Consider the following 57,671-nt stretch of genomic DNA (forward strand, 5'->3'; position numbering starts at 1 on the left):
GCCTTCGGGGATCGACGCAGGTAAAAACTACAACTCCAATTTGCAATATCGTATTTCTATATAAGTTTCGTTGTGATAATGGCAAAGAATTATAATTTAGTGTATACAATATACTTTAAAAGTATACAAATACCCCCTTCTTATAATTTTTATATCAATTTATATCGTCTTAAACAAAAAATTATTATTTTATAAGTTTTTCCACAGGAACATAGGGTTCATTATAACCAAAATACTCTGGACCGAATGCCTTTATGCCCATTTCTGTACGCATTTTCTCATCCGCTGGCACTACAACTATGCTTCCACGATATCCATACTTAACAATATCAGTCCTTATGGGCTCACCTGTTTCCGAGTCGAGAATAAGTATCAAATCAGGTGGGAGACACATAACTCGCCCATCGATCTCCAGCCTAAGCCATTCGTTCTGAAAATCTACAAATGCCTTTGAACCAGAATAATCGTCTAGCCCTTCAAGCGTTAATCTACCCATTGAGAAGCCTTTAGTCTTTTCAGCACCAAATTCCCTTGAAATGTCGACGATCTTTCCTTTAAATACCCTGAAGCCGCCTGTAATCTGCACTACATTTTCAATTGGATCATCATGAAACTTCCGACATCGATAAACGACTTTTCCCAATTCCCAGCTTTTGGAAATGGAATTAAAGATAGCTGCTTTCTTAAGCTCTTTCCCCGTCATGGGATAACCTGCAATCCACGAAATACCACCATATGCCATGGCCGCATTTCTTGTTATTCTTTCAGCCATAAGAGCATTTTCAGTATCAACAATTGTTATGGCACCTTTCTCGTTTGCTGCCGCCGTTGGTGATGGGGAAACGCCATGGGTATAAAAAGAGGTCATTTGAAGTTCCGGAAAAGCTCGCCCCATTCCGTCGGCATCAATCACTGGGACTCCTACAACCCCTGCCACTGCCATGGGAACAGGCGTATTTACTCCCCCTGCTTCAGGAGGAATAATAGCTTTTACTTCCTCTTTAAGATACTTACGCAATCCATCAATGCCCCATAATACTTCCTTGCCATTAGGGGGCTTTTCGGTTAGCACTATCGGTGCCCCAAGACAACCGGCAATTACTGCCAAAGCATCGTCTGGAAAGTCAAGTGGATCAATTATTACTATATCTTTTTGCTCTTTTAAGACATTTAATGCCCATAAAAAACCTATTTCAGGATCACCTCCTCCTCCCGTCGCAAGAATGGAGGCACCAAGAGTTATTTCTCTCAAATCATCTTCGTTGATCACTTTATATGTTGTAACGCCCCACTCTTTTAAGATGTCATAAACATTCACCAATATCACCTTCCTATATCTATCAAATCCCGCGGTGTACCCGTTAAAAGGCTAAAACCATCTTCTGTTATAAGCACCATGTCTTCAATGCGAGCAGCTCCAATACCTTCCACATAAATACCAGGTTCAACGGTAACCACCATACCCGGTTCTAAAACCACCTCAAAATCCTCGTCTAGTATTGGCATCTCATGAATGCTAAGTCCTAAGCCGTGGCCCGTAAGGTGAGGAAAATGTTTCCCATACCCATTCTGAGCAATATATTCTCTCGCTACTTTATCTACATCTCCTCCTGAAACGCCGGGTTTTATCGCGGCTACAGTTCTCTTTTGAGCCTCATATGCTATCTTAAATAACTCCTTTTGCTCATCTGAAAGCCCGCCCAGCGAAAATGTTCTAGTTATATCGGAGCAGTAGCCGTCAAGAATGCACCCCATGTCGAAAAGAATCATTTCCCCTCTCTTCAATTCTTTTTTTGAGGAAAACCTCTGAGGAAGCCAAGCATTTTCGCCAGACATCACGAAAGGCTCAAAGGAAGGTCCTTCCGCACCTTCCTTCATCATTACGTTTAACGCAATTGCTGATACCTCGTATTCTCGCATTCCATCTTTTACACTTTCTAAAGCCTTTGTCATTGCTTCATCTGCAATTTTTGCGCTTGCTCTTATAAGCTCAACTTCTTCTTTAGTTTTAATACTTCTTAGAGTTGACAAGTCGCTATCGATATTTACTAATATTGCATTGGTAACCTCTTTTATTAAGTTTTCCCCTTCAATTGATATTGCGGGAAATTCTACGCCAATTTGGCGTGTCATGTTATCTGAAAGGACTTTTTTAAGGGGTGCCAAGTAATTCGGATTATCTTCCGGAAATTGCCTTACATCCCTTATCCAACAATCCTTTTTTACTCTTTTATAGTCAAGCGTTGGCACAAGGAAGACAATATTTCCTCTTTCAGAAACAAAAAGTATAGAAAAAGATGTAGTATTAAATCTTATGCCAGTGAAATATCTTGTATTAGATCTACTCGTTAAAATAGCAGCATCTAAGCCTTTTTTCCTTAGTAATCTAATAAGCTTATCAATTCTTTTCTCGAAATTCATTTATATCCCTTCTAATTCATTTTCTTTTTCCGGATTAAGCATGTATATTTTTTTAGGTACCCTGGATTCCAGGCTAGAGTCCGAGGGTGCTGTAAGTTCTATCAATATCATATTGTCCGTTAAATGCTTCAGGGACTTATCAAAGTCAGGCAATTTACCTATCGCTTCAATTATTGTTTTTTCTTCACTATAAGGGTTATCTTTTAAGAAGCTTATTATAGCTTTCTCTGTCTCGCTCAATTTATAAGTCACTTCTTTACACCTCCCTATTAAGCTCTTCTACAGGCACATAATCACTTTTATAACCGAAATATTTTGGGCCAAAAAGCTCTATGCCTTTGGGTGACCTCATTCTTTCATGGGCAGGGATAAGTATAATAGTTCCTCTATAGCCATATTTCATAATATCGGTACGAATAGGCTCGCCAGTCTCAGGATCAACGATAGCGATTAAATCGGGCGGAAGACACCTTGTTGTGCCATCAATTTTTAATATCAACCATTCGTTTTGAAAATCTATCTCAGCAATCCTTCCTTTATAGTCCTCTAAACCCTCCATCTTCACCTTGCCGAGGCTAAAGCCCTTCGATGACTCACCTCCAAATTCGCGGGAAATATCAACAATTTTTCCTTTAAATACCTTGATACCAATAACATTTCGAGTCGCCTTAAGACTCTTTAACATTTCCTCTACTGGATCAAGATGCTTCGCCCTTGCTCTATAAACAGCTTTCCCTAACTCCCAGGCAATACTTTGTGAGTTTAAAATAGAAGCCTCTTTGACTTGTTTTCCAGTCATGGGATAAGTGGCAATCCAAGAAATTCCACCATAAGCCATAGCAACTCTACGAGCTATGTTTTCGGCCATTCTATTGTCATCCTTTGTATCTATAACAGTAACGTTTCCCCTATCGTCGCATGAAACTGTAGGTGAAGCATTTACGCCAAAGGTAACCCATGAGGTCATTTGGAGCTCCGGGAAAGCTCGATTCATACCATCTACATCTATTACAGGAACACCAAATTCCCCTGCAGCAGCATAAGCTAAAGTAGAATTAACCCCTCCACATTCTATTGGAATGGTCGCCTGTAGGTTCTTTCCTATGTATCGTTCCAAATTGCTTATAGCATTGCTTAGCACCTCATGAGATGGGGGTTTTTCAGTAAGCACTACTGGAGCACCCAAAGTAGCCGGACTGGCCACCAAAATATCATCTGGTATATCCATAGGATCTATCATGACTATTGTCTTGCCTTCGTCAAGGACCTTATATGCCCAAAGGAGACCAATTTCAGGATCTCCACCACCTCCAGTTGCAAGTATGGAAGCACCAAGAGTTATTTCTTTAACAGCTTCTTTATCTATAATTTTGTAATTATTTATGCCCCATTTTTTAAGTGTCTCAAAAAGCTTATCTGACATATCTATGTCTCCCTTCTTTATTCGAAAATTTTCCCCTTAACTCTGACGCGTACCTTTTCGCGCTTTCCAGGCATATAGGCAAAGGGGATTTCTTCGATATCAAGTATTTCAACACTATGCCTAATTGCCCCCGCCTTTTGAGCTTCGTCTTTTGCCTTTTCAATAACTTTATTTATAGCCTCATTCCTATCTTCAATTTCAAGATCAGCTACCCCCTCGGCGTATGCGCCAATTTCAGCAATAGTAGTACCTATGGCTCCACATACTTCAAAATGGGGCGGCAATATTACTTCCGAGATTCCCTCAAGACCTTCTCGAGGCACCACAAGAGCACCTCCACCAAGAAAAATGGCCTTTATATCACCAGCTACAGTCTTCATCTGGTCAACAGCGACTTCCAGCCTCTTTTTTATTGCTTCATATGCTGCATCAATAATCTTCTTATCTAGCTTCTTAACGTTCTCTATGTATGGCGCAAAATCAGATTCAAATACATCAAGTTTCTGATTAACTAGACCCTTTGCAACAGCTACATCATGAGTTGTAATAATAGGACCTCCAAATGATTTAGCTAACTTTACTAAGTTATATCCAACACTCTCAGGCCCTAGGCCAATTACATCTTGGCTCCTTGTTTTTACAATAGTTCCTCCACCTAGGGCTATTGACATGAGGTCAGGGCAGCGAATGTTTGTCTTGACTCCTCCAATCGTGACAGTAACGGAGGACTCTCTCGGGAAGCCGTTAACTATAAATGCAACATCCGTAGAAGTACCTCCAATATCTACAATTACACCATTGTCAATCCCCGAGAGGTAAACGGCACCTCGCACGCTGGCTGCAGGTCCTGAAGCTACAGTAAAAATTGGGTAGTTAACCGCATAATCTGCCGACATAATGGTTCCATCATTCTGTACTATAAACAATGGCGCATTTATGTCACGCTCTTTGACTGCTGTTTTTAATGCATCTATGGCTTTTCTCATCACCGTTATTACAGAAGCGTTTAAGATTGTTGAGTTTTCCCTTTCTAATAATGATATAGAAGCAATATGATTTGATAATGTAATTGGAATATTGTCGCCTAATTCTTGTCGTATTATTTCAGCAGTTCTTTCCTCCTGGTCTGGGATTATTGGAGAAAACACCCCGGTAATAGCGATAGAGTCTACTTTTCCCGCTATTTTTTTACATGCATTTTTTATAGCATCTTCATCGAGCGGAGCGATATCTCTTCCATCGTACTCTTTCCCCCCTCGGATTATAAATATGTTTTCTTCGCCTCCAATAGCTATTTTTAAATCGTTAGGCCACCCAGTTAGAGGGGGAATAGCAGTCGTAGCAGGTGCCCCCAATCTAAAAATCCCTACCTTGTTCAAGTTTCTTCTTTCTATTATTGCGTTGGTAGTATGGGTTGTTCCAAGTGATACAAGTGCAATTTCAGCAACTTCGGCTTTATTAGTATTTAAAAGAATATCTAAAGCATGTATAATTCCTGATGTAACATCTTCGCTAGTGAGAGCTTTTGCCTTAGCAAGAACGTCCTTACCCCTTAACATAACACCGTCCGTAAAAGTTCCTCCTACATCAAATCCAATTCTAACATCTTTTCCCATAAGACTTCCTCCTATCGCAATATGCTATAGATTGACATTATATATCAATTGATATTTATAATTCTCGAAATAAACTATTTAAATTATTTTTTAATATATATATTTGATATATAATAATAAATTAAAGAGCTAAGTAGCAATCCAGTGAGTGCTGGTATAAATATAGTATCAAAATATGCTATTATTCCACCTATCACTATTGAAATAATCCCAGGCAAATAAATACTTTCAGATTTAGGTTTAAATTTCCTATGTGAGACGAAATAGTACTCAGTAATTATCACACCTGCAATTGGTGGTATTAAAACTGCTATCAATCCAAGAAATGATAAAAAATAACTAACAATACCTGTTATGGCAAGCACACTTCCAATAATAGCAGATAGTAATGTATAAAATACCCTGCTCCCTCCAAATAGTTTTTTTAAGGCCAGACCTGAGCTATAAGCTGCAGTAATACAGGTAGTCCACTGAAGCATAAATATTAATATTAATGCTAAACCTGGCATTCCTAACTTAACCATAACATCAACTATATTCCATGTCTGTTCTACTCCTAGCTTTGCTGAAGATAGTGCCATTACCATGCCACCTATTCCTAACAGTATCGAAGCTGGGAATAAACCGAATAAACCCGCAAAGAAAATGTCGCGATTTTCGTTTTTTATCCATCTTGTATAATCTGCAACAAAACAACATCCTACTATTAACGCCCCTATTTGAATATTAACCCCCCACATCAAACTTAAATTCTCAGCCGGCACAAAAGAAAGTATTGCCTCTAATCCTGCAACTGAAAGACCCAACTTGACCCCATAAACAATAATTGTTGCCATAACTGGAATACCAATCCAATTAATCCATGCCATTGAAGTAATACCTATCATAGGAGGGATGGCAAATAATATCCCAAAAAGTAACGTTAATATCCCGATACCAATTTTGCCCCCTGGTATGGCAACAACAGAAGCTAAAGCTTTAACAGCAATTTCCGTCTCAATACCATACCATGCAATAGATGGTAATGCTGTTACAACTAAAGCCGTCGCTAGTTTGCTTCCAAAAGTTCCAAATGCGCATTCACCTAAAAGATATGTATTTAATCCAACCTCAGCTCCCATTTTCCCCAAAGGAAAGAAAAAAAGAACGAACAGTATAGCCAGTCCGGCAACCATAGCCATAATAGAATTTACAAATGACAAACCATGCATAAGGCCCCCTGCCGTCATGCACACAACAATAACAGCTGTCATTCCAAAATAAACGCTACCCACATAAAACCAATGCCTCCGCTTATTTGAAGGAATAACTTTCTCTGCGTATTCCTCTTCAACTCGCACCATGGATTCTCCTTTTTTGACCTCACCCATCCCTATCTACCTCTCTTATCCTTAATTGGCAATGACCTACCTCTACTCCATGGATAAACTTTCCATGGAGTAGAGGTAGTTACGCAAAACGGCTTATTTTAACCATAAGCCCTCTACACCGTATTGTCCTTCGATATCAAATCTTCTTATTTCATCCAGGGGTGGTGTTTCATAACCGCCTTTCTTGCCTACTTTCCATCCAAATTTGTCACGAACCTCAACCAACATCTCAGCATGTTTAATGGGAGCTAAAATAACGTCGATTACAGGAACTCCAACAATCTCCTGCAACTCTCGATAAAATCCGAATTGCATTGTACATCCCAAAACTAGGCATTCTGCTCCGTCATTATCTACCGCTTCTTTTGCTTCTTGTATAAGACGATCTCTCGTCCTGTTTTCATCTGCATGAAAATCGAGCACTCCAAGACCCAAAATCCTAAAAGAGGCAAGTTTTTCTCCAAAACCATATTTGAACACATTTTCTTTCATGACCGGAACCCATTTTCTTCTACCTACGATCACAGAAAAGCTATTGCCTAAACTAGAGGCTATAATTAAAGACGATTCAGCAGGAGCTGTGACCACCATCTGATCGCATATCTCTCTTGCTTCCCTTAAAAAAGGATCATAGAAGCAACCTATCACTGCAGCATCATAACCATCTTTTTCAGCCTTTTTGATCATATGAAGCATATCTACTCCTATTAACGCCTCATAGTAATGGTACTCTAGGTGCAATGGCCCCCTTCCAAGTGAAGCCACATCGATGTCTACAGATTCATCTACGGCAGATTTAATGTAATCTCGCATATATTCTTCGCCCTCTACTTCTTTCACTGGGTTAATAAAAAGTATCCTTTTGTTTTTACTCATAACAGACCCTCTCCTTTTTATTTGTTATTTCTAAGATTATTTGTATTTTCAATATCTAAATATATATTCTCAGATTTCAATTTTATATCAACTTTATATATTTCATTTGCTTCTTTTATTGTTATATACTCATTTTCAACATCTTCAAGGACCATTTTAGGATCACGACTTAAAGGATCTCCGTAACCACCACCTCCTCCTGTTATAAATCTTATGAGATCTCCATTTCCTAAGGGATAATTGGAAAAAGTGGCCCTTTCAATCATTTTACCATCACTATGATACACTTGAACCTTGTTGTTAGAACCTTCATTTCCACCCTTTAAGCCCCATGGTTTATAGCGATATCGACTCGCGATAGTAGTCAACTCAGCGTTTGAATTACAAATCCTATAATCGCGTACTAAGCCATAACCTCCCCTATATTCACCTGCTCCTGATTGCAAATTGAACGAGTATTGCTCAACTACGATAGGATATTTATGTTCTGCAACTTCTGCGGGGATGATATATGTCTCTCCATCATCTATGGCTACTAATCCGCTTTCTCCGTCCTTATCAAAACCAGCTCCCCACCCACCAGCTTGTGGTTCGCATAAAACAAAAGGCTCTTTTGTCTTATCATCAATACCCCCCACTATTGTGCCCACTATGGACAAAAAGTGGCCCGCCGTTACCCTTTCTGGCACACATTCTGCTACTGCTTTTACTACGAGGTCTACCAAATGAGAGAATGCTTCCCAGTTACACGATACTGGATATGGTCTTACTGCAGAAAAGATAGTCCCATCTGGAACGATAACTTTCAAGGGACTATAAAATCCCTCGTTGCCCTCTGTGTCAGCATGTGGACAAACCAACGCCCTATAGACCACCCTTGCTGCACCCAAGGCACCATATCGAGAACAATTAATTGGGGCGGGAACCTGATCTCCAGAACCCGTTAAGTCGATTGTAAACGAGTCATCAGTGATAGTTACTTTCGCTTTTATATAGACATCATCAATATCATTAGCTTCGGTGTCTATATATCCTTCAGCCTCAAAAGTCCCGTGCGGCAACTTCTCTAATTCCTGCAGAGCTAATTTTTTCCCGTTATCTAGCATCTGTTTAATGGCCATTTCAATCGCATCCGAACCATAACGAGAGCACAACTCAAGCACCCTTTTTTCTGCTACTCTTAAAGCAGCCGTTTGAGCATATAGGTCGCCGACCGTCATACTTGGCGTTCTCACGTTAGCCTCGATCATATCTCTAATTGCAACATTAAGCTTACCCTGCTCATATGCCTTAATGATTGGAAACTGCAACCCTTCTTGATATATCTCAGTTGCATTAGTAGACCAACTGCCGAGCGATTTGCCGCCTATCTCGTTCCAATGCCCTTTATTTGCAGCAAAAGCTATTATCTTATCGCCATAAAAAATGGGCATAATAGCTGAAACATCACAAAGATGTGTACCACTGCCCGTATAGGGGTCATTGGTCAAAATGATATCCCCGGGCTTCAAATTCTCCTTTCCAATTTTTTTTAAGACAGATTTAACTGAATAAGTAATTGTAGCCAAAAACCCGGTAACGCCATTGGCTTGGGCAATAAGATTGCCCTCCGCGTCAGTTAGCCCCGTAGCAAAATCAAGCACTTCGTAAATGATCGTACTTTGGCTTGTGCGAGCCCAACTCAAAAACATTTCATCTGCGGCTGCTACCAGGCCATCGGCAACATTCTCTAGGGTAAATCGATCAACGCCAGCCATCCTTAGTCCTCCTCCACTATTAAATTGCCATAATCGTCCACCGTAGCCTTTTGATCGGGATACACCACAGTTACTGAGGTCTTCTCCTCGATTATCGCAGGGCCTTGAATTGAATTGTTATTCCCCAACTTTTCGCGAACATACACAGGTACATCCTTTATGAGACCATACTCATCGAAATCTACTTGGCGAGAAGTACGAAAAGCATCTTTTGTGGACCCTTGAATTTTTATAGGCTTTATCTCCGATTTTTGTACCTTGCAGTAAGCAATTACATGGTAGTTAACGATTTCGATTGGTGTAGTCTCAAGCTTAAAGGAATAATGTTGCTCATGAAGAGATTCGAAAGACTTCCTAATTAAGGGGATATCCTTGCTGTCCAGTGTATGTCCAGGAATCGGAGTTTTGACAGTGTGCTCTTGGCCAACATACCTTATATCGGCTGCTTTGGTTACATATACATCGTATAACCCGTAGCTTTTATATACATCATTTGCATTCTCAATAAGTTCGAAATAGATAGAATTAATAGCATCAAGATGATCTTCAACTATTGGGGTAACTCGTGTCTGAATGTAATCTTGCCTCATGTCCGTCATTAACATACCCCAAGCTCCGAATACCCCCGGGTTTCTGGGTATAATAATTTTTTTTACATGAAGCTCTTTACCCAAGAAAGGTCCGTGTACTCCTCCATTGCCACCCATGGCAACTAAAACAAAATCATGAGGATCGTATCCGCGACGCACCGAAACAAGCCTTAATGCATTCATCATGTTATTATTTGCAATACGAATGATACCCCTTGCTGCTTCTTCTACTGATATGTTGTAATGGCTTGCTATCTTTGCAACAGCATCACGAGATTTATGGATATCAATATTATATTTATCACCTAAAAATCTTTTGAGATCTATCCTGCCAGAAATGTAATTTGCATCTGTTAATGTCGGATCTGTCCCACCTATGTTGTAACATGCTGGACCTGGATCAGCCCCTGCACTCTGAGGCCCTACTTTAAGATTGCCCACAGGATCAATCCATGCAATGCTTCCACCGCCAGCTCCTATCTCTATAATATCGACAATTGCAGATCTGACTGGATATCCAGGATAAATTGGCGTCCTTTCCAAATAATAGTCATTAGTCAATCGGACTTCATTATTGTATACGAGTGATGTCTTAGCTGTTGTGCCTCCAATATCAAATGTTATTATATTTTTTTCGTCCAATATCTTGCCAAGCTCATTCCCGCCGATCACTCCTCCAACAGGACCGGATTCAATAACATTAATAGGTGTCATCTTGGTCATCTCAAAAGTAGCAGAACCACCGTTAGAAAGCATGGCATATGGCTCATGTTGTAACCCCTTTTGCTTCATTATTTCTTTTAATGTATCTAGATACTTGCGTGCAACTGGCTTAACGTAAGCATTAAACACCGTAGTATTGCTTCTTTCATATTCTCGCCACTCTTTTATGACTTCTGATGACAAACTTATTTCTGCCTCTGGCAATAATTCTCGAAGCAATTTGCCTACCTTTTCTTCATGTACTGCATTTGCATAAGAATGTAACAGGCATACCGCTATGGCTTCGATACCTTCTTTTTTACATCGTGTCGCAATTTCCTTCACGTCATTTTCATCTAGAGGAATTAAAACATTACCGTCTTTATCAAGCCGTTCGGTTACCTCAAATCGGTATTTTCTAGGTACGAACGGTGTGGGTTTTTGAAATCGCAAATTATAGAGATCAGTTCTGTTTGCTCTACCAATTTCCAAAGCGTCTCGAAAACCTTGAGTAGTAATTAATGCAGTACGTGCACCTTTTCTTTCAGTTAATGCATTAATTACGATCGTGCTGCCGTGTACGAGAAAACTAACTTCGTTTAAAGGGATACCTGCACCTTCAATACAGTTCATCACACCATCGGCAAAGTTTTTAGGAGTACTCGGAGATTTATAAATTTTTAATGCACTCGTTTCTTCATCTAAAGCAACATAGTCCGTAAATGTTCCTCCTATATCGACAGCAATCCTGTAACTCAATTAAAAAAACCTCCTTTTTTATGTTTACTATATAGCTATATAATTTATTATAATTCAACACACTATTAAAAAGAAACGTTGATTAAATCTGCAAATATCTATATATTGTTATCATTTTAATTTAGGATTAATAGTACTCTTTTAAACATATTCTATTAATATTGATATGAAGATTTTTTTGATTAATGGACTTGTGATGCTTTGCTACGCTTAGATTGTCGACCTATTTATTAGCGTTTTTTATAAGAGATGTAGATATGCAATAAGGGTAATTGCATCACTGGCTGTTTTCAATATCTTTATAGGACAAAATGGATGTTATTATTTGTTCCTGAGGGACAATTTGCTAGCCCTATTAAAAACGGGACGCTTTCAAAATCTTCAATAGAAGATGACATTGAAGCCTTGCCTGGGGATCATCCAATATTTGTGCCCCAACAACATCTTTGATTTTCTTTATCCTGTACTTAACGGTGTTAGGATGGATATATAATTTCTCTGCGGTAGTTTTAATGCTTGGATAATTATCTAGGAATACCTCTAACGTTTCTAATAAAGACAACTTATCATCCTCATCTAGGGCATATAGAGCTCTGAGAGGGTGATGTGTTAATATATCATCCTTATTTTCAAATGACACGTACTTATATATTCCCATGTCATCGTAATAAAGAATTTTTTTAGAATTAAATAATTTTTTCCCAATATCTTTAGCAAATAATGCTTGATTAAAAGCATTATTTGTATCATTTAAACTGCTGAAATCAGAGCTTATGCTTATAGTTACTGATATATCTGCATTTTTCTCATCAAATATTTTTATTATATTATTAGATATTGTATCAATTATATTTTTGTATATTCCAGTTTTATATTCTTTATACGTAAATCCAACTACTAAAATACATGCATCACTCTGTTGTACAAAAAATGCCACGCGCCTTTCCATTTTCGCTACTCTAAAGGCTTGTTCTACAGATTTTTTTAGATCTCTTTTGATGCGCTGGAAATGACATTCTCCTTTGGTATAATTTTCTTTATAATAGTTTTCGAAATCATCAAGATCTACAACGACTAGAAAATTTTTTTCAAGCAAGTTTAAACCCAACGTCCGCGCTCTTCTCAACATAAGTTCATTAGATGTATGCCTTTCATTAACTATATCATAGAAAAAATCAGATTTTAATCTTTGTTCTGTATCTAAAATTGCTTGAGTTGTTAACATGTCGACTTTCAATGCACTAATTGTCCCTGGGAGAGCTACATGAATAAACTCCTTTTCTTTATCACTTATTTTGCCATATTTAAAAATAATAAGATATCTATAAAAGTTTTTATTAATATTAATAGGAATTATCATAATATCATATTGCTCATCAAAATTTATTATTTTTATATCGTTAGATACATTTTGCATATAAAACGTATTATACAAACATGTTTTAATATATTCAAATATCTTTTTTTTATTTTCATCCGTTATTTCTTTACCTTCAGAGTTATATTTTTCAGCAATAACATTCATAAAATCATCAAGCAACACTACGTTTTTTCCGACAATGGATGATAATTTTTCTATTATTTTACTGACACCCTTATAATCGCTTATAAGGATATTGTTCATCATACTATTTATTTGTTGTGCTTTTTTAAGAGCATTTTCCTCTTTGTTAAGAAGATTCTCGTAAATTTTCTTTATAATTAAAGAATAAGGAACTTTACGCTCCGCTAAAAAAAGAGGAAATCCAATTGAATCAGCATAACTTACAATATTATTTATATTTATTAACTCTTCCTTGTTGCCAGGATGTACTATAACACATGCAGCCCCTCCATTTCTTAAATCTCTGATAAGGTCTAACTTGTCTTTTTCGCTTTTACACACATTAAGTGTAGTTAAAATCATTTCACCGCCAAGTATCCATTCCATACAATTAAGGATTTCTAACACAGTTACAGCATTTATGATATTGCTTTCGCCGCTCTTCCCTGCTTTCCAAACAATACCATCATCACGTAATACTTCATAGGCATCGCTTACAGTTATACCTTCCATTTAAAACACCCAACCCTTGTACCACAATATAACGCAATTTATTTTTTATTATATCGTATACAATATATTTTTTAAATTCCTTAAATATATTTCATTGTTTGTCATATATTATAGTAATATTTACGTCAAAATAGAACACCACTTGTGCAAGCACATGGACAATATATTGCATGATATTTTAGTAAATGAATATGTAGTTCATGTTACTTTATTAACAGCCTACTAAAAAAATATGCCAAATTATCATGCCTCCCTCCTCAGTTAAATGTTAACTCTTTTTTTATCCACGATTAACATACCAAAAACATAAATAGTCCCCGCAAGGACAATTGTCATCACTGGAGTCGGTAAGATAGGGTTAGGGAAAATATTAAAATCAAATAATACTTCAAAAAGCCCACCAGCAAAAAACGAAATTACCGCCACCATATTTACTTTTTTCATTTCTTTTTTTACTTTCATTTTTGAAAGTATATAATAGTCTGCGCACATAACACCCGCAACTGGAATACAAAAAGCATTAAATAAATACATTATATTGCCATATTGCTGAAGGTCTATTACTGATGCTAGAAAAGAAGCAATAACACCTAAATATAATGCCGTCTTCCACCTCTTTGCCTTAGTGGGTAATATTTCCGATACCGCCAGAGAGCAGGAATACAAGTTATTATCATTACTAGTCCATGCTCCAAGGACCACCAAGAAGAATCCGAGAAAACCGCCGGCCATTACTAAGGCTTTTCCCAACTCAGCAGTGCCCATATACATTCCTATAAATATTGATGAAATTGGCTGAATTATGGCAATCGGCAACGTTAGAAGAAACAAAGCTTTAGCATTATCTTTAAAACATCTTGAAAATCTATTAACGTCTGGTGATATGACAACCGCCATTGCCATTCCGCCAACCACCATTGACACTCCTGAAATGAAGCTCATAGGTTCAGTTACCGGAGTTTTAGCAATAGCCTCACTAAAAGACATATTAGATGTCATGAAACTCTTTATAGCCATATAAATCATAACTATGAAAGTATATATTACAGAGGGATAGCTTAAAGCCTCAATTGCCCTGTATCCGAAGATAGCAGTGAGCATCATTGTCAATCCACCGATAAGGCTTATAATTGCAATATTTCCATGCCCTACTAGAGCTACCAAGCTTTCTCCGAATGCTCTAGCTTGAATGGCAAACCATCCAAAACCACATATTGCAACAATAATTGACACTAAGTGAGAACCTACATAACCAAAACTATTCCTGGCAGCCATATAAGCAGATAGCCCTGTCTGGGTTCCTATGTTACCCTGAAAAAGCATGAAGAAAAGAAATATAGAAATTCCTACCAGATCCGCCACTATTGCCTCCCAAAATGGCAATCCTCCAATCAACAGAAGACCTTCTATGATCGAAGGAATGCATATGTAGACTCCTACCCATACTATTCCTATTGACCACCAGGGCTTTCTTGCCTCTCTTGGTACCGGTTCTCTCGGATAATCTTCTCCACTGTCAAAAATCTCCTCTAACTTCTCCGATAATTTCACGAATCTCCCTCCCCTACGGTTTAATTAAACTTGCTTATAACAATCCTCTTTTATACATACAACCCATATCATCCTTACAGCCTATTGAACCCCTCTCGCATTCTATTAAACTTTTAGGTGATCCACTTATAATTGAACCTTTAATGGTTTTGACAAGATCGACAATCTTATGAACCTCTTGCGATTGTCCTTCAATAACCAATGTAGTAGCTCCCTCAGCTCCTAATATTCCGCCCATCCCGATGGGGGTAGCTTTCACATTAGCCAACAGCTCTATGGCTTTTTGCTCGTGAATTATTTCGCCACAAATAGGAATCAACCCTACGGCCATTCCGAAGGAAAGTTCAATAGTCCTTCTCCCAGCGGCTTTTATGGATTGACTTACAGGAATAGGGCTCAATTTCTCTAACCCTACGGCAATTATAATTTTAATACCCTCTGAATTTATCGCAGGAATAATTTTGCCTGGGAAATTGCCAAAAGGTACCCCTGCCATCATGGCAGCGTTACCAAATACATCAAATATATTTGCTCCAGTTATAAAAACATCCTCTTCTCTCATGCTCAAAGCACTTGCTTCAAATTTTTTTTCTTCATCAATATCCCAAATAACTCCTTTATCAACCAATATGCAATGAGGAGCATCTAAATCAAATTTGGAGCATTTTGTCCCCCTGGGACTAACCCTTCCACAAATCCCAAGCGGTATATGGACAAGTTCCTCAGATACAGCAGAAACAGTTGTCCCACCTTTTAATAGTATTTTGCCTTCCTTGAGTGCCTTTTTAACTAAGGGTAATTCTTTTAAACCCTTCGCAATAATCCATTTTGCCTCATTTACTGTTAAACTCACTTGAGCTTTCATTTCAGCTTATCGCCTCTCGAATTTTTTGCTTTTAATAACCAACAATTTTCCCCTTCTCTGGAGCCATATAAAGTCCAAGCTTTGAATGTCTTAGCTTTAAATCAATCATCATTTCCGCAACTTTTAGCGATGTAGCTAAAGGCTCTATTAAAGGAACATCAAGCTCTTGTTTGACCATTTCGGCAACTGATACCATGCCAGTGCATCCAAGAATGATTACTTCGGCCCCTTTATGTTGAATTATTTCTTTGGCGGCTTTGACTATATAACCTGCTGTTTTTTTTGGATCTTTGCTAAGCTCTAACACAGGTATATCTATGCCTATTGCTGCTGCCATACGATTACTCAAACCATAAGCCATGGCTTGAAGCTCTGTCCAAGGTCCTGAATTTCTCATGGTCGATATCACAGCAAATTTATGCCCAAGCATGGTGGCTACAACCATAGATGCTTCCGCAGGGCCAATCACTGGTATATCCACAAGCTCCCTGATAGCATATAAACCAGGATCAGCAAAACAATCAACAACAATGGCGTCACACTTGTCCTTATATCGATCTGCTACTTTTAATATCTCAGGTTGGGCGAAAGCCTCATCGTAAAAAGTCTCTATTGATGCTGGGCCCTTCTTTATGCTTACACATTCAATTTGTGTACATGGATCTTTTATCTTTTCAAGATATTCTTTTGTCATGTTATCAAATTCTTTTGACGTTATAGGATTTATTATAAGGATTCTTCTCATTTTATTCCCTTTCCCTTTCCCTTTCGTCCCTTTTCGCAAGCTGAAAATGCTAAAAAAATAAACCTGCCTTACTGCAGCTAAGCTTTAGGTCAATCAATGTTTCTAACGTTTTTAAGGATGCAGCTGCTGGTTCTATAATCGGAATATTTATCTTTTTAGCTAGATCGGAATATAAAAAAGACATGTCGGTACAACCCAATACTATAATCTCTGCACCTTTTTCATTCGTTGCCCTATTTATGGATTTTACTAATTCGTCAATAGCTCTACCCGCTTCCTTCTCAAGATCCAGTACCGGAATATTGACATATTCAATTGATGCTAGTTTTTCCTCTACACCCATCTTTTTAGCCTTTATTTCAAACATAGGCACTACGCTCTTTTTAACGGTGATTATAGAAAATTTATGTCCAAGCATTGAAGCCAATAACATAGCTACTTCACCTGGGCCTACAATAGGCACACAGCAGATTTCTCTTGCAGCAGATTTCTCTTGCAGCACATACTCCCGGATCAGCAAAACAATTGATCACTATCCCATTAAAGTTATTCTTATTTTCTTCAACCAACCCCAATACCCCGGGCATGGCAAATGCCTCATCGTAGAAAGATTCAATACTAATAGGGCCTTTTTCAATGCTTATCACTTTAATACAAGTATCTACCGAGGCACATTTCCTCAAATATTCAGCATCAGTTGCATTCCATTTATCAGTTGCTACTGGATTAATGATGAGAATATTTTTCTTCATAATTTAACATACCACCACATCTTTATCTTATTTTTTATATCTATCTACTCTGCAACTTACTAAAAGAAGGCTCGAGGAATACTTCCCAAGCCTTCTTTATTTAACGCGCCATTACTTTGCATATCTATTTTCTATAGGCTGATATGCAACATCAAATCCAAAGCTTTTTGGTCCAAATATTTCTAATCCCCTTTCAGTCCTCCATTCTTTGGGAGCGGGTAGTGCTATTACAGACACTCGCAATCCAGGCTTAAAATCAGGGTTTGTTACAGGCTCCATTGTTTCATCTGCTATTAAGCATATAAGATCCGGCACTGTAATGTCTACGACTCCATCTTTCCAAGATATTATATTTTCGTTCTTAAACCATATCTTATAAGAAGATCCCGCAAATTTTCTTTCGCCTTTTATAATAGTCTCTCCAATAGTAAAGCCATCCCTATCCTCCCACTTCAAATCATCAACAAGGCCTTTAAAAACTACATATCCTTTCCCGGCACTGGCAATTTCTTCCACAACGTCTAGATTCTTTTCTTTAGCTTCCCTGTAAGCTCTGCCAATTTTTAAGGCATATGTAACAGCGCCGGGTATTACGCCATTTCTTAATTCGCTTCCTGTAGCCAAGTGATCGGTAACACCTACCTGATTCTTGCTAACCACAGCAATAGCTCTAACTACAGCTTCCGCCCTAAAATCATTTACTACATTCTTAACAATTACAGCATCCCCAAATTCATTTACTACTGCCATAGGAGTTATCGAAATTCCATTAATATAGAAAGTAGAATGTTGAAGTTCTGGGACCGAACGCCCTGCTGGATCTCCATCGACTATATAGATTCCTAACATGGCAGCTACATAAAAGGCGACCGCAGAATTAGAGCCTCCAAGTTCTGTAGTTATTGCCCCATAGAACTTTTTCCCAGTATATTCTTCAAGCACTTTGAACGCTCTTAGTGCAGGCTCTTCATCAATTTTAGGTAAACCCTTATATTTTTCTTCCTGCTCAGGAGTTGTTGGTGATATTGAACCACAATAATACGGACATGCTACCAGGGCATCATCAGGCAATTCATGGAGGTCTAGAAGTGTAATTTTCTTTCCTTCATTAAATGCTTTGTCTATTAGGGCTAAACCTTTCTCGAGCTTACCACCACCACCCGTTCCAAGTATAGTGCAACCGTATAAGATGTCATACATATCTTGTTTTGTAAGTTTTTGCATTATTACTCTCCTATCATAATATTTAAGCTTAAAGCAAATTTTAGTGATCTAATTTCTTAGCCAACTCAATCACTTCTGGATGAACAATTTGACCCGTATCCAATATTTTCACATCATCAAGCCATACCGTAGAGTTCAAACATATGCCATCACAATGAGATTTGGCTTTTATACCTTCCGGAGGTGCATCAATAGGACTCAAATAACCGAGACCCCACTCTGTGCAACCCCAGACCCTTTCATCCTCTAATACGTTCCCTGTAAGTTTCGCGCCAGGATTGAAGCCGTAGCATACATGAGCCAATCTAAACATGTTCGGATCATCGAAACTTTCAAGCCAATTCTTTAACTCAAGCGCCTGCTCTCCACCCTCGATTTTCACCACTCTGCCTCTTTCTACATTCAAAATAACAGGTTGCTTCAAATGTCCACATGGAGGAGAGATGGTGCCATCAAAAACGAGAACACCGTTTATAGTCTCAAATCTGGGTATCCAACAAATTTGACCTGCCAACATGTGCATGCCAGGTTTCGAGGAATCGCCATCATCACAACTAAATGTATAATTGGGTTCATTATCGAACTCTAACTTCGTTCCAGCAGGAGTCGTGATTTTTACATGCCTAGCTTTAGCAGTTAAATCAGTAACTTTATGCAAGAATTCTGATAAGATTCCTCGATCTACCCTTCCAATTGTCCGAACCATCATGTCGACGTTCATGCCCACCAAGCAAAGATAGCGTAGCTTCTTGTTTTCTTCCATCGCTATCTCAAATGGGGTTGAATAAAGCAACCACTGATTGTTAAACTCTACCCATGCATCAGCTTTACATAAGGCAGCCGAAAGTGATTCTAGGGGTAACGCAGGATCTGCCGCTTTACCTACCCCTTGCGGAGAGGCAAGCCATATGACCATTGGTTTTGCACCCATTGCAAAAGCAGCTGCTGCCGTTGCGTTTACTACTCGCCCATCGGACTCCGTATCAGCTGTTACTACGATGGTTTCTCCAGGTTTTAACTGGAACATGTCCCTTGTCAAGACCAGGGCAGATTTCATAAGTTCGTATTCATAAAACTGTGCCATGCTTACACCTCCTTAATTCTCGTTTCTATTGGCACATAATCCTCTTCAAATCCAAAAAACCGCGGATTTAGTATAGATAGACCTCTTTCTGTCCTCCATATTTCGGGGGCCTTAAAAGCTATCACAGAAACTTTCATATTTCTCCTACAATGCGGGTTTGTTATGGGATATCCCGTTCCAGTTTCAACCACACAAATTAAATCTGGCGGAGTCACAACTACTTTTTCATCAAGCCAACACATCATATTTTCATTTTTAAACCATATTTTCATTGCATGGTTTCTAAACTTGTTAACGCCCTCAATTTCTATTGTACCGTATGTAAAGCCGCTTTCTACCTTCCACTCTGTGTCTTTTTTCACGATACCATCAAAGAGATGAAAACCGTTTCCCGCAGAAACGATTTGTCTTATTGGATCTAAACCCTTTTCTGTAGCTATCCTTTGAGCTTTGCCAATTTCTCGCGCATAGGAAAGCGCATCAGGTATTACAGATCTTTTTAAATCCCTTCCTCTGCAAGGGTGGTCAGTCATACCTACCATCCCACCACTTACAACCGCGATTGCCCTCACAACTTCCTCTGCCCTAAAATCATCGGCAAATTTTTCAAATATTCCTATATCTCCGATGTTGCTTGCCACAGCAAGAGGATATATTGGAATTCCAGAGATATAAAACGTAGAAAATTGAAGATCTGGTACGGCTCTACCTGCTGCATCGGCATCAACAATAAACTTTCCTAACCTAGCTGCTGTAGACATTGCAACGGCAGTATTCATACCACCATATTCGATCGATACAATACCTGGTATATTTTCCCCTATGTATTTTTCTAAAGCCGAAACAGCTAGAACAGTTTCTAGTTCTTCTATCTTTTTATACTTCGATAGGGAATCATTTTCTTGAGGGCCTATTGCACCGCAGAAATAAGGACTTGTAAAAATTGCGTCATCATCAATTTCACTCAATGATACTAAATTATATTCCCGCCCCTTTTTGAAATCCTCTTCAACAAGGGCTAAGCCTTTCTCAAGATCCCCACCTCCACCCGTACTCAATATCGTACAGCCAACCAAAATATCCTCAACATCTTGAAAGGTTAATTTTGTCAATTCCCTTTTAAACCCCCTTTGTCTTCCTGCTGATTATGCTTTTATTGATATAACTTATTTGGCCAGTTCCCAAATTGCCTGCGCATAAATCTTTGCTATTAATCTCAAATCATTGAGAGTAATATGCTCATCTGAACAGTGAGCTAATTCCCTTTGACCAGGAAATACCGGGCCAAAAGACACAGCGTTTTTAACGTATCTGCAATAAGTACCCCCTCCTATGGAAAGAAGTTTAGGGTCATCTCCAGTCATTTTTTTATATACATACTGAAGCTTTTTTATAAATTCAGCATGTGGGCTGACATATAAAGGTAATTCGTGGTCATTCACTACAATTTTTGTGTTTAGATCGCTTAATGCTTGCTTCAACTTTTCTATTATTTCATAGCCATTTGCTGTCACCGGATATCTTATGTCAAACTTAAATATTCCCCGTTCCTCGTTAACGTCCACTACGCCAAGGTTCAGGGTTAAGGCGCCAGATATGTCATCACTACAAGATATTCCGAGACTTCGCCCATCGATCTCCATATCCACTTTTTCTGCTAATTTGTTTATAAAAGATTGAACATCACTGTTATCGATTCCGAGGATTTTTAAAGAGCTCAATAATATTTGAATAGCATTCTCGCCATCATACGGTTCGCTGGCATGTGCAGGAATTCCTTGCGCTCTTACAAGAACCCCTTCCGAAATCTCCTCAATTTGTAACTTGTTCCTAAAAATACTATCTTGAAGTTTTTGATTAACATCCCGCAATGTGGATCCTACAATTAAAGCTTCCGCCTCCCCGGGCACCATATTAACCCTTGTTCCTCCGCCTATTTTTTTAAAATTAACTTTTAGTGATGCGTTTACTTCAAATTTTTTTATAATGTCAATATGTAAAATACCTTTTTCAGCGTGTATTATGGGAAATTCAGCATCGGGTGAAAATCCGTATATAGGAGATCCTTCTTTTTTAAGATAATATTGTATACATCTATTATTGGTCTCTTCATCTGCTCCGATAATAAGCCTAATTCTCTTTGAAATAGGAAGGTTAGATTCTTTGATGGCTTTTAAAGCATACAATGTTGCAATTATTGGCCCCTTATCGTCGATAGACCCTCGACCATAAATGCTTCCATCTTTTATTTCTCCCCCAAAAGGATCAACAGACCAACCTGCTCCAGCGGGAACTACGTCTACATGAGTCAGTATTCCAACTGTATCTATGCCGTCCCCTATCTCAATATACCCAGCATAACCATCTAAATTTGTAGACCTAAAGCCTAATTGTTCTCCCTTTTCAAGAATCCATTCAAGGCCTCTGCTTACTTCCAAACCGAAGGGACACCCTTTGTCTTTAGTTGTATCATCCAGAACGCTCGGTATTCTTATGAAACTTTTCAGGTCTTCAACCATCTCACAAAAATATTCGTCGATCATCTTATCTAAAATAACATTCATAGTTTTTACCTCATACCTCACATTATTTAATATAATATCAAGGTAAAATAGTACCTATATCTAAACCACGATTTCCACTGACGATCCCATAATTCTGGAATTAGCTTCGACCGCTTGCTAGTTCATATAATGCTATGTTATAGTCTAACGGTAAAAGAAAAGAACTTGGCCAATGTATAAAACACATGTACACCTAAAAGGATAAATGAGACAATTTTCATTTACAATGTCTTTCAAAAATAAAACAAAGCATTTTTTTTGTCCTTATAGAACAATTGCGGTTAAATAGCAATAGGGAGGCTTATGAATGAAATCTGTACGTTCAATAATTGCAGTCGATTCCCACACCATGGGAGAACCGACAAGGGTGGTCATCGGTGGCATTCCAAACATTCCCGGTAAAACCATGTCCGAAAAAAAGGAATACATGGCATCCAACCTGGACTATTTGAGGACCGCCTTGCTCCTTGAACCAAGGGGACATAGCGATATGTTCGGAGCGATAATGACCTCTCCAACGACACCTGACGCGGATTTCGGTGTGATATTCATAGAAAGCGGCGGATACATGAACATGTGCGGACATGGAACCATAGGGGTATGTACAGTCGCAGTCGAGATGGGAATGGTAACGCCAACTGAGCCCATTACGAACATAACATTAGATACTCCCGCAGGGATCGTCAAAGCCTGGGTTGCAGTCTCAAATGGTAGGACAAGGGGAGTGACCTTTGAAAATGTGCCCGCATTCTTATATAGAAAAGACGTATCAATAAACACACCGTCATTTGGCGAAATAAAGATGGATATCGCATTTGGAGGAAACTTTTTTGCCCTGATTTCAGGCGAACAATTAGACTTAAAGATCGAAAAGCCTAATGCTCAAAAGCTGATCGATGCAGGAATGGAAATACTGGAATGCACAAACAATGCCATTAAAGTTAAACACCCTGAAAAACCGCATATAAACACGATCGACCTCGTCGAGATATTCGAAAAGGTGCCACAAGAAGACTTACATTATAGAAATGCCGTAATTTTTGGCGAGAAGTCGCTTGACCGCTCCCCCTGCGGTACGGGGACCTGTGCTAAAATGGCCTCCCTTTTTGCCCGTGGGGAACTCAAAATTGGCCAGGAATTCATAAACGAAAGCATACTGGGCACACAATTCATAGGAAGGTTAAATGGAACGACAAAGGTCGCAGGCCTAGATGCAGTAATCCCTGAAATCACTGGCAGGGCCTTTGTGACCGGCGTAAGCCATTACATGATAGACGACGAAGATCCGCTAAAATATGGGTTTACCTTGCGATAGACAGATCGTGCAAACCGTTAAAAATAAGGCCTCAATGCCGGTTAACAGCTTTGAGGCCTTATTTTCTTTAATCTTTAAATTTAAAAGAGTCCATCCCATAAATTGTGTAAACCTCCTGAAAGGTGCAAAATAGAGAGCACTAATCAGGAGGTTTTATTATGGCAAGAAGAAATCGAGATCCGGAACGTGAAGCAAAGCGGGAAAAGATGAGCAGTCTGCTCCAGGAGCTAAAAGTGAGCTCTATGGAGGATATCCATGACCTTTTCAAGGAAATGATAGGAACCTTCCTTGAGAATGGTCTTGAGGGTGAACTGGACGAAGAACTTGGCTATACCAAATACGATTACAAAAACAAGACGACAGACAACAGCCGTAATGGCACAAGCCCCAAGAAAGCAAGATCAAGCTACGGAGAGATAGACCTGAACGTTCCTCGCGACCGCAAGGGAGAATTTGAGCCGGAGCTTGTAAAGAAACAGCAGACAAGCATATCAGGAGACATAGAAGAAAAGATCCTCTCAATGTACGCAAAAGGCATGACCACCTCAGACATTGAAACCCATATTCGTGACATATACGGTCTTTCTGTCTCAAGACATTACAATAAGCAGGATAACGGACAAGATACTGCCGTTGGTGAAAGAATGGCAGAGCAGACCTCTTGAGAGCGTCTATGCGGTAGTATTCATGGATGCCATCTGCTACCACGTCCGCAGCGAAGGGCAGATCATAAAGAAGGCAGTCTACATAGCAATAGGCATAAACATGGAAGGCACCAGAGAAGTGCTTGGAATGTGGACCAAAGAGAACGAGAGCGCCAAATTCTGGCTTTCTGTGCTGAACAGTCTGAAAAATAGAGGACTGGAAGACATCCTTATAGCCTGTGTGGACGGTCTCAAGCAGATTCCCCGGCGCAATAGAGGCGGCATATCCAAAGACTGAGATCCAGCAGTGCATAATCCACCAGATACGCAATTCGACCAAGTATGTCTCTTATAAGGACATAAAGCTCCTCATGTCAGATCTAAAAGAGGTATACGCCGCAGTAGATGAGCAGACAGCTTTGGACAGCCTTGAAAGATTTGGGGACAAATGGGATGCGAAATATCCCAAAATATCCAAGTCATGGCAGGAGCATTGGGCCGACCTTAGCACCTATTTCAAGTATCCTATTGAGGTCAGGACCCTCATCTACACGACCAATACCATTGAAGGATTCAACCGTCAGCTTAGAAAAGTTACCAAATCCAAGACTGTTTTCCCTACAGACGACAGCCTGTTAAAGATGCTTTATCTGGCAATGATGGACATAACCAAGAAATGGACTGGGCGCCGTAAGGACTGGGGTACTATCCACTCTCAGTTGGAGGTATTTTTCGAAGGCAGGATCTGAAAGATGCCCTATGTCAGATAAAATGTATAGCCTGAAAATATGGCTATGCCTGACTGTCTGTTATTTGGTATAATTAAAAAGGTCCGGAGCTGAAAACCAGCACCGGGCCCATATTTCAAACGCCTCATTTTGCACCTGTTAGGACTTTACACAAAATCTAGGATAGTCCCATTTAAAGCTTAACATATAGATCTATGTCCTCAAATTTCCTTTTGATCTCCATTAACCTTTCCCGCGAAGGGGACTTGTGGACCGTCATCTTGTAGTCCCTATCGAGCCTGTTGTACTTTTCGCTTACGTCGTGGTAAGGAAGAAGGTCTATTTCCCTTAAGCCCTTTAGAGTCGAGATAAATTCGACCATATCGTCTACGTTGTCAGGCGTGTCGTTTATCCCAGGGATCACAGGAAAACGGAGTATTATGTCCTTTGCCCTGCCGTAGTTCACCAAAAAGTGCAAGTTTTCCTTGATCTGAGCGTTCGATACGCCCGTGTATTTGATATGTTCCTTTTCGTCGATTAGCTTAAGGTCATACAGAAAAAGGTCCACGTAATCCGCGACTGAGGCTAAAACTTCCTGCGGCGCAAATCCAGACGTATCAAGCGTCCTATGGATGTCTATTTTCTTGCATTCCTTCAACACCTCAAGCAAAAACTCATGCTGATACAACGGCTCGCCACCGGAAAAGGTAACTCCGCCGCCCGAATTATCGAAGTAGAGGACGTCTCTTTCTATCTCCTTCATGAGCTCGCCCACGGTGTACTCCCTTCCTATGAGCTTCAAAGCATCGCTGGGACAGGCCGCGGAGCAACTACCACAGGCGATGCACATAGATCTTCTAATGATCGGTATACCATCGAATTCTATTGCTCCCATGGGGCATACATGGGTACAGGTGCCGCAGTGCATGCACTTATACTCGAAATACATCAACTCCTTGCCAGAGTCTATCCCCTCAGGATTATGACACCACCAGCACCGCAAAGGACATCCCTTGAAGAACACGGTCGTCCTTATGCCGGGTCCATCGTGTATGGAGTACCTTTGAACGTCGAATATTAATCCAAGGCAACTGTTCTTTGCATCATCCATTTTTCGTAGTTTTCTCCTTTGTTTAAACCTGCTCGTATTCGGTCCTGGCTATTATCTCTTCCTGCAATCCCTTTGGTAAATTAACGAAGTAATCGCTGTAGCCGGCGACTCTCACCATGAGGTCCTGGAAGTCCTTGGGCCTTCTTTGCGCTTCCTTGAGCAGTTCGGTGCTTACGACGTTAAACTGCACGTGATGGCCGCCCATCATGAAAAAGGTCCTGATCAACTGGGCCAGCTTCCTGACGTTCTCTTCTCCTTCGAGAAGATCGGGGCTAAGCCGTTGGTTCAGTAAGGCACCGCCTGTCTTGTCCCAATCGCATTTTGAGACGGACCTGAAAACGGCTGCAATGCCCTTCCTGTCGCTTCCTTGGACGGGCGATATGCCTTCCGACACAGGGAAGCCTGCCTTTCTGCCGTCAGGGGTAGCGCCTGTGACTTTACCAAAATAGACGTGAGCAGTGGTAGGCAAAAAGTACGCCCTCTTCGACGCCCTCCTTATGGGCGAGGGAGGATAGCTTTCGATCATACTGACGACTTGGTCCACAAGGTCTTTGGCTATCTTGTCGGCATAATCGTCATCTTCGCCGTATTTGGGAGTTTTGTTCAATATGGTCTGCCGCAATATCTCGTTTTTGCCGGCAAAGTCGGACTTCAAGGCATCGAGCAGTTCGTCCATCTGCACAGCCCTTTTGTCGAAGATGTGATATTTGATAGATGTCAAGCTGTAGGAAATGGTACCAAGGCCTACAACCTGGAGGTACTGGGTGTTGTAGCGCGTGCCGCCACAATTGTAGTCCTTTGCCTTTTCCACGCAATCGCAAAGCCAAAGCGACATGAAGGGAACGGGAAAGTGCTTGGCAAATATGGACTCTATGATGTCATTTCCCTTCATCTTGATGTCCATAAAATACTTAACCTGCTTCATAAAGGCATCCCATAGCTCGTCAAAGGTCTTAAACTTCTGGGGATCTCCAGTGCTTAAGCCCAGCTTTTTGCCCGTTCGGGGATCGACGCCGTCGTTTAAGGTGATCTCAAGTATTTTGGGCAAGTTGAAATATCCGGTTAAAATGTACGATTCCTTTCCGAAGGCTCCAGTCTCGACGCATCCGCTTACTCCTGCTGTGCGGGCATCCTCCAAGGATTTGCCCTGCCTCAGCATCTTAACGATGACACCGTCGAAGTTGAAAAATGGAGGTTCTCCAAAGCCGGGGCCTACTACCTTCAATGCCTTGGTGACGAAACGTTCCGGGTTTTTTACGCTCACCTGGACCGCAGTATTTGGCTGCAAGGTCCTCATCTCATCTAATACCTCAAGCAGCAAATAGGAGACTTCGTTGACGCCGTCGGAGCCGTCCTCTTTAAGGCCTCCTATGTTTATCTTCGTGAAGTCATTATAGGTAAAACTTTCCTCTGCCGTGACGCGCACCTTTGGCACTGCTGGCTGATTGTTGATCTTCAACCAGAACGCCTCGAGCAGCTCTTTTGCCTGTTCCCTGGTGAGTGTCCCATCGGCAACTTCCCTTTCATAAAAAGGATATAGGTGCTGATCCAGCCTTCCGGGGTTGAAGGAATCCCAGGGATTTGTCTCGTACACTATTCCCACGTGCACGAACCAATAATGCTGCAAGGCCTCCCAAAAGGTCTTTGGCGCATGGGCAGGCACGTGATCGCAAATTTGGGCCATCTTTTCAAGCTCGGCCTTTCTTTTGGCGTCTCTTTCTAATTTCGCCAACTCTTGAAGTTTTTCGGCATACCTTTTAGCGTAAATCAATATGGCATCAGCTGCGATGTCCATGGCCTTTAGCTCTTCCATCTTGTCGTAATAAGCGGGATCGGCTGGGTTTAGAGCGTTCATCTGCCTTTTGATGTCTTCCTTTACGTCCAAGACGCCCGACGTGAATATCTTTTCTCCGCCGGCACTGTGACCTGGCGCTCTTTGCTCCATGAACTCCGTCCATATGCCGGCCTCGTAAGCTTCGATCCATTCCTTGGGGAGGTTGCTAAAGATAATTTCCCTAGTCGTCTTGCCCTTCCAGAAAGGAATAATCTCTTCTTCATATATCTTTTTGGTATCCTCGTCGACCCTGTAGGGCATGTTTTCCCTTGTGTCTAAAACTTCCAAATCCTCAAGGTCGTGGGTACATATCTCGGGGTATGTGGGCACCTCCTGGGGTCCGGTACCGCGAAGGCCTACTATGAGCTGCCCGTCTTCTACGGGAAGGCTTACTCGCTCCATCAAATACTTGAAGGCTAGGGCGCGTCTAACGGGTTCGGACTTGCCGTCGGCTTGCCCGCTTTTGTAAAACTCGGTCACAAGCCTTGCTCGTTCGCTTGATATCTTAACAGGAGCGCTGACGCTTTCTTCCCTGAGCTTCGCGATGCGCTTGCTTATAGGCCTTATTGCCGCTCTTCTTTTTGCCATTTCCCTTTCCACTCTTACTTCGGACATTTTACATGCCTCCTGATTATCTATAAAATGAACTAATTATATAGTAATTTGTAAATTTTATAATCATTTCTAATTTAATTATATTATACGCCCCCCTTAACCCCTACTTCCACCTTTCCCAATCGATCAAACCTTCACTTTTAGCGACTATTGTGGTTCCAGCAAGGTCGCCTGTGACGTTTATACCAGTTCTGCCCATATCAAGAATTACGTCTATTCCAAGAACTAGGGCAAAAGCTGCCGCAGCCGCTGTACCTGGCTCAGGATTAATTCCCAACATATTCATTGCTGCCAGCAACATTACAGGACCTGATCCCGCAATCCCTGCAGTACCAGTTGTACCAATAGTTACCACTAAAGCAAGCAATACTTGCTGTGCCAACGTAAAATGAATTCCAACAGCATTAGCTACGAAAAATATGGAAAGAACTTGGTAATAAGCTTCTCCATCTAGGTTGATTTGTGACCCCAAAGGCAGGGTAAAACCACATACAGATCTCGATATACCCATTTTTTCCTCTGCAGTTTTGATTGAAAGAGGCAAAGTAGCACTACTGCTTCGCGTGGCGAATGCCATTAACATGGGATCTTTTGCTTTAGAAAAAAACTTTTTAATGTTAATTTTCGATAAAATTAAGAGACTTCCATAGACTACTATGACTTGAAACAAATAACCGCTATAGCATGCCGTTATTAACCTTCCAAGTCCTCCAATGATATTTAGTCCGTGTTGAGCAAACAAAGCAGCTATCAAAGCAAATACGCCTATTGGCGTGTATTCTAGGATGCCTTGAGTAATTTTTATCATTATTTCTGCTCCACCCTCGCAAAATGTATAAACTGCTCGAACGGCATCCCTTACTCTTGTGTCTTTATTATCCCTTAAGTATGAAATTGCTAACCCAAAAAACATCGCAAATATTAATACCTGTAAATACGAACCCTTGGCAAATGAAGCCACTATGTTATCGGGGAAAAGGTTCAAAAATATCTGGCTTAATGATGTACTTCCCACCTCTATGCCACCATTACTTACAAAACCATCAACAGACAAATTTACTCCCATGCCAGGTTTAAAGATTTTCGCTATACATATTGCACATGTTGCTGCAAATAAAGTCGTAATTAAATAATATGCAAATATCTTTTTAGCAATATTACCAATTTCAAAAATAGATGTTGATCCAAATCCTACTACAATAGCAAAAAATATAAGAGGAAGAACAACCATTTGCAGCAATTTTAACATTAGGTCTCCTAAAGGCTCGACAATCAGGATATTCGGACCTACAGTTAGCCCAGCAAAAATTCCGAGAACAAAACCTGCTAAAATTCTCCAAACTACCGGTATCTTAAAATACCAGCCTAGAAATCGCCTCTCCCCGTTTTCGCTGTTCATCCTAAGACCAACCCCCCCAATATAGTATACTGTGTATCTCATACATAATAGTAAACAACTTTGACCAGGTCAATAGAAAATGCCCCTATTTCAAAGAGTGTGGAAAATTTCGTTATTAAGGAATCCGGCATTTTGTTCCTGGCATAGATCTTTAAGTTTTAAGAAAAAAGAACAGATGCTCAAAAACACTCAGTATCGTGCAGCAACCCTCTGCACAGATGCCGGTCTTTTATGATGGGTTGTTGCTATCTTTTTAGTTTACTTGGTTGTTTATGAGCCTTTATGAGTATATTGAATATAGTCCCGTTTATTCAATGCTTCTATTCGCTGCACATAAAATTACTACTTTTATAGTAAAGTAACATCTTCTTAATCAACTATGCTCCTATAATCCTAAATCCCTCCGGTAATGGGTCCTCCGGATCGAGCACAATTTGGTTAAACCCCGAAATGTAGGCACGCCCTGAAATTTCCGGCACCACCGCCTTAAACGGACCCACTTCAGCGAATCTTACGATTTTCCCGGTCATGATGGTATCAATAATGCTGTAGTTAACTATTATGTCTTCCTGTTTCATTTCTCCCTTGAAATAATGGAGCGCAACCCGTGCTCCCGTACCAGTTCCCGTGGGAGAGCGGTCGATCTGGCCATCGGCAAAGATACATATATTTTTAGTTATAAGATTACTACCTTCTCGCTTTAAGGGAGTATAAAATATCGTTCCGTATATTCCGTTTAATCCAGGTTCCAAAGGATGTATTACGTCCATGGTGTCCATTACCTTATACTTGATCTCCATACCTTTTTTGACGAATATTTCCGCATTTTCCTGAAGCATCTCTATGCCCATTTTTTCTGAGTCCACGAATACGTAAAAGGCTCCGGAAAAGGCTATATCACCAACGACCTCGCCATAACCATCCACGTTCACTTTTACGCCTTCCTTAAAGACAAAGGATGGGACGTTCTCAAATCGGACGCTTTGGACGCGGCCATCTTTTACATCCGCATAGGCAGTCACCCTTCCCGCGGGCGAATCGATCTTTACTTCGTTCTCGCCCTCTTTTGCAGGAAGCATGCCGGTGTCAAGGACGACAGTGGTAACACCGATCGTTGCATGCCCGCACATGGTACTCAACCCTTCGTTATGAGTGAACAAAACACCAAAATCACCATCTTCCGTTACCGGAGGGACTATGATGCAGCCATACATGCCGCTATGGCCGCGAGGTTCTAGCATGAGCATTTTCCTTAAGTGGTCATAATGCTTTAACACATATTCTCTTTTTCCCAGGATCGTTTTCCCCGGTATTGGCGGAAAACCTGACGTTATGATTCTCGTAGGTTCTCCACCTGTGTGAGAATCAATGCAGGTGATGATATTTTTGAACGTAATCACAAAAAACACCTCCTTGTTATTGAAAAGAATCTTTGCCATTATATTATAATATAGTTTAACGAAGAAACGAGCTATTTCTTAGGTTGCCTTAATTAAAGCGAATCTGGCAATTTTAAAACTTTCTATTATTATTCTTACGATTCAACTAAGATAGTTTTGCGGAAGTTTCGCAGTTGACGGAAATAGCTTAAACAGGAGGTAATAAAATGAAGCGCGTAAGCATCCTTAATGATGTAATTGGCCCAATAATGAGAGGGCCGTCTAGCTCGCACACCGCAGGGCCCTGGAGGATTGGCCGGATAGTAAGAGACTTGTTGGGGGAAAAGCCGACGGAAGTTACTTTCTGCTTTCATCCGGCAAGCTCCATGGCCGTATGCTACCACGATCAAGGCAGTGATTTGGCTTTCGTGGCTGGTATACTGGATCGCGATCTCACCGATCCTGAATTCCCGCGCATGCTCGAAATAGCCTCATCAAAAAACATAAAAGTTTCTTTTAAGCTCAAAACCTTTCCTGAGGCAGACCACCCCAACAGCACTCTAATAGAGGCAACAGGTGAAAAAGGAAAGAAGCTAACCGTGCATGCCCGTTCCATAGGAGGAGGCTCAATAGAAATAGCATCTATAAACGATATACCCGTAAAGATCACCGGAGATCGCTACGAGCTGATATTGATATTAGACCCCTCGACAAAAAGGGAGGACAAAGAGGAGCTTTTTGCCACTCTAAGAAATTGGGATAAAGAGGCAAAAAGAATAGCCGTGGCTTGCAATGTGGCGTTTTATGCAAGCTCACCCATTGAGCCTCCTGCCGGCATATCTAACAAGTTTGGTGTAATTTCTTCATACCTGACCAAACCCATCCTTTTCCCCCTTAAGGGCAAAGAGGCATTTACAGATACATCTGAGCTTTTAAGCCTGGCGGAACAAAAGAATATGACTTTAGGAGAGGCGGCTCTTTTTTACGAAGAGTCGCTTCTCGATGTGTCTGCAACCCACCTAAACGAAGAAATGGACAAAAGGTTGAAGGTGATGCTGGAATCGGTCCGGATTGGACTAACCAGCAAGGATTTGCCGATGAAACTGCTGACTTCTACAGCGTGGAGGATGTACGAATCGGAAAAGAAGGGCAAACTTTTCATCGGCGGTGTCCATTCTCGTGCTGCCACAAGGGCTCTTGCAGTCATGCACGTTAACTCATCTGGAGGCGTAGTGTGTGCAAGCCCGACAGGTGGCTCAGCCGGCGTAATACCATCGATATTATCTACCCTCATGGAAGACTTTGGATTAGACAAAAAGAAAGTTTTAAATGCGCTTTGGGCTGCCGGAGCCGTGGGGCTGGCTTTGGCCAGACGAAGCACCTTTGCGGCGGAGGTGGCCGGTTGTCAGGTAGAGATAGGTGCAGCAGGCGCCATGAGCGCTGCGGCCGTAATAGAAGCGGCAGGCGGCACAGCCAAGCAAGCCTGCGATGCCGCCGCGATAGTATTTCAAAACATCATGGGCTCCGTTTGCGATTTGGTTCAGGGCATCGTGGAAATCCCCTGTCACACCAGAAACGCGGCCCTTGCCTCACAAGCTCTTTTGTGCGCCGACCTAATACTTGGAGGTTACGAAAATTTCATTCCTTTGGACGAGACCATCGACGCCGTCCACAGTGTTGGAGAAATGCTTCCTGCAGAACTGCGCTGCACATCCCGGGGCGGGCTGGCATGCTGTCCTTCGGCACAAAAGTTGCCGCGAAAAGACTTAAACTCCACACCATGAACAGCAATCGCCTTTAATTAAATATCAGGCCTTCCTTAGCAAAGCTGCAAAAATCACCCGGTTTTTGCCTACGATTATGTGATCGAGCACGTTTACGCCTCTCATATCGCGGATACATTGGAACAGTTTTTTCATTACTTCATAAACTGCTGTATGGAAATAATTATCCTACATGAATTCAGCTTGATAATACTATATTGCCACGTTACACCATGAGGCATGCTGGCACTCCAATTTAAAATTTGGAAAAGATGGAATTACAGCCATCACTTATATTAAATCTTAGCGTTCATCAGCAAAGAGATCTATATAAGCATCGTAACGGAATTGTCGATTTCTCGTCTGGCCTGTAATTTCTGAGAGTAACCCCTGTTCGACAAACTTTTGTGTCAGCTTATTAGCAGCAGTAAAGCTGGTTTTGGTCATTTGGGCAACATCATTTACCGAAATAATAGGCCCAGAATAAAGGGATTCCAGCACTTTAAGGCCATTACCTGCTACGCGACCAAATTGTTCGATGATCAAGATCCTATGTGCTTCTCGAAGTTCTACAATTTTTTTGGCAGTAGCTGCAGCCTCTTGAGATACTTCCACAATACCCCTTAAGAAGAATTTTAACCAAGATTCCCAATCTCCTAAATCCCGAACAGCTTGCAAAAGATCATAATATTGCTGTCGATGTCGTTTAAAATAATAAGAAAGATAAAGCACTGGCTTCCGTAATATATCGCGTTCGCACAGAAGAAAGGTTATAAGAAGACGCCCAATCCTTCCATTGCCATCAAGAAATGGATGTATGGTCTCAAATTGGGCGTGAGCTAATCCAACTTTGATCAAGAACGGCATTTTTTGATTATCATGCAGGAAACGCTCCCAATCGCTAAGGGCTTTGGGGACCTCGCTAGGTGGAGGAGGAACGAAGGTTGCATCCATCAACGCACAACCGCTGGGCCCTATCCAATTTTGCGTGGTTCGCAATTCGCCAGGTTGACATTTTGATCCACGGACATCTTTGAGAAGACGCTTATGAATTTCACGAATCAAACGCACTGATACTGGAAGCGTTTGCAAGCGTTTCAAACCATAATTCATGGCGTTTACATAATTTAGCACTTCTCCAACATCACGAGACTGAGTTGATCTACTAAATATCTTGGCTTCTGCTTCCAAGACGTCATTTAGAGAGCTTTGCGTTCCCTCAATTTGACTTGATAAGACTGCCTCCTTGCGGATATACATAAAAACAAAAAGGTCTGGATCAGGAAGCGTTAGAATAGATCCATCCAAACGGCCTAAAGATAGTTCAGCCTGAGAAAGCATGGTTTGCATTGAATCATCTATTTCTATCGGAGGGTCCGGAGGCAACGGCTTGGGAATATATGCTTTATAACCCTCTAGTTGTTTAATATACTGACCTGCCCGTTCTACTTTAGACTTATCCATATTACCCAACCCCTTAATTTAATTTAAAATTTAATATAAATTATCTTGTAACTTCATATTAAAGTCTACCTTCAATATAGAGATCGTCACAATCTATATTGAAGGTTACCTTTTACACAAAACAAAACATTATTCGGGGGGCGGGCTGGCATGCTGTCCTTCGGCACAAAAGTTACCTCGAAAAGACTTAAACTCCACACCATGAGCACCATGAGCAGCAATCGCCTTTAATTTAATATCATGCCTTCCCTAGCAAAGCTGTAAAAATCACCCTGATTTTTGCCTACTATTATGTGATCGAGCACGTTTACGCCCACAAGATCACAGGCGTAGGATATGCGGCTAGTAAGCTCGACATCTTCCGACGATGGCGTCGTTTCGCCCGAAGGATGATTGTGAACCAGTATGACTGAAGATGCAGATTTTAAGGACGCAGCCTTTACGATTTCCTTTGGATCGACCACGGTGGCATTTACGCTGCCCTTGCTTATCTCAACATTTCCAATGGGCTTATTTTTAATATCCAAAAGAATGACGATAAAAACTTCCTTTTGCTTATCCCTCAGATAGGGGGCATAATATTCGGAAACATAGCCGATCACATCGTCAGGTTTATTTAACTTTTTCTTCGTCTCAGCCTTTTCCTTAAAAAATCTCTTACCAAGCTCAAGGGCTGCCTTTATTTGTACGGCCTTGGCAAGGCCAATTCCATCAATTTTGGAAATTTCTGAGATGGGCGCCGAATCTATACCGCGAAGCGATCCAAAACGGTTGAGCAAAGTCCTTGCGAGCTCTTCTGCGCTCATGCCCTCTTTCCCGGTCCTTAAAATTATCGCCAAAAGTTTGGCCAAGGGTAGATTTTCTGCCCCAAGCTGCACGAGCATCTCCCTTGGCCTTTCCTCTTTCACCCATTCTTTGATCGGCCGTGTCGATTTCCGCTCTGCCACCATTCTTTTAATTTTTCCCCTTAACTTTTCGCATTCATCAGCTGTATTGATATTTAACTGCAAGACTATGTCATTCGCCCTTTCTTCGGCAAGCAACCCCTTTTTGGAACATCTTAAATATACCTTTCCTTTTTTGCTGTACATCGGATAAATGGCGTTTGCCACCATGAAGTCAAGCAGTTCTTTTGCCGACAAAATCTCGTCGCTCATGCCGATAACAACCTCCGTTCATTTTCTATGATGATATCTCGCGGCTCCGTGAAATTTGAGATGGGACAAATGTACTCGTTAACTAATTGCCTTTTGTGCAACGACACGATACACGACGCATAACGTAGATACTTATATCCTTCCTATAGGCATTATACACAACGGACGTTCTTCCTTTGGAAGGCTTAAAACTTTTTTTACTTCCTCATCCCTAAAGGCTCCAACGACCACTGTGCCAAGGCCTAAAGAAACAGCTTGCAGACAAACATTTTCAGCAGCGTGCCCGACTTCCATATGCACATATCTGATGCCCCTATCGCCGTATTTACCCGTCGTTCTTTCATAAACTGCGGTAAATACCAAGTCAATGGCGCCATCCCTGACGCAAGATTGCCTGAGAGCTGCGACAGCCAAACTGTCTCGTAAATCTTCATCTATGACCTTTAAGAGTTCATGCCCACGGGGCACATACTTATATACGCCTCTTGCGATGCCATCTACATTGCCAACCAAGACGTACAATTCAAGTGGATAAAGTGCACCTGCGGAAGGTGCCGTTTTAAAGCCCCATCTTTGACCGGTGATCCCCTGCGCAGCCCAAAGGAGTTGTGAAACCTCAGCAAGCGTCAGCGGCTCATCTTTGTATCTGCGAACCGATCTTCGTTCAAGCAAAGCTTTCTCAACAGATGTGTCGCTCTCGTATTTGGGTTCAGGTAGCTTTATTTTTCCATTGGCATGCTTCCCTGGTTCACTTCCATATCCTGCTCCTGTCATCATGAAAAACCCTCCCATTCCTAAGCATATTAATGCCACAAACATGATTATTAACTTTGTTTTATTCATAAAATCACCACTTTTTTGATAAATAACAGTACAAGCCTATTTTCAACATAGGAATGCTGCTGCACTAGATTTTTTGTAACTGCACTCGCTAATTGCCAAACATATATTGCTATATCATTTTAGCAAAAGATGATCACCGTATTCGCCAAAGGGCCGAATAGCCTTGCGTGAAACTACGCTCATCTGTTCATTTTCGACATGAGCAGAAGCTGAACGATGACGACCAACTTCTTTAAGAGTTCGGTACTCCAAATTTTCGTGCAATGCGTCTGTTATAATACCAGTAGCATTATTTTCTTGAAAAATAATAAGGCAACGCCCTTTTACAGGGCGTAAGGCACCAAAGATCGAGCAGCAAACTTGCAATGCAGGTATCGAAGTTTTATTGAAAACTATCTTGCCTCAGTTTAGACTACAATTTGACCCACTACAGTAACCAAGGGGGCGTAAATTTAACTCCTTTTACTTGAGGTGTTCATCATGAAACAGGACAAAAAATTTCTAAAAAAGCTATCAGAACGCCTAGAAAAGGCCTTAGAAATTTCGTCGAATTGCGAACTGTGTCCAAGGAAGTGTCACGTAAATCGCCTTAAAGACGAAAAGAGCTTTTGCAAGACGGGAAGAAATGCCATCGTGAGCAGCTACGGACCTCACTTCGGCGAAGAAAAAGTTTTAGTAGGAAGATTTGGCTCAGGCACGATATTTTTCACCCACTGCAACTTGGCATGTGTCTTTTGCCAAAATTACGATATCAGTCAACTTGGCAAGGGCAATGAGGTCTCCGCCCAAGAATTGGCTGACATCATGCTTGAGCTTCAAAGGATGGGTTGTCATAACATCAACTTGGTATCTCCCACGCACTGCGTCGCCCAAATATTGGAAGCCCTTCTTATCGCCTTCGAGGAGGGTTTGAAAATTCCCATCGTCTACAACACAGGCGGCTACGATTCCGTCGATACTCTGAAATTACTTGACGGGATCGTCGATATATACATGCCGGACATTAAGTACGGCGATGACGAACGGGGCATGCGTTATTCTTCAGCTCCTAATTACTTTTCTGTGGCAAAAAGTGCAGTCAAGGAAATGCACCGGCAAGTGGGAGATTTAAAGACGGACGATAGTGGAATTGCCGTTAAAGGGCTCTTAGTGAGGCACCTGGTACTTCCAAACGACCTTGCCGGAACAGAAAAAGTGATGGAGTTTTTGGCCACAGAAATTTCTACCGAAACCTTCGTAAACATAATGGACCAGTACCACCCTTTATACAAGGCTAAGCAGTATCCTGAGCTTTCGAGGTCCATCAATCGCGCTGAGTTTCAAAGGGCAGTGAAGATAGCGCGAAAACATAGCATTCATCGAATATGTGAGAAATGAGTGATCTGCCGTTTATGGGAAGCCCCGGGGTAGGCTTGGAAATTGTTTTACAGGAGATTTGTCATCGCCGTTACCGTATTTATCAGCAAGCTTTCCCGATCTATGCAGGGCAAATCCTTACCGATGTCCAAGGTGCTCAATATGGATTGGCCTATGACGTAACGGCCCTCTTTACCCTTGACTTGCGTCTTAAGCCCCCAAAGGTTGTGAAAAACTACGGCCTTTCCCCTGTAAGTGCCGACATAAAGCATGATGTGCCCTGGTTTGTAAATTAGGCTCCCGAAGGGAATGCCCTGCTTAATTATTGTTTTTTCTTTTTGATCGAAAGTTAAGCCTTCAAGGGAAATCGGCTTTGCGCTTCTTGCCTGGGCTTTAGAATTTCTTGGAAGCCATATGCCAAAAATCAAAAATAAATCTCTCGTAGCTGCAGAACAGTCCCTTTTTCCGTATAACCCTCCCCAACCGTAAGTCTCCCCAATCATCTCGTCTATCATCCTGGCAGCGTTCCATTGATTGAATTCTACAGGCCATTTCTTCACCTTCTCCTTCGAAAGGCGAGCCAAGCCGAAGGTCGCAAAACCGGCATCGTCCTTTCCGGTCGGCACCAGAAGTTCCATCTCATAGAGCAATTCCTTATTTAAAGGCAGAAGAGTACCCATTTTGGCATTGAAGAGAAAACGACCGTCTTTACTTACAGCCGTATCGTCCTTCACTACCGCCGAAAGCGGCAAAGAGGCGTACCTTTTCAGCAATTCCTCGTTAACGTAGGCTACCTTTCTGGAATCTATCCACCCCGCCGCAAAGGAGGTCTCCACGTAAGCCCACGTACGATCCCGAGCGAAATGGGAAATTCGTATCGGCTCCCCCGGGTTCACCCAGGAAACTTGACCGTAATCGAAGGGATATCCCTCCCCCGGAAGATCGGGAGATAAAAAGATGGGTTCAAAAGTAGGAAAGGCCCTAAGCGTTCCTTCGGCTATGACTATGCCAGGCATGTCCAAACTTCGAAAAGCCTCGACATTCGCCCTGGCGTAAATATCGTCAAACCAATTTTTCTGCCTGGGCCTTTCATTTTCTCCGTAAACCCGCCCCGGCAAGTAAACGCCAAAGGGCCACAATAAATCGTCTTTTGAATGCCTAAAATTTCCATTCCAGGGGAGAAAAAAACGATCTCTAGCAACAGCTGCCCCTTTGGCCTGCTCTTGCGCCGTTAACAGGGGCTTGTCAAAGTCGCTCCTCAGATAGTAAAAGGGGTTCTGCGGGACCTTTGGCGATAATTCCCCGAATGCAGTGCCCTCCAAAGGGAAAACGCACAAAATCAAAAGCATGATCCCAAAAAATATCTCTTTAAACGCCTTAGTAAGCCTCAAAAGGGACAACAAACAACCTCCTAATATCAAAAATAATATATCGATCTAACAAAGCGCAATGCTAGATCCGCCGTTCGTCAAAAAACGCCGGCACGAACCCCGCTTTATTATAGCTTTTCTGCCTCGCTTAAAACCTCGCTTTTAAAATCCCTTACTTTTCCGTATAAGAAAATCCCCGTTCCTACTGCGGCACAAATAAGCATCAACTGCCACGTCTGGATGATCATCTTATAGCTAAAGGCTATCATACAACAAATAGAGAACAACCCGCCGCCTAAGACCAAAAACTTTCCCGGTCTAAAAATAGCACTCTCGTAGAACTTTTTATTAACGATGGGAAGGGCTATAAAGGCTATGCCATGAACAATGTAAAGTATAAATATAAATTGCAGGGTAACGGCAAGGATGTAGTCCAACGTCTTTGTCAAGATAAGAGCAAGGGCGACCAATGTACTTTTGGCTCGCATTGACCGGCATTGCATGAATTCATTATAATAATTTCAAGTTTGACTGAGTCATAAATAGATTAGGAGAGTGATGAAAATGAGGCGCGCAGTTATCTGTTTGCTTATCATGGTCTCTATATTGGCTTTGTCAGGGCCTGCACTGGCAGAGACGCTGACGGTTAAGATGTCTTACAACGGCCCACCCGACGAGGTTAATAATGCTGTCCACTATTACGCCGTTAATTTCAAAAAGCTAGTAGAGGACAAACTTGAAGGCAAGATAAAGATCGAGCTTTATCCCGACAGTCAGCTGGGCACTGAAGAGGAACGCATGGAGCTTTTGACGAAGAGCGGGCTTAACCAACCCATCATAAACGTTGCGTCATATGCCGGCATGGCCCCCCTCTTACCCGAACTTTATGCAGCTTCGATTCCCTTCATGTTCGACAGCTACAAGGCGGCCCACCAATTCTTCGACTCCGGCAGATATTGGTCAAAGGTAAAAGAGGAGTTCAAAAAACGCACTGGCGCCGTCCTGCTGGAGGCCGTAGAAGAGGGTGGGTTTCTTGCCTTTACCAACTCAAAGCGCGAAATTAAAAGCCCTGACGACTTTAAGGGACTTAAATTCAGGGCAATGGACGAAGGCCAGGTGATACTTTACAAAGCCTTTGGCGCAAGCGGCATACCCATCCCATGGACGGAGCTTTATATGGCCTTAAAAACAGGCGTCGTCGACGGCCAGATGAACCCCGCCACCTACATCATCATAGGAAGCCTTTACGAGGTCCAAAAATATATGACTTTGGCCAACATTCAGTATTCAGACCAATTTTTGGTGGTAAACGGCGATCTTTTTGACGGACTACCCGAAGCCGAGCAAAAGGCGATAGCCGAAGCCGCCCATCAGGCCAACGTGATGACCAGAGAGATGGTCGAGTCACAAGATGCAGAACAGATAAAGTTCCTCGAGGAAAAAGGGATGAAAGTTTATGCCCCGAACGAGGATGAAATGAACGCCTTTAGGGACAAAGGTCAGCCGGCTTACATAGAATGGCTAAAGGCTACTGTTGACGAGGAATGGCTAAATATGGCTCTGGAAGACGCTAAGGCCGCAAATGAGGCCGTAAAGTAAGGACTAGGCATGCCGAAGGATATTTTGCCCAAGTTGTCTGCGGCCATAGAGCGGGCATGCGCTTACGTCTCGTGCTCGCTCTTGGCCTTAAATATATGTGACATACTCACGGGAGTGGTCTCGCGGTATCTATTTCATACTTCCTTCATCTGGACGGAGGAGTTGGCGCGATACACGCTGATATGGATGGTCATGGTGGGGGCAAGCTGTGCACACCTTCGAGGAGATATGATGGCCATAGACTTCATCCTGCCCAAGCTTCCCGTGAAGTTGCAGCGCATCTTCAACGTGCTCAAGTTCATCATAGGCGTTATCGTGCTAATATTGGTCGTTTATTTTGGAGCCCATAATGCCATTGGAGCCTGGAACATGAGGACGATGGGCTTAAAAATCCCCAAAACCATACCGCTGCTTTCTCTGCCGGTGGGCCTTGGAATACTGCTTGTGGAGTTTGTCATCTACAGAAAAGACATGGGAGCGAACGAGAGATGAGTCTGCTTCTTTTACTGCTATTCTTCTTTTTTCTTATGTTAATAGGCCTTCCCCTTTACCTTTCGCTCTTATCGGTTGCCTTTGCCGGGATAGCGGTATTGGGTGACGCCTCGCTCCTTCGCGTCGTAAGCCAGCAGCTCTTTGGCGGCATGGATTCCTTCACCCTGATGGCCATCCCCTTTTTCGTCCTGGCCGGGTCTTTGATGAACAGGGCAGGTCTTACCGACAAGCTCATAGACTTTTCCAAGCTCTTAGTGGGCTCCATGCGCGGCGGATTGGGATATGTAAACATAGTTGCAGGGATAATACTGGCAGGCGTAAACGGGTCAGCAGCTGCAGATGCCTCTGCTCTCTCTTCGATCTTAATTCCGGCCATGAAAAAGGAAGGATACAACCAAGGTTACGCTGCAGGCCTTACTGCCGCAAGCTCTCTCATTGGTCCCATAATACCTCCTTCGATCTTCATGATCATTTATGCTTCCATGACAAACACGTCGATCGGCGGTCTTTTTGCAGCCGGCATCGTTCCGGGGTTGATTTTAGGCCTATCCTATGCTGTCATGAATTACTTCTATTCTTTCAGATACGGCGCCCCGATTTCGAGCGGAGAAGAAAGGTCGCAGGCAAAAAAGATACTAATTCAATCCATATCCGGCTTACTTGCGCCGATAATCATCATCGGCGGCATAGTTACAGGCATAGTAACCCCGACGGAATCTGGGGCATTGGCTGCCGCTTACTGCCTCCTGGTAGGGCTGTTTTACACCAAAAAACTCGACAAAAGGGGCATTTTCGAGGCACTTTACGAGACGGTGCGCACGACCAGCTCAATATTTCTGATAATGGGAGCAGCACAAGCGGTCGGCTGGCTGCTCAAATGGGAAAGAATACCGCAGCAATTTGCGGGCTTGCTTGCCGAAGCAGGGTTGACCTCAAGCCCCGTCTTGCTCATGTTGACCTTTAGCGCCATCATATTCGTGGTGGGTTGCTTCATGGAAGAAGTGGCGACCCTTACCCTTCTTACGCCCATATTTTATCCGCTGGCCCTGCAGGCGGGCATTGACCCACTGCATTTTGGCATCGTCATGACGCTAAACGTCACCATTGCCCTGGTAACCCCTCCTATGGGTGCTTGTAACTACATCGTTTCTGCGGTGGGCAAGGTGCCTTTAAGTGAGGTATTGAAGTTCATATGGCCCTTTATAGCTGTCTCCCTTGTCGTATTAACTTTGATCATATTGCTCCCGGGTCTAACAATTTATGTTCCAAAATTACTGGGGCTTTAATGAATTGACCTCAATGATTTAACATCCCCACCAACCACAGGGATAAACCAGGAATATTCGTTAGCAGAAGGACACATAATATCATTGCAGCTATGAAGTAAAGTAGGTTCTTGGATATCCTTTCAATGCTTTCCCCTGAGATGGCCGTAGCAACAAAGAGGTTAATGCCATAGGGAGGCGTAACAAAACCCACGGCAAGGTTTACGGTGAGAAACACCCCAAAATGGATAGGATCGACCCCAAGCTGTCTCATGATAGGAAGAAGTATAGGTGTAAGGATAATTACGGCAGGAATGTTATCGACAAAACATCCCAGTATGAGCAGAAAGATATTGATTATAAGCAATGTTACCCAGGGCGTACTCGATATGCCAGAAAGCCATGAAGCGACAGTCGACGGTATTTGTGCCAATGCAAGGTAGGAGGCGAAGGCCATGGAAAGCCCGATCATAAACTGCGTAACGCCGTTAACCAAAGATGAATCTAGCAAGCAATTGTATATTTTTTTCAGAGTGAGCTCTTTATACACGAATTTGCCGACAAAAAAAGAGTATACGACAGTTACAACAGCCGCCTCTGTAGGGGTAAAGATGCCGCCGTATATGCCACCTAAGACGATGACGGGTATGATCAAAGCCCACACGGCCTCTTTGAAAGCCCTGCCAATAGCCTTAAAGGAAGGCCTCTGGGCGCTTCCAAGGTATCCTTTTTTGCGGGAGATGATGTAGCATACTGTCATCAGGGCAATCCCCAATATTATTCCTGGTATGATACCGGCAATGAACATGTCCCCGATCGAAACTTGTGCGACGACACCATATATCACGAAGGGAATGCTTGGTGGGATTATAACGCCGATAGAACCGGCACAAGCCGTCAGGGCAGCGGCAAAACCGGAATCGTACCCTCTATCCCTCATCGCCGGTATCATAAAAGAGCCGATTGCGGAAACCGTTGCGGGGCCCGAACCTGAAATGGCAGCGAAGAACATGCAGGCCAACACGGTGACCATGGACAGCCCTCCCGTGACAAAACCGAGCAGGCTGTCGGCGAGGTTTACCAGTCGTCTGGATATGCCTCCCTCAAGCATCAATGCACCTGCCAGTATAAAATAGGGGATCGCCAGGAGGGGAAAGGAATCGAGCCCGGTCACCGATTTTTGCGCCACTAAAACGAGAGGGATATCCGTCGTTGTCGCAAGGCATATCGCAGTTGCCAGGCCTATCGTGACACCTATCGGAACGCTCAGCGATATGAAGATTATGAGGAGGGCGAACAGCAACAGCGCTTCCATTAAAAGGCCTCCTCTTGCTTGAACTTACGAAATAACCCCGCCAGATCTTCGACTAAATGTATTAACATCAAAAAACAACCCACAGGAACGGAGGCATAGGCGTAGCCCATAGGAATTCTCATTGCAGGTGAAAGTTGTCCGCTATTGAAGACATGAGTTGTAATCCGTGTCCCAGTATAGGCTAGAAATATAGTAAATGAAAACCATATTAGCGTAATAATAACTTCAAACATAACTTTCTTTTTGCCAGCAAATTTGTTAGGTAAAATTTCGACTCGGATATGGCTGCCTTTCTTGACGGCGTAACTTGCTCCTATCCAGCATTGCCACAGGAAGATATATCTGGCAAGCTCTTCGCTCCACGTGAGAGAGTTTTGAAAGACGTATCTCATTACAACCTGGAGAAATACTATGCAGACGCTTACCACCATGCTGCTGACGAGCAGATATTCTTCGAGCTTGTCGAACATTTTTAAATTAAAGGCAAATGATTTCAACATGAATTCCTCCCCGAAAAACAAGAGGGGCCCTAAAGACATGAGCCCCTCTTAAATCTTGATCTATTTTGCTACCTTTTCAGCCAGGGCGATGATGTCTTCTCCGATCTCGCCCTTGAACTGCTCGTAAATGGCGTGGGCCGCTTCAACGAAGGGCTTCTTCTGCTCGGGCGTGAGGTCGTTTATCTTCATGCCCTTGTTTTGGAGTTCCACTATAAGTTCTTCCTCTTCCTGTGGCATGACTTCCCGATGTCTTGCCACAAACCTCCTTGCTCCTTCCTTTACGACTTCCTGCAACTCGGAGGGAAGGTTATCAATGAAGGACTTATTGGTCAAAATGTGAACGACGGAAAAGACATGTCCGGTCAGAGAACAGTATTTCTGTACTTCATAGAACCTGCTGTCGTGTATTAGAACTATGGGGTTTTCCTGACCGTCTACGGTACCTTGCTGAAGGGCCGTGTAAAGCTCACCAAAGCTCATAGGAGTGGGATTTGCCCCCAATTCTTTGAAGAAGGCGATATGCGGAGGCACTTCCATTGTCCTTATCTTCAGGCCTTTCAAATCCTCGGGACTGTAGATAGGGCGTTTGTTGTTGGTAATGTGTCTGAAACCGTTTTCGAAATAGCCTAAATTCATCATGCCCGTTTTAAGCAATCTCTTGTCCAGCTCCTTGCCCAACTCCCCGTCGAGCGCCTCAAATGCTGATTCCCTGGTCGTGAAAAGATATGGAAGTTCGACGACGTTGAAACTCTTCTCGAAACTGGCTGTAATGGACGTAACGGGGAGGGCCATCTGAAGGATGCCCAATTGAACTGCTTCGGCCATCTCCCTGTCTCCACCCATCTGTGCATTGGGATATAGCTCGACCTTTATTCTACCGCCGGAGTTCTCTTCCACGTATTTTTGAAAGACCTCCCTCATTAGGACACAGTCGGGATGGCTTTCGGGCTGAATGGTTCCCACCTTGATCGTGTAGTCGGCCGCAGATGCGCAAAAGGCGAAAAAGAACAAAAACATCGCTGCCATTGATAAACTCAACCACCGCTTAAAGCTCATACATTACTCCCCCTTATGATGTATTTCATTGTGACAGAATATAACACATTTATCGGAATTCTAGAATAGTATTTTAAGGGAGTGTGTAACTTACAATACGTGGCCTAACAAGTAGAAATTGAGTTTGCTAGGCCACGTATATGCTAACGCAATACTCTACTTTGCGAATATCTCGTCGAAAAATGCCTTCATGGCTTCGAAGGAGCGCCTTTCCGATATCGGATTGTAGGCAACGCCAATTTCGGGGTTATTGCCCGATTCCGGGTTGGTAAAACTGTGTACTGTATTGCCATAAAAGATCATCTGCCAATCAACGTTAGCGCTTCTCATTTCTTCCTGAAAGGCAATTACCTGCTCCATTGGGACCATTGGGTCATCGGCACCATGCAGGACTAAAATTGACCCCTTGATATTTTTAGCATCATCCGGGTTTGGCGTGTCAAGATTTCCGTGAAAGCTTATGGCTCCTCTAATTGGCGCTCCGCTCCTTGCAAGCTCAAGCGATGCTCCTCCTCCGAAGCAATATCCCATGGTCGCTATGCGTTCGGGATCTACAAGAGGATGATTTTGGAGCACCGAAAGGGCCGCCTGACCCCTTTCCCTCAATAGATTCCTGTCGCTTCTGAACTTCCCTGCCAACTGTGCTGCTTCATCTGCGTTTTTGGGCCTCACGCCCTTACCGTAGATGTCGGCGGCGAAAGCGACATAACCCAGCTCTGCTATTTGTCTGGCCCTCATCTTCTCGTATTCCGATAAACCCATCCATTCGTGAATTATGATGACCCCGGGACGTTTGTCTTTGACGGATTCCTCGTAGACCAAATAGCCCTCAAGTACAGTATCTCCGTGGTTGTATGTTATTATCTCTTCTTTCAACGTCTGAGCTCCCTCTGCTCGTTGCAGTAAAGGATTAGTACCTGCCAATGCGGGTAGCAAAGCAACGATCAAAAACAGACAGATCGTTGCAAATGCAATTGAAATTCCTTTGTCTGACATCATATCGACCTCCCCCTCTTTTTGAGTAAACCGTTTATTTGTATTTATTTTAAATTATATGATGTAATTGTAAAGGGTAGGTCCTCAATTGATACGTCTTTCTGAAGCACGTCAAAATCCTTTATAATTATTTTTGAGAATTCATTTATTGAAATAATCGAATAATGATTGAGTTTCATTTTCACTTGACATATACGATGCTCGGTTATATTATTTCATAAGCGGATATATATATCCGTTAAGTGGGAGGTGCGCCTTAGTGGATATTCCGCTACTGGATGTGAGAAACCTGAAGACCTACTTTTACATCGAAGATAGCGTAATCACAGCGGTGGATTCAGTTAGTTTCGTCGTTCAAGAAGGAGAAACACTGGGCATAGTAGGAGAGTCAGGTTCTGGCAAAAGCGTGACAGCCCTTTCTATCATGCGCTTGATACAATCGCCTCCTGCAAAGATCGTCGATGGAAAGATATTATTCAAAGGCGAAGATCTTTTGCTTAAAAGCGAAGACGAAATGAGACGGATTCGCGGAAATGAGATTTCTATGATCTTCCAGGAACCGATGACTTCCTTAAACCCCGTTCTTACCATTGGAGCTCAAATTTCCGAAGCTATAATGCTTCATGAAGGAGTATCCAAAAAAGAGGCACTGGAAAAAAGCGAGCATCTGTTGCGCCTTTGCAAAGTCTCCCTGCCCAAAAAGCGTTTGCGCCAATATCCCCATGAACTTAGCGGCGGCATGAGGCAGCGTGTCATGATCGCCATGGCCTTAGCCTGTAATCCAAGCCTCCTGATAGCTGATGAACCGACAACGGCCTTAGACGTAACGGTTCAGGCTCAAATTCTAGATTTAATACTTGAACTTCAGAAAAGAATGAGGACTGCAGTATTGTTTATCACCCATGACTTGGGAGTAATCAATGAGGTGGCGGATAATGTTGCCATAATGTACTGTGGACGTATCGTCGAATATGGACCTACGAAGGATGTTTTGAGACACCCCCTTCATCCCTATACGAAAGGCCTTCTTGCCTCTCTGCCCACCATAAAGGGACCAAGGAAGCCATTGAAGTCCATCAAAGGCAGCGTGCCATCTCCTCAAGAGAAACTCTCAGGTTGTCGATTTGCACCGCGTTGTGATTATGCCTCAGATCGTTGCGTACATACCGAACCAACGCTATCGAAGGTGGACGATCGTCTTGTTCGATGTTACAACATCCCGTGAAGTGAGAGAGGAATGATTTTATGTCGGAAATTTTGCTTCAATTGCAGGATTTGCGTGTATACTTCTCGGCGACAAGCGGAACCTTTGGCAAAAAACAATACATAAGGGCAGTCGATGGCATAGACTTAGAAGTGAAAGCAGGCGAGGTCCTCGGCTTAGTTGGAGAAAGCGGATGTGGGAAATCAACTCTGGGCAGGGCCATAGTAAGGCTTGTAGAGGCTTTAGGGGAAAGCAAGGTTTATTATCGCGGAATCGATGTGCTCTCCTTCGATAAAAGACAGCTTAAAGAGTTTCGCAAAAAGGCCCAGATGGTCTTTCAGGATCCCTTCGGTTCGCTCAATCCTAGACTTACAGTGGGCGACACCATTGAAGAGGTCCTCATCGTTCACGAGAGGTCGATTAAATTAGAAAGAAAGCACAAAGTAGAAAAGCTGATGGACGCAGTGGGTTTGGCTAAACACTTCCGCAACAGATACCCCCATGAATTGAGCGGAGGGCAGAGACAGCGAGTTGTAATCGCCAGAGCATTGGCCATAGACCCCGAGTTTTTAATTTGCGATGAACCCGTTTCGGCACTTGATGTTTCAATCAGGGCTCAGATAATAAACTTATTTGAAGAGCTTCAAAAGAGATTTAATTTAACCTATTTATTCATCTCCCATGATATGAGCGTCGTTCGGCATATTAGCACTCGCGTAGCTGTTATGTACCTCGGCAAAATCGTGGAGATCGCGGAGACCGATACATTGTTTGACACCCCCCTTCACCCTTATACGCAAGCCCTTCTAGAGGCCATACCGGATGTATTGGAAGATAGAGATATAAGACGCAGAATCCTCGAGGGAGATGTTCCGAGCCCTTTGCATCCCCCCGAGGGTTGCAGGTTTCATCCTCGATGTTTTATGGCCAAAGAAAGATGTTCAATTGAGGAACCGCCTTTAATTAAAAAAGGTATCAATCATTTTGTAGCTTGTCATTATGCTTAAATAATAATTAATAATAAAGTGATGTCCAAAAAAAGAAGGAGGTAGAAAAAATGAGGAGGTATAGAGGTTCTGTGGGAAAAGGTCCTTTTGGGGTGAGCATTTTTATTGCGCTGATCGTACTTTTTGGTTTTTTTGGCATAATCTTTTCAGAATCTCCTTCGATGGCTGCGGAAAAGAAGGTCATCGTTCAAGCCATGGATAGGGATCCCGATATTTTAGACACCATGAAAGCTGCATGGTATTCGGATGCGTTGATCTATTTGCACGATCGCTTGGTGTCGAGGGATTACAATTTCAGGTATCGACCGGGGTTGGCGACAAGTTGGGATGTATCGGAAGACGGGCTGATGTGGACATTTCATTTAAAAAAGGAAGTCAAGTTCCACGATGGCACCCCTTTTACCGCAAAGGACGTGAAATGGACAATCGATACAATTAAAGATCCGAAGACAGCTTCTCCCTTTGCCGGAGATCTCAAGGCCATCGACCAAGTCAAAATTATCGATGATTATACTGTGCAGATGACGTTGAAATATCCATTTCCGAACCTGCTTTTCAACTTATCCAACACGGCCTCCGGAATTCAGAAGGCAGGTTGTTATGATGAATATGGGGAGGACTACGGTATCAAGACCGTCATAGGAACTGGTCCCTTTATGTTCAAGGAATGGGTCCGTGGAGACAGGATAGTGCTCGTCAAAAACCCTCATTACAATTGGGGGCCGGAATGGATGTCCAATCAGGGGCCACCGCTTTTCGATGAATTGGTCATAAGAACTATACCGGAGGAAAGCTCGCGCATAATGGAACTTTTGACCGGTGGGGTCCACGTGCTTCGTGATGTGCCTCCATTGCAGGTCGATAAATTGAAGAACAATCCCGAAATAAACATATTTACTGAACAGTCGACCAAGTTGGGGTATCTAGCCTATGCATGTGACAAAAAGCCCTTTGACGACGTGCTCGTCAGGAGGGCAATCAATCACGCAGTCGACAGAGAAACGATAGTGAAATACATATTTAGTGGCTATGCCACGCCTGCATACGGCTATCTTCCCCAGGCGTTGAAAGATGAATATCTGGAGGAAAGCGAGGAGTTGGGCTACAAATATGACCCCGCTAAGGCGAAGGAGCTGCTTGCCAAAGCAGGATTCCCAGACGGCTTTGAGACCACTCTTTCAGCGGAAAACGATTCTACATCGAGAAGGCTCGCGGAGGTTCTTCAGGCTCAACTAGCGGAAATAGGGATAAGGGCAAAGATTCAGCTTTTCGACAGCGCAAGCTATGTTGCCATGCTAAAGGCAGGGCAACAAGACCTTTTCGTCCGCCTTTATAGCTGGCCCAATGCCGATATTCTCGATTGGTTCTTGTTATCGTCGCAGTTTCCCTATCCCAACCACTCCCGCTGGTGTGATCCCAAGACAGACGAGCTGATCAACTCGGCCGCGACTGCACCTACGTGGGAAGAGCGAGCGGAGAAGTATAAGGAAGTGCAGCGATATCTCATCGAACAGGCAGTATGGTGCCCTATCTACATTCCAGACATGATGTTGGCAGTGCGGAAAGAGGTCAAAAACTTCAAGATCCATCCATGGATGATTCAATACAGCGACGGAATCGATATAGAAACCAAATAGAACCATCTTTGTTAAATTTAATGATTGGAGAAGGGGGTTTCATGCAAGCCCCTTCTCCAATAACCAGCAGGAGTGGTTGTGATGCTAAGATATTTCGCCAGGCGAATGACATTTCTAGCTTTAACTTTGTTGGGAATGACGATCATCATATTTTCAATGCTCCATTTATCTCCTGGAGATCCTATAGATTTGATCGTCGGTCCTAACGTAACCCCTGAAGTGCGGGAAAATATACGTCATCAATATGGCTTGGACCAACCCTTGATAGTCCAATATCTTGGCTTTATGAGATCTCTTATTCGCGGCGATTTGGGACAATCGATAATTCAGCATAAGCCCGTATCAGAATTGATTGCAGAGAGGTTTTACGTCACCTTTGAATTGAGCGTGACGGCTTTGATCATGTCATTTTTAATAGCAATTCCCATTGGTATTAAAGCCGCCTTGAAGAGAAATACCGCCACGGATTACTCGCTTATGGCCGCTTCTCTGATCGGCATTTCGATGCCAACCTTTTGGTTTGGGCTGATGCTCTTGTATATAGTAGCTTTCAAACTGAGGCTTTTCCCGATTTCAGGTTACGGGACATGGAAGCATCTCTTTTTGCCTGCATTGACGATTGGAATAACCGATGCGGCTTTGGTCGCTAGAATGGTGCGATCTAGCATGCTTGAGGTAATTCGCCAGGATTACATACGCACCGCCAGAAGCAAGGGCCTGCCTGAGCGGGTCGTAATTAACCGTCATGCCCTGAGAAATGCATTAATTCCGATAATTACCTTGTTGGGATTGCGCATAGGATGGATTGTGGGGGGATCTGTCGTAGTGGAGATCGTCTTTGCCAGACCTGGATTGGGAAGGTTGATGGTCGATTCCATTTTGGCCCGCGACTACCCTGTCGTTCAGGGGACAATGGTTGTATTGACGACCTGCATAATATTGGGAAACCTCCTTGCAGATGTCTTATATGCGGTTGTAGATCCGCGTATAAAGTTGAGATGATACAAGAAGGTTGATAAGGTGGCGATTATATATGGCTGAAGAGGTAGCAAGTGCCAGGATTGCCAGAAGCGAGAGCGCCTTCTGGCATTTGATGAAGCGTTTGTTTCGCAATAAAGCCGCGGTCTTTGGGTTGGTCATCATAATGTTGATGTTTCTCTGCGCCATTGCGGCTCCGCTGATAGCCACTCATGATTACGCTAAACAGGATTTGCCGTCCATGCTGCAATCACCATCGAGGGCCCATTTGTTCGGCACTGACGAATTTGGGCGCGATATTTTTAGTCGGGTGATCTATGGTTCGAGAGTCTCTCTTAAGGTTGGCTTTCTGGCAGTGGGCATTTCTCTCTTCGCAGGACTTCTCTTAGGAAGCATCGCCGGTTATTACGGTCGTATTTTGGACAGCGCCATATGTGCGTTGGTAGATATAGCTTTAGCCTTTCCCATGACGTTGCTCGCAATAGCCATCATCGCCATCCTTGGACCAGGTTTGTTCAACGTATGTCTGGCCATAGCGCTTTCCTCCTGGGGGTCCTTTGCCCGCATAACGCGAGGTCAATTTCTATCCCTGAAAAGCCAAGAGTTCATAGAAGCAGCTAAGATTCTCGGATATTCCGATCTTAGAATTATATTACGCCACATTTTACCAAATTCCCTGGCTCCTTTGGTCGTCCTAACGACGCTCGAGGTACCAAAGGCCATAATCGTAGAAGCGACGCTGAGTTTTTTGGGACTCGGGATACAGCCCCCTTTGCCCAGCTGGGGTTCGATCATGAGTTCTGGCCGCTCCTTTCTTTTCGATGCTCCCTGGATAACGGTCTTTCCCGGGCTGATGATCATTTTGATTGTCATGGGTTTCAATCTCTTCGGGGATGCCCTGAGGGATACCCTTGACCCGAGACTTCGAAACTAAAAATATGGAGGAGTGTAAAAATCTTGAAGCCTATAATCGGAATAAGCAGCGTATGGTCGGCTGAAACGTGGTCAAGCGATGAAAATAAAGTCGGTTGCATCTATATTGGCAAGCAATATGTCGATGCTATTTTATACTCTGGCGGCACTCCCTTTATCCTTCCCATGATCAACGAGAGGGAATCATTGATACCCCTAATTGAGGATATCATGATGGTGATCGATGGCCTCCTGCTCAGTGGGGGTGGCAGCCTGGAGGGAATCCTGTCGCAGACGACACGCCCTACCTTGACGGAACAACAACCTAAAAGATATGAATTCGAGAAAGAATTGCTCCTTCATGCCCGCATGAAGGGAATGCCCATTTTGGGCATCTGCCGAGGCTGTCAAATGATTGCCGAGGTGTTTGGGGGGAAGATGGATTACTCTCATTTTTTGCAGGGCCATCGACAAAAGGAGTCGGGAGATCACCCGACTCATAATGTTAGAATAACTGACAATACGAAGGCGAAGCTCCTCTTGCAGGCCGACAACATGCTGGTCAACAGCTTTCACGTGCAATCCATAGAGGCCGTACCCGAAGGCTTTATCGCAAGCGGCATATCCGATGATGGGGTCATCGAAATAATCGAATCCACTTTGGATCCCTTCGTAGTGGGCGTTCAGTTTCATCCTGAGGAGATGTTGCTATCCAGCAAACAGGCAAAGAGGATCATCGATCTTTTCGTCGAAAGCGCCAGGGACTTTAAGAAAACTCGATCGTAGTCAAGCTGCAACATAGCGATTAAAAATATATGATTATTAGAAAGGAATAATATGTTAGATATAATTATAAAAAATGGAATTATAATAGATGGGTCCGGCAAAAAGAGATACATTTCAGATATAGGAGTAAAAGATAACTATATTTACAAAATTCAAAGCAACATCGAAGATTGCGCCGTAAGATACATAGACGCCAAGGGTTTAATAGTGTCTCCGGGCTTTATAGACGCTCATGGTCATTCTGACTTTACTATCTTTATAAATAATTTTGGAGAGAGCAAAATAAGGCAGGGCATAACTACTGAGGTGGTCGGAAATTGCGGATTTACTGCTGGACCTATAGTATCTGAGCATAAAAATGAGCAGTTGCAATATTTAGCCAATACAATTGTATTAAACGATGAAATGGAAAAAATATGGGATTGGAAAAGCCAAAAAAGTTTTTTGGATTATTCTTCTAGGGATGGAGTGTCCTTCAATCTAGCACCCTTAGTGGGACATGGAATGATCCATGTCGGCGTAATGGGGTTTGACCAGAGAAAACCTACGCATGATGAAATGGATAAGATGAAGGCATTGCTAAAGTCAGAACTGGATAGTGGATTTTATGGTCTATCCACAGCCTTTCAATACGAACCAGGTAACTTCATCGATATGGACGAAATTGCCGAATTATGCGAGATGATAAGAGATTATGGCGGAATCTATGCCATCCACATGAGAGACGAAGGCAAGGATTTAATACCTTGTGTGAAACATGCCATAGAGATAGCGAGAAGGACTGGAGTAAGAATTCAAATATCGCACTTAAAGGCCACTTACAAGCCCAATTGGGGCAAAGTCAATGAAGCCTTAACTTTGATAGACGAGGCTGAAGACGCCGGCCTTGATGTCGGATTTGACGTTTACCCCTATACGGCCTATGGTAGCGGCCTTATCGATTTAGTCCCACCCTGGGCAAAAAGAGACGGGCCCAAGGAAATGGTAAACCTTCTCAAATACGAAGAGACTAGACGAAGAGCGGTAAAGGACATGGAAGAGGGATTAGAAGATTGGGAGACGATAATGGTCTGCGATGAATGGGATGAATGCGTCAAAGTAGCCTTATTAAAGAGTGATAAGAACAAAAAATACGAAGGAATGACGATAAAGAAAATAGCCGAAGACATGAAATGCACCCCCTATGAAGCCGTCATTCAATTGTTGATCGATGAAGATGCTTCCGTGAAGTGCATATTCTTTGCCATGTGCGAAAAGGACTTGGTCTACGCCATGTCTCATCCCGAAGCTTGCTTTGGAACAGATGGAAGGGCATGCGCGACCTACGGGGAATTGAGCAAAGGTTCTGTGCACCCCCGTTATTACGGCACCTATCCTCGTATAATGGGACATTACACAAGGGAAGAAAAAGTCCTGACCTTGGAGGAAGCCGTAAAAAAATCGACGTCATTGCCTGCGGAGAGATTCAACATACGAAAACGTGGAGCCATAAAAGAAGATTATTTTGCCGACATAACCATATTTGATCCCGATAAAATCATCGACACAGCGACATTTGAAAACCCCCATCAATATCCAAAGGGAATTGAGTACGTAATAGTAAATGGCCAAATGGTCATCGAGAAGGGTTTTCATACTGGAAATCTCCCTGGCATCGTATTAAACAAGATTGCAGGGGTTAAAGATTAAATTGTTTCAAAACCGATTAACAAGCCGGAGCAGCCGCTTTTTTTCGGCCGCCTTCAGTAATTTTTCGTCCCGAACGATATTAAAAGAGCTTTGCCCGACTATTTATTAAAAAAGTCTATGATTAATAACATCATCTCGTATTATAACAATAAATCGGGAGAGGATGTCTGAAAAGGGGCGGTTTTCAAGTTTTAACTGACTCTTACGCCTTCGTTCCACAGGCGTTCTTCTGCAGTCTCGCTAGCAGTCACCAGGGGAAGAATCCAAGAGCCTTTCGGCTCAAGGGATACCGCACAGCCGGGAGAGAATGTCGGCCTGCCAAGCTCAGAGACAAGCCATGTCTCGCCCGTCGACTCCTGTTTCAAAAGATATCTGACGGCTGTACCCCGAATGCTGCATTTTTTATCATCTCAAAAAATTTTTGTTGACAAACTATGACATGTCGTATAACATAATTGTCAACCTAAAATTTTGCGAAATGGAGGAGGCGCCAAGTGATGATAGGACAACGTTTCTTAGCTACGTCAGGGCAATGTATCAGTGCCATCAGTAGCATGTGCGCCTCCATATCCGGCGGTTATTACTTTAGCAACGGCCAGTGGCGTTATTATTACGCTTCTGGCCCTTTTTCTTATGGAGACCGACCGCCGGGTGGGAAGGATTACTTTAATTTCAGATAGTAGAGTAACATAATAGTAGATTAAATCCGGGGTTCGGTCTCAAAGCCGAACCCCGGATTTTTTTATTTCAAAAGGGAGGGAAAGAAGATGGAAAGAGCCATCGTAAAGACAAAAAGAGGAGAATCGGCAGGAAGGCTTTTAATGAAATTAGACCAAATAGGGATAAGGGCCAGGATCGCAAAGGAGGAACCAGAGGCAATCCTGTTGGCCGAAGGGGAGATCGACGAGGTCAGCATAAAGACGATGCCGGAAGTAGATCAGGTGACCAAGGTTAAGTTGCCCTTCTCTTTGGCAAGCAGAGAGTGGCATAAAAAAGACAGCATAGTGAATATAGCACCGGGAATCTCCGTGGGCGGAGGGAACGTGCTCATCATTGCCGGCCCCTGTGCTGTAGAGGGAAAGGAGCAGATTGTAAAGACGGCACAATCGGTAAAAAGATCCGGAGCTCTGGCGCTTAGAGGAGGCGCTTACAAGCCGAGGACCAATCCGTACACCTTCCAGGGGCTCGGCATCGAGGGCTTGGCTCTGCTGGCAGAGGCAAAAAAAATCTCGGGCCTTCCAATCGTCACGGAAATAATGACCCCAGAAGACATCGACTTCATGCTCCCCCACACCGACATCCTACAGGTCGGTTCCCGAAACATGCAGAACTTCTCCCTCCTCAAGGCCTTAGGCAAGGTCGACAAACCAGTTCTGCTTAAAAGGGGCATGATGGCCACCATAGACGAATGGCTACAAGCTGCGGAATACATCATGGCCGGCGGAAACTTCAACGTCATACTCTGCGAGAGGGGAATAAGAAGTTTCGAAAAAAGGACGAGAAACACACTGGATCTAAACGCTGTCCCTCTGGTCAAGAGTTTAAGCCATTTGCCTGTGATCGTAGATCCCAGCCACGGAACGGGCAGCAGCGAGCTCGTTCCCAGCATGAGCCTGGCTGCCCTTGCCGCGGGAGCCGACGGCCTGATCGTAGAGGTGCACCCGAATCCCCAGGAAGCGGTAAGCGACGGCGACCAATCGCTCGACCTGGAGGAGTTCGACAAACTGATGAAATCGATCAAAAGACTGCTTTCCGTAATGCCCAGAAAAATTCTGGAGGGATCGAAATGCTCTGTAGCAGCGTAGGCATCGTAGGGCTTGGGCTTATAGGCGGCTCCATGGGGAAAGGATTGCTCGAAAGCCGCTCCGTCGACAGGGTCCTCGGTTGGGACGTGGACGGAAACGTGCTGGAGCATGCCCTTTCATCAAAAGTCATAACTTCGATCGCCAGCCCGGAAGAAACGGTCGAAGAAACCGATCTTTTGATCATAGCCACTCCGCCAAGCAAAATGACCGCCTTAAGCAAAACATTGGCCCCTCTTGCGGGTAAAAACTTAAAGGCCGTTGTGGATACGGCCAGCACCAAATATGCTCTGTCAAAGGAATTATCCCTTATCTGGAAGGAAAAATACGTAGGGCTTCATCCCATGGCGGGCAAGGAAAAGGGCGGCATCCAAAACGCAACAGCAGAAATGCTCTATGGCGCCGTTTGCGCGCTGGTTCCCACCGAAATTTCTGACGGCGAAGCTACGAAGATGGCCAAAGACCTCATCTGCGCCCTAGGTATGCTCCCCGTAATAACAGATCCGGAAGAACACGACGAAATTGTGGCCCTTACGAGCCATCTTCCCATGTTTATGGCCATTAGCCTTGCCTTGTCGGCATTCAAGGGAGCTTCTAAAAACCATAAACTTCCATATTTCATAGCCGGCGGTTTCAAAGACACTACGAGAGTGGCATCTTGCCCTCCCTGGCTCGTAACCGACGTATGGGAGACGAATAGAGGCTTTATAAAAAAGGTGATAAAGGAATTTATAGATATTTTATCCAAGTTGTCAGAGGTGGAGCCGGAGAATTTGTCCGATTTTGCGACCGAGGCCAAAGAGGCAAGGGAATCACTGCTAAAGCGACGAGGTGAGATAAGTGATAGAAATTAGACCGCAAGAAGGAATTGTCGGCGAGATAAAGGTACCGGGCGACAAATCAATATCCCATAGAGCTGCCCTGCTGGGGTCTCTTTCGAGGGAAGGCATAGAAGTGGAAAATTTTTCTCCGGGAGAGGACTGCACGAGCACCCTTTCGTGCCTTAGGACGATGGGCTGCGAAGTCAACAGAGATGCCGTCTCAGGCAAGGTATCGGTAAAAGCCCCTGACGGCTTAAAAGAGCCAAGCGATGTCTTGGA

At 43.0% G+C, this 57,671-nt stretch carries 50 protein-coding genes and 1 pseudogene (1 of these 51 running past the window's edge); 18 read left to right on the forward strand and 33 right to left on the reverse strand.

What is annotated here, in order from left to right; all coding sequences use genetic code 11:
- Positions 1-184: 184 nt before the first annotated feature.
- From B3N34_RS01750 to pepV, 19 genes are all read right to left on the reverse strand, one after another.
- Positions 185-1,318: a DUF917 domain-containing protein gene (locus B3N34_RS01750; RefSeq protein ID WP_286974370.1), complete on the reverse strand. Its 1,134-nt coding sequence runs from the start codon at positions 1,316-1,318 to the stop codon at positions 185-187.
- Positions 1,319-1,323: 5 nt separating this feature from the next.
- A complete protein-coding gene (locus B3N34_RS01755; protein WP_286974372.1) occupies positions 1,324-2,421 on the reverse strand; it encodes a M24 family metallopeptidase in 1,098 nt (365 codons plus the stop codon).
- Positions 2,422-2,673, reverse strand: a complete 252-nt coding sequence (locus B3N34_RS01760; protein WP_286974374.1) for a hypothetical protein — start codon at positions 2,671-2,673, stop codon at positions 2,422-2,424. It lies immediately after the preceding gene.
- A 4-nt stretch (positions 2,674-2,677) separates the two neighbouring features.
- Positions 2,678-3,844 carry a DUF917 domain-containing protein gene (locus B3N34_RS01765; protein WP_286974377.1) on the reverse strand — a complete coding sequence of 389 codons (1,167 nt, stop codon included), beginning with the start codon at positions 3,842-3,844 and terminating at the stop codon, positions 2,678-2,680.
- Positions 3,845-3,861: 17 nt separating this feature from the next.
- The gene (locus B3N34_RS01770) at positions 3,862-5,460 is read right to left on the reverse strand and encodes a hydantoinase/oxoprolinase family protein (RefSeq protein ID WP_286974380.1); all 1,599 of its coding nucleotides are present in this window, start codon (positions 5,458-5,460) and stop codon (positions 3,862-3,864) included.
- 83 nt (positions 5,461-5,543) lie between these two features.
- Positions 5,544-6,830 (reverse strand): purine-cytosine permease family protein, encoded by a 1,287-nt coding sequence (locus tag B3N34_RS01775; RefSeq protein ID WP_286974382.1) that lies wholly within the window; start codon positions 6,828-6,830, stop codon positions 5,544-5,546.
- A 93-nt stretch (positions 6,831-6,923) separates the two neighbouring features.
- The gene (locus B3N34_RS01780; RefSeq protein WP_286974384.1) at positions 6,924-7,706 is read right to left on the reverse strand and encodes an aspartate/glutamate racemase family protein; all 783 of its coding nucleotides are present in this window, start codon (positions 7,704-7,706) and stop codon (positions 6,924-6,926) included.
- 17 nt (positions 7,707-7,723) lie between these two features.
- Positions 7,724-9,463, reverse strand: coding sequence for a hydantoinase B/oxoprolinase family protein (locus tag B3N34_RS01785; protein WP_286974385.1), 1,740 nt, complete (start codon positions 9,461-9,463; stop codon positions 7,724-7,726).
- Positions 9,464-9,465: 2 nt separating this feature from the next.
- Positions 9,466-11,514 (reverse strand): hydantoinase/oxoprolinase family protein, encoded by a 2,049-nt coding sequence (locus B3N34_RS01790; RefSeq protein WP_286974387.1) that lies wholly within the window; start codon positions 11,512-11,514, stop codon positions 9,466-9,468.
- Positions 11,515-11,869: 355 nt separating this feature from the next.
- Complete coding sequence (locus B3N34_RS01795; protein WP_286974388.1) at positions 11,870-13,570, reverse strand: helix-turn-helix domain-containing protein; 1,701 nt, start codon at positions 13,568-13,570, stop codon at positions 11,870-11,872.
- Between the two features lie 261 nt (positions 13,571-13,831).
- On the reverse strand, positions 13,832-15,121 hold the full coding sequence (locus B3N34_RS01800; protein ID WP_286974390.1) for a purine-cytosine permease family protein: 1,290 nt from the start codon (positions 15,119-15,121) through the stop codon (positions 13,832-13,834).
- A gap of 34 nt (positions 15,122-15,155) precedes the next feature.
- Complete coding sequence (locus B3N34_RS01805; protein WP_286974392.1) at positions 15,156-15,986, reverse strand: hypothetical protein; 831 nt, start codon at positions 15,984-15,986, stop codon at positions 15,156-15,158.
- A gap of 31 nt (positions 15,987-16,017) precedes the next feature.
- Positions 16,018-16,731: an aspartate/glutamate racemase family protein gene (locus tag B3N34_RS01810; RefSeq protein ID WP_286974394.1), complete on the reverse strand. Its 714-nt coding sequence runs from the start codon at positions 16,729-16,731 to the stop codon at positions 16,018-16,020.
- Between the two features lie 49 nt (positions 16,732-16,780).
- Entirely contained in the window at positions 16,781-17,194 is a 414-nt protein-coding gene (locus tag B3N34_RS01815; RefSeq protein WP_286974397.1) for an aspartate/glutamate racemase family protein, read from the reverse strand.
- Positions 17,172-17,483, reverse strand: coding sequence for an aspartate/glutamate racemase family protein (locus tag B3N34_RS01820; RefSeq protein WP_286974398.1), 312 nt, complete (start codon positions 17,481-17,483; stop codon positions 17,172-17,174). The genes B3N34_RS01815 and B3N34_RS01820 overlap by 23 nt, the downstream gene beginning before the upstream one ends.
- A 111-nt stretch (positions 17,484-17,594) precedes the next feature.
- Positions 17,595-18,707 carry a DUF917 domain-containing protein gene (locus B3N34_RS01825; protein ID WP_286974400.1) on the reverse strand — a complete coding sequence of 371 codons (1,113 nt, stop codon included), beginning with the start codon at positions 18,705-18,707 and terminating at the stop codon, positions 17,595-17,597.
- 40 nt (positions 18,708-18,747) lie between these two features.
- On the reverse strand, positions 18,748-19,791 hold the full coding sequence (locus tag B3N34_RS01830) for an aminopeptidase (protein WP_286974403.1): 1,044 nt from the start codon (positions 19,789-19,791) through the stop codon (positions 18,748-18,750).
- A 2-nt stretch (positions 19,792-19,793) separates the two neighbouring features.
- A complete protein-coding gene (locus B3N34_RS01835) occupies positions 19,794-20,903 on the reverse strand; it encodes a DUF917 domain-containing protein (protein WP_286974405.1) in 1,110 nt (369 codons plus the stop codon).
- Between the two features lie 54 nt (positions 20,904-20,957).
- A complete protein-coding gene (pepV, locus tag B3N34_RS01840; RefSeq protein ID WP_286974408.1) occupies positions 20,958-22,355 on the reverse strand; it encodes a dipeptidase PepV in 1,398 nt (465 codons plus the stop codon).
- Between the two features lie 307 nt (positions 22,356-22,662).
- On the opposite strand from pepV, the gene B3N34_RS01845 reads away from it, so the two are divergent.
- Together B3N34_RS01845 and B3N34_RS01850 are read left to right on the forward strand one after the other, a co-directional pair.
- Positions 22,663-23,670: a proline racemase family protein gene (locus B3N34_RS01845; protein ID WP_286974411.1), complete on the forward strand. Its 1,008-nt coding sequence runs from the start codon at positions 22,663-22,665 to the stop codon at positions 23,668-23,670.
- A 158-nt stretch (positions 23,671-23,828) separates the two neighbouring features.
- Positions 23,829-25,063: pseudogene (locus B3N34_RS01850) on the forward strand (IS256 family transposase).
- Between the two features lie 172 nt (positions 25,064-25,235).
- Here B3N34_RS01850 and B3N34_RS01855 read toward each other — a convergent pair.
- From B3N34_RS01855 to B3N34_RS01870, 4 genes are all read right to left on the reverse strand, one after another.
- Entirely contained in the window at positions 25,236-26,153 is a 918-nt protein-coding gene (locus B3N34_RS01855) for a glycyl-radical enzyme activating protein (RefSeq protein WP_286974414.1), read from the reverse strand.
- Between the two features lie 22 nt (positions 26,154-26,175).
- Complete coding sequence (gene hypD / locus B3N34_RS01860; protein ID WP_286974415.1) at positions 26,176-28,602, reverse strand: trans-4-hydroxy-L-proline dehydratase; 2,427 nt, start codon at positions 28,600-28,602, stop codon at positions 26,176-26,178.
- Positions 28,603-28,705: 103 nt separating this feature from the next.
- A complete protein-coding gene (locus tag B3N34_RS01865; protein WP_286974417.1) occupies positions 28,706-30,001 on the reverse strand; it encodes a dicarboxylate/amino acid:cation symporter in 1,296 nt (431 codons plus the stop codon).
- Between the two features lie 377 nt (positions 30,002-30,378).
- Positions 30,379-31,401: a proline racemase family protein gene (locus tag B3N34_RS01870; protein ID WP_286974420.1), complete on the reverse strand. Its 1,023-nt coding sequence runs from the start codon at positions 31,399-31,401 to the stop codon at positions 30,379-30,381.
- 206 nt (positions 31,402-31,607) lie between these two features.
- Between B3N34_RS01870 and B3N34_RS01875 the strand changes: the two genes are divergently transcribed.
- Positions 31,608-33,164 (forward strand): L-serine ammonia-lyase, iron-sulfur-dependent, subunit alpha, encoded by a 1,557-nt coding sequence (locus B3N34_RS01875; protein WP_286974423.1) that lies wholly within the window; start codon positions 31,608-31,610, stop codon positions 33,162-33,164.
- A 282-nt stretch (positions 33,165-33,446) separates the two neighbouring features.
- Here B3N34_RS01875 and B3N34_RS01880 read toward each other — a convergent pair whose 3' ends face one another.
- The 3 genes from B3N34_RS01880 to B3N34_RS01890 all read right to left on the reverse strand — a co-directional run bounded on the left by B3N34_RS01880 (position 33,447) and on the right by B3N34_RS01890 (position 36,541).
- Positions 33,447-34,607: a Fic family protein gene (locus B3N34_RS01880; protein WP_286974426.1), complete on the reverse strand. Its 1,161-nt coding sequence runs from the start codon at positions 34,605-34,607 to the stop codon at positions 33,447-33,449.
- A gap of 227 nt (positions 34,608-34,834) precedes the next feature.
- The gene (gene radC, locus B3N34_RS01885) at positions 34,835-35,764 is read right to left on the reverse strand and encodes a RadC family protein (RefSeq protein ID WP_286974428.1); all 930 of its coding nucleotides are present in this window, start codon (positions 35,762-35,764) and stop codon (positions 34,835-34,837) included.
- A 132-nt stretch (positions 35,765-35,896) separates the two neighbouring features.
- Entirely contained in the window at positions 35,897-36,541 is a 645-nt protein-coding gene (locus B3N34_RS01890) for a SagB/ThcOx family dehydrogenase (RefSeq protein WP_286974430.1), read from the reverse strand.
- Between the two features lie 546 nt (positions 36,542-37,087).
- Between B3N34_RS01890 and B3N34_RS01895 the strand changes: the two genes are divergently transcribed.
- Positions 37,088-37,984: a radical SAM protein gene (locus B3N34_RS01895; RefSeq protein WP_286974433.1), complete on the forward strand. Its 897-nt coding sequence runs from the start codon at positions 37,088-37,090 to the stop codon at positions 37,982-37,984.
- Positions 37,985-38,031: 47 nt separating this feature from the next.
- Here B3N34_RS01895 and B3N34_RS01900 read toward each other — a convergent pair whose 3' ends face one another.
- Entirely contained in the window at positions 38,032-39,363 is a 1,332-nt protein-coding gene (locus B3N34_RS01900; protein ID WP_286974436.1) for an SH3 domain-containing C40 family peptidase, read from the reverse strand.
- A gap of 98 nt (positions 39,364-39,461) precedes the next feature.
- Complete coding sequence (locus B3N34_RS01905; RefSeq protein WP_286974439.1) at positions 39,462-39,821, reverse strand: hypothetical protein; 360 nt, start codon at positions 39,819-39,821, stop codon at positions 39,462-39,464.
- A gap of 76 nt (positions 39,822-39,897) precedes the next feature.
- On the opposite strand from B3N34_RS01905, the gene dctP reads away from it, so the two are divergent.
- Genes dctP through B3N34_RS01920 form a run of 3 tightly spaced genes read left to right on the forward strand, consistent with a single transcriptional unit; the run spans position 39,898 to position 42,710 of the window.
- Entirely contained in the window at positions 39,898-40,932 is a 1,035-nt protein-coding gene (gene dctP / locus B3N34_RS01910; RefSeq protein ID WP_414632096.1) for a TRAP transporter substrate-binding protein DctP, read from the forward strand.
- A 9-nt stretch (positions 40,933-40,941) separates the two neighbouring features.
- On the forward strand, positions 40,942-41,424 hold the full coding sequence (locus B3N34_RS01915; RefSeq protein WP_213698896.1) for a TRAP transporter small permease: 483 nt from the start codon (positions 40,942-40,944) through the stop codon (positions 41,422-41,424).
- Entirely contained in the window at positions 41,421-42,710 is a 1,290-nt protein-coding gene (locus B3N34_RS01920; protein ID WP_213698897.1) for a TRAP transporter large permease, read from the forward strand. The genes B3N34_RS01915 and B3N34_RS01920 overlap by 4 nt, the downstream gene beginning before the upstream one ends.
- A gap of 10 nt (positions 42,711-42,720) precedes the next feature.
- On the opposite strand, the gene B3N34_RS01925 is transcribed toward B3N34_RS01920, so the two are convergent.
- The 4 genes from B3N34_RS01925 to B3N34_RS01940 form a co-directional block, all read right to left on the reverse strand.
- On the reverse strand, positions 42,721-44,004 hold the full coding sequence (locus tag B3N34_RS01925; RefSeq protein WP_286974444.1) for a TRAP transporter large permease: 1,284 nt from the start codon (positions 44,002-44,004) through the stop codon (positions 42,721-42,723).
- Complete coding sequence (locus B3N34_RS01930; protein WP_349679681.1) at positions 44,004-44,501, reverse strand: TRAP transporter small permease; 498 nt, start codon at positions 44,499-44,501, stop codon at positions 44,004-44,006. Before B3N34_RS01930 ends, B3N34_RS01925 begins: the two co-directional genes overlap by 1 nt.
- A gap of 63 nt (positions 44,502-44,564) precedes the next feature.
- On the reverse strand, positions 44,565-45,560 hold the full coding sequence (locus B3N34_RS01935) for a TRAP transporter substrate-binding protein (protein WP_143270385.1): 996 nt from the start codon (positions 45,558-45,560) through the stop codon (positions 44,565-44,567).
- Between the two features lie 156 nt (positions 45,561-45,716).
- Complete coding sequence (locus B3N34_RS01940) at positions 45,717-46,556, reverse strand: dienelactone hydrolase family protein (RefSeq protein ID WP_286974453.1); 840 nt, start codon at positions 46,554-46,556, stop codon at positions 45,717-45,719.
- A 259-nt stretch (positions 46,557-46,815) separates the two neighbouring features.
- Between B3N34_RS01940 and B3N34_RS01945 the strand changes: the two genes are divergently transcribed.
- The 7 genes from B3N34_RS01945 (at position 46,816) to B3N34_RS01975 (ending at position 54,769) form a co-directional block, all read left to right on the forward strand.
- Complete coding sequence (locus B3N34_RS01945) at positions 46,816-47,781, forward strand: ABC transporter ATP-binding protein (protein WP_286974455.1); 966 nt, start codon at positions 46,816-46,818, stop codon at positions 47,779-47,781.
- A gap of 20 nt (positions 47,782-47,801) precedes the next feature.
- The gene (locus B3N34_RS01950; protein WP_286974456.1) at positions 47,802-48,767 is read left to right on the forward strand and encodes an ABC transporter ATP-binding protein; all 966 of its coding nucleotides are present in this window, start codon (positions 47,802-47,804) and stop codon (positions 48,765-48,767) included.
- Between the two features lie 50 nt (positions 48,768-48,817).
- Complete coding sequence (locus B3N34_RS01955; protein WP_286974458.1) at positions 48,818-50,404, forward strand: ABC transporter substrate-binding protein; 1,587 nt, start codon at positions 48,818-48,820, stop codon at positions 50,402-50,404.
- Positions 50,405-50,485: 81 nt separating this feature from the next.
- Positions 50,486-51,406: an ABC transporter permease gene (locus B3N34_RS01960; RefSeq protein ID WP_286974459.1), complete on the forward strand. Its 921-nt coding sequence runs from the start codon at positions 50,486-50,488 to the stop codon at positions 51,404-51,406.
- Between the two features lie 31 nt (positions 51,407-51,437).
- Positions 51,438-52,316: an ABC transporter permease gene (locus tag B3N34_RS01965; RefSeq protein ID WP_286974461.1), complete on the forward strand. Its 879-nt coding sequence runs from the start codon at positions 51,438-51,440 to the stop codon at positions 52,314-52,316.
- Positions 52,317-52,339: 23 nt separating this feature from the next.
- The gene (locus B3N34_RS01970; protein WP_286974463.1) at positions 52,340-53,080 is read left to right on the forward strand and encodes a gamma-glutamyl-gamma-aminobutyrate hydrolase family protein; all 741 of its coding nucleotides are present in this window, start codon (positions 52,340-52,342) and stop codon (positions 53,078-53,080) included.
- A gap of 51 nt (positions 53,081-53,131) precedes the next feature.
- Positions 53,132-54,769: an N-acyl-D-amino-acid deacylase family protein gene (locus tag B3N34_RS01975; protein WP_286974465.1), complete on the forward strand. Its 1,638-nt coding sequence runs from the start codon at positions 53,132-53,134 to the stop codon at positions 54,767-54,769.
- Positions 54,770-54,960: 191 nt separating this feature from the next.
- Here the strand turns inward: B3N34_RS01975 and B3N34_RS01980 are convergent, their stop codons facing one another.
- On the reverse strand, positions 54,961-55,134 hold the full coding sequence (locus B3N34_RS01980; RefSeq protein ID WP_286974467.1) for a hypothetical protein: 174 nt from the start codon (positions 55,132-55,134) through the stop codon (positions 54,961-54,963).
- Between the two features lie 132 nt (positions 55,135-55,266).
- On the opposite strand from B3N34_RS01980, the gene B3N34_RS01985 reads away from it, so the two are divergent.
- The 4 genes from B3N34_RS01985 to aroA form a co-directional block, all read left to right on the forward strand.
- The gene (locus B3N34_RS01985) at positions 55,267-55,449 is read left to right on the forward strand and encodes a hypothetical protein (protein WP_286974469.1); all 183 of its coding nucleotides are present in this window, start codon (positions 55,267-55,269) and stop codon (positions 55,447-55,449) included.
- Between the two features lie 87 nt (positions 55,450-55,536).
- Positions 55,537-56,574, forward strand: a complete 1,038-nt coding sequence (gene aroF / locus B3N34_RS01990) for a 3-deoxy-7-phosphoheptulonate synthase (RefSeq protein ID WP_286974471.1) — start codon at positions 55,537-55,539, stop codon at positions 56,572-56,574.
- Complete coding sequence (locus tag B3N34_RS01995; RefSeq protein WP_286974472.1) at positions 56,556-57,425, forward strand: prephenate dehydrogenase; 870 nt, start codon at positions 56,556-56,558, stop codon at positions 57,423-57,425. Before aroF ends, B3N34_RS01995 begins: the two co-directional genes overlap by 19 nt.
- Positions 57,412-57,671, forward strand: the 5' end (the start) of a protein-coding gene (aroA, locus tag B3N34_RS02000; protein ID WP_286974474.1) for a 3-phosphoshikimate 1-carboxyvinyltransferase. The gene runs 1,054 nt beyond the window's last position; only the first 260 of its 1,314 coding nucleotides appear in the window; its start codon is at positions 57,412-57,414; the stop codon falls past the right edge of the window. The genes B3N34_RS01995 and aroA overlap by 14 nt, the downstream gene beginning before the upstream one ends.

Origin of the sequence: Acetomicrobium sp. UBA5826, assembly GCF_002433005.1 — a bacterium.
In the GTDB taxonomy this organism is placed as follows: Bacteria; Synergistota; Synergistia; order Synergistales; family Acetomicrobiaceae; genus Acetomicrobium.

Coding starts and splice junctions, on each gene's coding strand:
- B3N34_RS01960 (WP_286974459.1), top strand. CDS start 50,486: ATGCTAAGATATTTCGCCAGGCGAATGACATTTCTAGCTTTAACTTTG.
- B3N34_RS01995 (WP_286974472.1), top strand. CDS start 56,556: ATGCTCTGTAGCAGCGTAGGCATCGTAGGGCTTGGGCTTATAGGCGGC.
- B3N34_RS01865 (WP_286974417.1), bottom strand. CDS start 30,001: ATGAACAGCGAAAACGGGGAGAGGCGATTTCTAGGCTGGTATTTTAAG.
- B3N34_RS01755 (WP_286974372.1), bottom strand. CDS start 2,421: ATGAATTTCGAGAAAAGAATTGATAAGCTTATTAGATTACTAAGGAAA.
- B3N34_RS01795 (WP_286974388.1), bottom strand. CDS start 13,570: ATGGAAGGTATAACTGTAAGCGATGCCTATGAAGTATTACGTGATGAT.
- B3N34_RS01805 (WP_286974392.1), bottom strand. CDS start 15,986: ATGAAAGCTCAAGTGAGTTTAACAGTAAATGAGGCAAAATGGATTATT.
- pepV (WP_286974408.1), bottom strand. CDS start 22,355: ATGAATGTTATTTTAGATAAGATGATCGACGAATATTTTTGTGAGATG.
- B3N34_RS01985 (WP_286974469.1), top strand. CDS start 55,267: ATGATAGGACAACGTTTCTTAGCTACGTCAGGGCAATGTATCAGTGCC.
- aroF (WP_286974471.1), top strand. CDS start 55,537: ATGGAAAGAGCCATCGTAAAGACAAAAAGAGGAGAATCGGCAGGAAGG.
- B3N34_RS01940 (WP_286974453.1), bottom strand. CDS start 46,556: ATGTCAGACAAAGGAATTTCAATTGCATTTGCAACGATCTGTCTGTTT.
- B3N34_RS01770 (WP_286974380.1), bottom strand. CDS start 5,460: ATGGGAAAAGATGTTAGAATTGGATTTGATGTAGGAGGAACTTTTACG.
- B3N34_RS01810 (WP_286974394.1), bottom strand. CDS start 16,731: ATGAGAAGAATCCTTATAATAAATCCTATAACGTCAAAAGAATTTGAT.
- B3N34_RS01935 (WP_143270385.1), bottom strand. CDS start 45,560: ATGAGCTTTAAGCGGTGGTTGAGTTTATCAATGGCAGCGATGTTTTTG.
- B3N34_RS01825 (WP_286974400.1), bottom strand. CDS start 18,707: ATGCAAAAACTTACAAAACAAGATATGTATGACATCTTATACGGTTGC.
- B3N34_RS01920 (WP_213698897.1), top strand. CDS start 41,421: ATGAGTCTGCTTCTTTTACTGCTATTCTTCTTTTTTCTTATGTTAATA.
- hypD (WP_286974415.1), bottom strand. CDS start 28,602: ATGTCCGAAGTAAGAGTGGAAAGGGAAATGGCAAAAAGAAGAGCGGCA.
- B3N34_RS01915 (WP_213698896.1), top strand. CDS start 40,942: ATGCCGAAGGATATTTTGCCCAAGTTGTCTGCGGCCATAGAGCGGGCA.
- B3N34_RS01880 (WP_286974426.1), bottom strand. CDS start 34,607: ATGGATAAGTCTAAAGTAGAACGGGCAGGTCAGTATATTAAACAACTA.
- B3N34_RS01785 (WP_286974385.1), bottom strand. CDS start 9,463: ATGGCTGGCGTTGATCGATTTACCCTAGAGAATGTTGCCGATGGCCTG.
- B3N34_RS01965 (WP_286974461.1), top strand. CDS start 51,438: ATGGCTGAAGAGGTAGCAAGTGCCAGGATTGCCAGAAGCGAGAGCGCC.
- B3N34_RS01975 (WP_286974465.1), top strand. CDS start 53,132: ATGTTAGATATAATTATAAAAAATGGAATTATAATAGATGGGTCCGGC.
- B3N34_RS01780 (WP_286974384.1), bottom strand. CDS start 7,706: ATGAGTAAAAACAAAAGGATACTTTTTATTAACCCAGTGAAAGAAGTA.
- B3N34_RS01895 (WP_286974433.1), top strand. CDS start 37,088: ATGAAACAGGACAAAAAATTTCTAAAAAAGCTATCAGAACGCCTAGAA.
- B3N34_RS01830 (WP_286974403.1), bottom strand. CDS start 19,791: ATGGCACAGTTTTATGAATACGAACTTATGAAATCTGCCCTGGTCTTG.
- B3N34_RS01955 (WP_286974458.1), top strand. CDS start 48,818: ATGAGGAGGTATAGAGGTTCTGTGGGAAAAGGTCCTTTTGGGGTGAGC.
- B3N34_RS01855 (WP_286974414.1), bottom strand. CDS start 26,153: ATGGATGATGCAAAGAACAGTTGCCTTGGATTAATATTCGACGTTCAA.
- B3N34_RS01905 (WP_286974439.1), bottom strand. CDS start 39,821: ATGCGAGCCAAAAGTACATTGGTCGCCCTTGCTCTTATCTTGACAAAG.
- dctP (WP_414632096.1), top strand. CDS start 39,898: ATGAGGCGCGCAGTTATCTGTTTGCTTATCATGGTCTCTATATTGGCT.
- B3N34_RS01950 (WP_286974456.1), top strand. CDS start 47,802: ATGTCGGAAATTTTGCTTCAATTGCAGGATTTGCGTGTATACTTCTCG.
- B3N34_RS01765 (WP_286974377.1), bottom strand. CDS start 3,844: ATGTCAGATAAGCTTTTTGAGACACTTAAAAAATGGGGCATAAATAAT.
- B3N34_RS01890 (WP_286974430.1), bottom strand. CDS start 36,541: ATGATGACAGGAGCAGGATATGGAAGTGAACCAGGGAAGCATGCCAAT.
- B3N34_RS01925 (WP_286974444.1), bottom strand. CDS start 44,004: ATGGAAGCGCTGTTGCTGTTCGCCCTCCTCATAATCTTCATATCGCTG.
- B3N34_RS01875 (WP_286974423.1), top strand. CDS start 31,608: ATGAAGCGCGTAAGCATCCTTAATGATGTAATTGGCCCAATAATGAGA.
- B3N34_RS01820 (WP_286974398.1), bottom strand. CDS start 17,483: ATGAAGAAAAATATTCTCATCATTAATCCAGTAGCAACTGATAAATGG.
- B3N34_RS01775 (WP_286974382.1), bottom strand. CDS start 6,830: ATGGGTGAGGTCAAAAAAGGAGAATCCATGGTGCGAGTTGAAGAGGAA.
- B3N34_RS01845 (WP_286974411.1), top strand. CDS start 22,663: ATGAAATCTGTACGTTCAATAATTGCAGTCGATTCCCACACCATGGGA.
- radC (WP_286974428.1), bottom strand. CDS start 35,764: ATGAGCGACGAGATTTTGTCGGCAAAAGAACTGCTTGACTTCATGGTG.